The sequence below is a fragment of the Bradyrhizobium sp. 61 genome (genome assembly GCF_023073075.1).
Taxonomy (GTDB): Bacteria; Pseudomonadota; Alphaproteobacteria; order Rhizobiales; family Xanthobacteraceae; genus Bradyrhizobium; species Bradyrhizobium barranii.
In genome coordinates, this window is sequence record NZ_JADPIU010000028.1 from 1 (window position 1) to 56156 (window position 56156).

At 63.5% G+C, this 56156-nt stretch carries 55 protein-coding genes and 1 riboswitch (1 of these 56 running past the window's edge); of the genes, 19 read left to right on the forward strand and 36 right to left on the reverse strand.

What is annotated here, in order from left to right; all coding sequences use genetic code 11:
• Positions 1-151: 151 nt before the first annotated feature.
• Together IVB46_RS09695 and IVB46_RS09700 are read left to right on the forward strand one after the other, a co-directional pair.
• The gene (locus tag IVB46_RS09695; RefSeq protein ID WP_231142293.1) at positions 152-1363 is read left to right on the forward strand and encodes an NADP-dependent isocitrate dehydrogenase; all 1212 of its coding nucleotides are present in this window, start codon (positions 152-154) and stop codon (positions 1361-1363) included.
• Between the two features lie 98 nt (positions 1364-1461).
• Positions 1462-2004 (forward strand): DUF3455 domain-containing protein, encoded by a 543-nt coding sequence (locus tag IVB46_RS09700; protein ID WP_247309321.1) that lies wholly within the window; start codon positions 1462-1464, stop codon positions 2002-2004.
• Between the two features lie 4 nt (positions 2005-2008).
• Here IVB46_RS09700 and IVB46_RS09705 read toward each other — a convergent pair whose 3' ends face one another.
• Both IVB46_RS09705 and alaS read right to left on the reverse strand, forming a co-directional pair.
• A complete protein-coding gene (locus IVB46_RS09705) occupies positions 2009-3235 on the reverse strand; it encodes a cyclic nucleotide-gated ion channel (protein WP_247309319.1) in 1227 nt (408 codons plus the stop codon).
• 6 nt (positions 3236-3241) lie between these two features.
• Complete coding sequence (gene alaS / locus IVB46_RS09710; protein ID WP_247309317.1) at positions 3242-5920, reverse strand: alanine--tRNA ligase; 2679 nt, start codon at positions 5918-5920, stop codon at positions 3242-3244.
• Positions 5921-6153: 233 nt separating this feature from the next.
• A riboswitch (glycine riboswitch) is annotated at positions 6154-6242 on the forward strand.
• Positions 6243-6387: 145 nt separating this feature from the next.
• Between alaS and gcvT the strand changes: the two genes are divergently transcribed.
• The 3 genes from gcvT (at position 6388) to gcvP (ending at position 10964) form a co-directional block, all read left to right on the forward strand.
• On the forward strand, positions 6388-7536 hold the full coding sequence (gcvT, locus tag IVB46_RS09715) for a glycine cleavage system aminomethyltransferase GcvT (RefSeq protein WP_247309602.1): 1149 nt from the start codon (positions 6388-6390) through the stop codon (positions 7534-7536).
• Between the two features lie 11 nt (positions 7537-7547).
• Positions 7548-7916 carry a glycine cleavage system protein GcvH gene (gene gcvH, locus IVB46_RS09720; protein WP_247309315.1) on the forward strand — a complete coding sequence of 123 codons (369 nt, stop codon included), beginning with the start codon at positions 7548-7550 and terminating at the stop codon, positions 7914-7916.
• A gap of 180 nt (positions 7917-8096) precedes the next feature.
• A complete protein-coding gene (gcvP, locus tag IVB46_RS09725) occupies positions 8097-10964 on the forward strand; it encodes an aminomethyl-transferring glycine dehydrogenase (RefSeq protein ID WP_247309599.1) in 2868 nt (955 codons plus the stop codon).
• 153 nt (positions 10965-11117) lie between these two features.
• On the opposite strand, the gene IVB46_RS09730 is transcribed toward gcvP, so the two are convergent.
• The gene (locus IVB46_RS09730) at positions 11118-12113 is read right to left on the reverse strand and encodes a hypothetical protein (protein ID WP_247309312.1); all 996 of its coding nucleotides are present in this window, start codon (positions 12111-12113) and stop codon (positions 11118-11120) included.
• Positions 12114-12211: 98 nt separating this feature from the next.
• The gene (recA, locus tag IVB46_RS09735) at positions 12212-13300 is read right to left on the reverse strand and encodes a recombinase RecA (RefSeq protein ID WP_247309311.1); all 1089 of its coding nucleotides are present in this window, start codon (positions 13298-13300) and stop codon (positions 12212-12214) included.
• A gap of 754 nt (positions 13301-14054) precedes the next feature.
• On the opposite strand from recA, the gene IVB46_RS09740 reads away from it, so the two are divergent.
• The 5 genes from IVB46_RS09740 to IVB46_RS09760 all read left to right on the forward strand — a co-directional run bounded on the left by IVB46_RS09740 (position 14055) and on the right by IVB46_RS09760 (position 18984).
• Positions 14055-14222, forward strand: coding sequence for a hypothetical protein (locus tag IVB46_RS09740; protein ID WP_247309309.1), 168 nt, complete (start codon positions 14055-14057; stop codon positions 14220-14222).
• A gap of 1412 nt (positions 14223-15634) precedes the next feature.
• Entirely contained in the window at positions 15635-16648 is a 1014-nt protein-coding gene (locus IVB46_RS09745) for a glycosyltransferase family 2 protein (RefSeq protein ID WP_063982345.1), read from the forward strand.
• A gap of 1142 nt (positions 16649-17790) precedes the next feature.
• Positions 17791-18027, forward strand: a complete 237-nt coding sequence (locus tag IVB46_RS09750; RefSeq protein ID WP_247309308.1) for a hypothetical protein — start codon at positions 17791-17793, stop codon at positions 18025-18027.
• A 335-nt stretch (positions 18028-18362) separates the two neighbouring features.
• Complete coding sequence (locus tag IVB46_RS09755) at positions 18363-18554, forward strand: hypothetical protein (protein ID WP_247342625.1); 192 nt, start codon at positions 18363-18365, stop codon at positions 18552-18554.
• 262 nt (positions 18555-18816) lie between these two features.
• On the forward strand, positions 18817-18984 hold the full coding sequence (locus IVB46_RS09760; RefSeq protein ID WP_247309306.1) for a hypothetical protein: 168 nt from the start codon (positions 18817-18819) through the stop codon (positions 18982-18984).
• A gap of 873 nt (positions 18985-19857) precedes the next feature.
• Here the strand turns inward: IVB46_RS09760 and IVB46_RS09765 are convergent.
• Positions 19858-20097, reverse strand: coding sequence for a DUF2798 domain-containing protein (locus tag IVB46_RS09765; RefSeq protein ID WP_247309305.1), 240 nt, complete (start codon positions 20095-20097; stop codon positions 19858-19860).
• 93 nt (positions 20098-20190) lie between these two features.
• Positions 20191-20442 carry a hypothetical protein gene (locus IVB46_RS09770; RefSeq protein WP_247309304.1) on the reverse strand — a complete coding sequence of 84 codons (252 nt, stop codon included), beginning with the start codon at positions 20440-20442 and terminating at the stop codon, positions 20191-20193.
• 453 nt (positions 20443-20895) lie between these two features.
• On the opposite strand from IVB46_RS09770, the gene IVB46_RS09775 reads away from it, so the two are divergent.
• Positions 20896-21084 carry a hypothetical protein gene (locus IVB46_RS09775; protein ID WP_247342628.1) on the forward strand — a complete coding sequence of 63 codons (189 nt, stop codon included), beginning with the start codon at positions 20896-20898 and terminating at the stop codon, positions 21082-21084.
• Positions 21085-21231: 147 nt separating this feature from the next.
• Positions 21232-21471 (forward strand): hypothetical protein, encoded by a 240-nt coding sequence (locus tag IVB46_RS09780; protein WP_166342534.1) that lies wholly within the window; start codon positions 21232-21234, stop codon positions 21469-21471.
• A gap of 3 nt (positions 21472-21474) precedes the next feature.
• On the opposite strand, the gene IVB46_RS09785 is transcribed toward IVB46_RS09780, so the two are convergent.
• Both IVB46_RS09785 and IVB46_RS09790 read right to left on the reverse strand, forming a co-directional pair.
• Entirely contained in the window at positions 21475-21729 is a 255-nt protein-coding gene (locus IVB46_RS09785) for a hypothetical protein (protein ID WP_085404272.1), read from the reverse strand.
• Between the two features lie 103 nt (positions 21730-21832).
• The gene (locus IVB46_RS09790; RefSeq protein ID WP_081369444.1) at positions 21833-22129 is read right to left on the reverse strand and encodes a hypothetical protein; all 297 of its coding nucleotides are present in this window, start codon (positions 22127-22129) and stop codon (positions 21833-21835) included.
• Between the two features lie 362 nt (positions 22130-22491).
• On the opposite strand from IVB46_RS09790, the gene IVB46_RS09795 reads away from it, so the two are divergent.
• Complete coding sequence (locus tag IVB46_RS09795; RefSeq protein WP_166091020.1) at positions 22492-22956, forward strand: PaaI family thioesterase; 465 nt, start codon at positions 22492-22494, stop codon at positions 22954-22956.
• A 123-nt stretch (positions 22957-23079) separates the two neighbouring features.
• Here the strand turns inward: IVB46_RS09795 and IVB46_RS09800 are convergent, their stop codons facing one another.
• A complete protein-coding gene (locus IVB46_RS09800; RefSeq protein WP_014494092.1) occupies positions 23080-23373 on the reverse strand; it encodes an HdeA family protein in 294 nt (97 codons plus the stop codon).
• Positions 23374-23557: 184 nt separating this feature from the next.
• Between IVB46_RS09800 and IVB46_RS09805 the strand changes: the two genes are divergently transcribed.
• On the forward strand, positions 23558-23800 hold the full coding sequence (locus IVB46_RS09805) for a PilZ domain-containing protein (protein WP_071917354.1): 243 nt from the start codon (positions 23558-23560) through the stop codon (positions 23798-23800).
• A gap of 46 nt (positions 23801-23846) precedes the next feature.
• Here the strand turns inward: IVB46_RS09805 and IVB46_RS09810 are convergent, their stop codons facing one another.
• Together IVB46_RS09810 and IVB46_RS09815 are read right to left on the reverse strand one after the other, a co-directional pair.
• The gene (locus tag IVB46_RS09810; RefSeq protein ID WP_247309303.1) at positions 23847-25895 is read right to left on the reverse strand and encodes a pyrroloquinoline quinone-dependent dehydrogenase; all 2049 of its coding nucleotides are present in this window, start codon (positions 25893-25895) and stop codon (positions 23847-23849) included.
• The gene (locus IVB46_RS09815; RefSeq protein ID WP_085404269.1) at positions 25896-26120 is read right to left on the reverse strand and encodes a hypothetical protein; all 225 of its coding nucleotides are present in this window, start codon (positions 26118-26120) and stop codon (positions 25896-25898) included.
• Between the two features lie 151 nt (positions 26121-26271).
• On the opposite strand from IVB46_RS09815, the gene IVB46_RS09820 reads away from it, so the two are divergent.
• Together IVB46_RS09820 and IVB46_RS09825 are read left to right on the forward strand one after the other, a co-directional pair.
• The gene (locus IVB46_RS09820; RefSeq protein WP_247309302.1) at positions 26272-26676 is read left to right on the forward strand and encodes a hypothetical protein; all 405 of its coding nucleotides are present in this window, start codon (positions 26272-26274) and stop codon (positions 26674-26676) included.
• 114 nt (positions 26677-26790) lie between these two features.
• Positions 26791-27120 carry a hypothetical protein gene (locus IVB46_RS09825; RefSeq protein WP_028152664.1) on the forward strand — a complete coding sequence of 110 codons (330 nt, stop codon included), beginning with the start codon at positions 26791-26793 and terminating at the stop codon, positions 27118-27120.
• Positions 27121-27179: 59 nt separating this feature from the next.
• Here IVB46_RS09825 and IVB46_RS09830 read toward each other — a convergent pair whose 3' ends face one another.
• Positions 27180-27647 carry a DUF6691 family protein gene (locus tag IVB46_RS09830; protein WP_135214647.1) on the reverse strand — a complete coding sequence of 156 codons (468 nt, stop codon included), beginning with the start codon at positions 27645-27647 and terminating at the stop codon, positions 27180-27182.
• A 5-nt stretch (positions 27648-27652) separates the two neighbouring features.
• Positions 27653-28081 (reverse strand): YeeE/YedE family protein, encoded by a 429-nt coding sequence (locus IVB46_RS09835; protein WP_247309301.1) that lies wholly within the window; start codon positions 28079-28081, stop codon positions 27653-27655.
• Between the two features lie 157 nt (positions 28082-28238).
• On the opposite strand from IVB46_RS09835, the gene IVB46_RS09840 reads away from it, so the two are divergent.
• On the forward strand, positions 28239-29408 hold the full coding sequence (locus tag IVB46_RS09840) for a GNAT family N-acetyltransferase (protein WP_247309300.1): 1170 nt from the start codon (positions 28239-28241) through the stop codon (positions 29406-29408).
• 7 nt (positions 29409-29415) lie between these two features.
• Here the strand turns inward: IVB46_RS09840 and IVB46_RS09845 are convergent, their stop codons facing one another.
• From IVB46_RS09845 to deoC, 10 genes are all read right to left on the reverse strand, one after another.
• Entirely contained in the window at positions 29416-30081 is a 666-nt protein-coding gene (locus tag IVB46_RS09845) for a DsbA family oxidoreductase (RefSeq protein WP_247309299.1), read from the reverse strand.
• Between the two features lie 65 nt (positions 30082-30146).
• Complete coding sequence (locus tag IVB46_RS09850) at positions 30147-30968, reverse strand: helix-turn-helix transcriptional regulator (RefSeq protein ID WP_085404264.1); 822 nt, start codon at positions 30966-30968, stop codon at positions 30147-30149.
• A gap of 260 nt (positions 30969-31228) precedes the next feature.
• A complete protein-coding gene (gene ugpC, locus IVB46_RS09855; RefSeq protein WP_247309297.1) occupies positions 31229-32320 on the reverse strand; it encodes a sn-glycerol-3-phosphate ABC transporter ATP-binding protein UgpC in 1092 nt (363 codons plus the stop codon).
• Positions 32321-32405: 85 nt separating this feature from the next.
• Positions 32406-33845: an extracellular solute-binding protein gene (locus tag IVB46_RS09860; RefSeq protein WP_346016125.1), complete on the reverse strand. Its 1440-nt coding sequence runs from the start codon at positions 33843-33845 to the stop codon at positions 32406-32408.
• Between the two features lie 49 nt (positions 33846-33894).
• On the reverse strand, positions 33895-34932 hold the full coding sequence (locus IVB46_RS09865; protein WP_135214641.1) for a carbohydrate ABC transporter permease: 1038 nt from the start codon (positions 34930-34932) through the stop codon (positions 33895-33897).
• Positions 34929-35804, reverse strand: coding sequence for a sugar ABC transporter permease (locus IVB46_RS09870; RefSeq protein WP_247309293.1), 876 nt, complete (start codon positions 35802-35804; stop codon positions 34929-34931). The genes IVB46_RS09865 and IVB46_RS09870 overlap by 4 nt, the downstream gene beginning before the upstream one ends.
• 7 nt (positions 35805-35811) lie before the next feature.
• Positions 35812-36735 (reverse strand): ribokinase, encoded by a 924-nt coding sequence (gene rbsK / locus IVB46_RS09875; RefSeq protein ID WP_247309291.1) that lies wholly within the window; start codon positions 36733-36735, stop codon positions 35812-35814.
• A 5-nt stretch (positions 36736-36740) separates the two neighbouring features.
• The gene (locus IVB46_RS09880) at positions 36741-37196 is read right to left on the reverse strand and encodes an RbsD/FucU family protein (RefSeq protein WP_014494077.1); all 456 of its coding nucleotides are present in this window, start codon (positions 37194-37196) and stop codon (positions 36741-36743) included.
• A gap of 81 nt (positions 37197-37277) precedes the next feature.
• Entirely contained in the window at positions 37278-39668 is a 2391-nt protein-coding gene (locus IVB46_RS09885; RefSeq protein ID WP_247309289.1) for an aldehyde dehydrogenase family protein, read from the reverse strand.
• A 2-nt stretch (positions 39669-39670) separates the two neighbouring features.
• Positions 39671-40588: a deoxyribose-phosphate aldolase gene (gene deoC, locus IVB46_RS09890; protein ID WP_223154031.1), complete on the reverse strand. Its 918-nt coding sequence runs from the start codon at positions 40586-40588 to the stop codon at positions 39671-39673.
• A 339-nt stretch (positions 40589-40927) separates the two neighbouring features.
• On the opposite strand from deoC, the gene IVB46_RS09895 reads away from it, so the two are divergent.
• On the forward strand, positions 40928-41722 hold the full coding sequence (locus IVB46_RS09895) for a DeoR/GlpR family DNA-binding transcription regulator (RefSeq protein ID WP_166342548.1): 795 nt from the start codon (positions 40928-40930) through the stop codon (positions 41720-41722).
• A gap of 80 nt (positions 41723-41802) precedes the next feature.
• On the opposite strand, the gene IVB46_RS09900 is transcribed toward IVB46_RS09895, so the two are convergent.
• The 13 genes from IVB46_RS09900 to IVB46_RS09955 form a co-directional block, all read right to left on the reverse strand.
• Positions 41803-42954, reverse strand: coding sequence for a substrate-binding domain-containing protein (locus IVB46_RS09900; RefSeq protein WP_166342549.1), 1152 nt, complete (start codon positions 42952-42954; stop codon positions 41803-41805).
• Positions 42955-43059: 105 nt separating this feature from the next.
• Complete coding sequence (locus IVB46_RS09905; protein WP_247309285.1) at positions 43060-44052, reverse strand: ABC transporter permease; 993 nt, start codon at positions 44050-44052, stop codon at positions 43060-43062.
• Entirely contained in the window at positions 44049-45629 is a 1581-nt protein-coding gene (locus IVB46_RS09910) for a sugar ABC transporter ATP-binding protein (protein ID WP_247309283.1), read from the reverse strand. The genes IVB46_RS09905 and IVB46_RS09910 overlap by 4 nt, the downstream gene beginning before the upstream one ends.
• A gap of 285 nt (positions 45630-45914) precedes the next feature.
• Positions 45915-46046 (reverse strand): hypothetical protein, encoded by a 132-nt coding sequence (locus tag IVB46_RS44855; protein ID WP_256468556.1) that lies wholly within the window; start codon positions 46044-46046, stop codon positions 45915-45917.
• A 189-nt stretch (positions 46047-46235) separates the two neighbouring features.
• Positions 46236-47639: an amidase gene (locus tag IVB46_RS09915; protein ID WP_247309281.1), complete on the reverse strand. Its 1404-nt coding sequence runs from the start codon at positions 47637-47639 to the stop codon at positions 46236-46238.
• A gap of 86 nt (positions 47640-47725) precedes the next feature.
• On the reverse strand, positions 47726-48487 hold the full coding sequence (locus IVB46_RS09920; protein ID WP_208070601.1) for an SDR family NAD(P)-dependent oxidoreductase: 762 nt from the start codon (positions 48485-48487) through the stop codon (positions 47726-47728).
• Positions 48488-48534: 47 nt separating this feature from the next.
• Positions 48535-49260: an ABC transporter ATP-binding protein gene (locus IVB46_RS09925; RefSeq protein WP_135214633.1), complete on the reverse strand. Its 726-nt coding sequence runs from the start codon at positions 49258-49260 to the stop codon at positions 48535-48537.
• The gene (locus tag IVB46_RS09930) at positions 49250-49969 is read right to left on the reverse strand and encodes an ABC transporter ATP-binding protein (protein ID WP_247309280.1); all 720 of its coding nucleotides are present in this window, start codon (positions 49967-49969) and stop codon (positions 49250-49252) included. The genes IVB46_RS09925 and IVB46_RS09930 overlap by 11 nt, the downstream gene beginning before the upstream one ends.
• 2 nt (positions 49970-49971) lie before the next feature.
• Positions 49972-51045 carry a branched-chain amino acid ABC transporter permease gene (locus tag IVB46_RS09935; protein ID WP_247309278.1) on the reverse strand — a complete coding sequence of 358 codons (1074 nt, stop codon included), beginning with the start codon at positions 51043-51045 and terminating at the stop codon, positions 49972-49974.
• A 12-nt stretch (positions 51046-51057) separates the two neighbouring features.
• Positions 51058-51924: a branched-chain amino acid ABC transporter permease gene (locus IVB46_RS09940; RefSeq protein ID WP_247309276.1), complete on the reverse strand. Its 867-nt coding sequence runs from the start codon at positions 51922-51924 to the stop codon at positions 51058-51060.
• A 98-nt stretch (positions 51925-52022) separates the two neighbouring features.
• Positions 52023-53222, reverse strand: a complete 1200-nt coding sequence (locus IVB46_RS09945; protein WP_225005773.1) for an urea ABC transporter substrate-binding protein — start codon at positions 53220-53222, stop codon at positions 52023-52025.
• A gap of 76 nt (positions 53223-53298) precedes the next feature.
• The gene (locus IVB46_RS09950) at positions 53299-54297 is read right to left on the reverse strand and encodes an acetamidase/formamidase family protein (protein WP_208087657.1); all 999 of its coding nucleotides are present in this window, start codon (positions 54295-54297) and stop codon (positions 53299-53301) included.
• 17 nt (positions 54298-54314) lie between these two features.
• Positions 54315-55715, reverse strand: coding sequence for an amidase (locus tag IVB46_RS09955; RefSeq protein ID WP_247309273.1), 1401 nt, complete (start codon positions 55713-55715; stop codon positions 54315-54317).
• Between the two features lie 409 nt (positions 55716-56124).
• Here IVB46_RS09955 and IVB46_RS09960 point away from each other — a divergent pair, with 409 nt between their 5' ends.
• A protein-coding gene (locus tag IVB46_RS09960) for a transporter substrate-binding domain-containing protein (RefSeq protein ID WP_028151205.1) crosses the window boundary here: on the forward strand, positions 56125-56156 show its 5' portion. The gene runs 1144 nt beyond the window's last position; 32 of the gene's 1176 nt are visible here — the first part of the coding sequence; it begins with the start codon at positions 56125-56127; its stop codon lies beyond the right edge, outside the window.

A 56156-nucleotide genomic window follows, 5' to 3' on the forward strand; every position in this document is an offset into this window, starting at 1 on the left:
CGGCACGACCCGCCCCGCCCCCCATCTGGGCAAGCTGGATGAGCTAAAAGTGCATAATCCCTTGGCTTTCGCCCGCTGCAGTCCGGTGCTAAGAGGCGGCGGATATTCCCGTGGCGCGCCAAAGCGCCGTTCCCAAGAGGCTTCCCCGATCATGGCAAAAATCAAGGTGTCCAACCCCGTCGTCGAACTCGATGGCGACGAGATGACCCGGATCATCTGGCAGTACATCAAGGACAAGCTGATCAACCCGTACCTTGATGTCGAGCTGCTGTATTTCGACCTGGGCATGGAGTACCGCGACGAGACCAACGATCAGGTCACCATCGACGCCGCCGAAGCCATCAAGAAGGTCGGCGTCGGCGTCAAGTGCGCCACCATCACCCCGGACGAGGCCCGGGTGAAGGAGTTCAACCTCAAGCAGATGTGGAAGTCGCCGAACGGCACCATCCGCAACATCCTCGGCGGCGTGATCTTCCGCGAGCCGATCATCTGCAAGAACGTGCCGCGCCTGGTTCCCGGCTGGACCAAGCCAATCATCATCGGCCGCCACGCCTATGGCGACCAGTACCGCGCCACCGACATCAAGTTCCCGGGCAAGGGCACGCTGTCGATGAAGTTCGTCGGCGAGGACGGCACCGTCATCGAGAAGGAAGTGTTCAAGGCGCCCGGCGCCGGTGTCGCCATGGAGATGTACAATCTCGACGACTCCATCATCGACTTCGCCCGCGCCTCGCTGAACTACGGCCTGCTGCGCAACTACCCGGTCTACCTCTCGACCAAGAACACCATCCTCAAGGTCTATGACGGCCGCTTCAAGGACATCTTCCAGGACATCTACGACCGCGAGTTCAAAAAGGAATTCGAGGCCAAGGGCCTGACCTACGAGCACCGCCTGATCGACGACATGGTGGCCTCGGCGCTGAAATGGTCCGGCGGCTATGTCTGGGCCTGTAAGAACTACGACGGCGACGTGCAGTCCGATACGGTCGCGCAGGGCTACGGCTCGCTCGGCCTGATGACCTCGGTGCTGCTCACCCCCGACGGCAAGACCGTGGAAGCCGAAGCCGCCCACGGCACGGTGACCCGCCACTACCGCGAGCACCAGAAGGGCAAGGAGACCTCGACCAACTCGATCGCGTCGATTTTCGCCTGGACCCGCGGCCTGTCGCATCGCGCCAAGCTCGACAACAATGCCGAGCTCGCCAAGTTCGCGAGCACCCTGGAGAAGGTCTGCGTCGACACCGTCGAGGAAGGCTACATGACCAAGGACCTCGCGCTCCTGGTCGGCGCCGACCAGCGCTGGCTCTCGACCACCGGCTTCCTCGACAAGGTCGCGGAGAACCTCACGAAAGCGTTGGCGTAAGCCCGCGCATTATTTTCGTCTGATCGGGGTTAGACATCATTACGGGCCGCGCTTGGGCGCGGCCCATTCATTTTGACACCGTTGCGCGGAGGCTACCCATGTCCATCGTCAAGTTCGCTGTCCCCTGCCTGATGCTGCTGGCTGCCCTGGCCGGGCCGGCCGCCGCCGAGCCCGAACCGGCTGAGGCCCCCCGCGGGCAACTGAAACTCAGCCTGCCGGAGGCCATTCGCGCGCCCGGCGAGACCGTCGTGCTCAGCGTCCATGCCGAAGGCGCGCAGGTCTATGACTGCAAGGCAGCCGCCGACGGCAAGCTTGCCTGGGCCTTCCGCGAGCCGGTGGCGACGCTGCTCGCCGAGGGCAAGACCGTCGGCCGCCACTATGCCGGCCCGAACTGGGAACTCGCCGACGGCAGCGCCGTGGCCGGCAAGGCCATCGGCAACGCGCCGGGCGCAACCGCCGCCGATATCCCCTGGCTCAAGCTGGAGGTCGCCTCCCGCCGCGGCAGCGGCATCCTGACGCCGGTCACCACCGTCCAGCGCATCAACACCCACGGCGGCAAGCTCGACGGCGCATGCGACAAGGCCGGCGAATTCAAAAGCGCGCCCTACTCGGCCGACTACATTTTCCTGAAGAAGGGCTGACCGCCTAGCGGTCGGTGTCGTCGCGCTCCGCCTGCGCCAATTCTGCCGCCGCAAGATCGCCGGTCTCCTCGAGCCGTGCCTTCGCGGTCTGGTGGACGTGGGCGGCGAGCGTCGGCATGCGCTCGATCAGCGCGTGAAAATCCTGGGCGTCGAGCACCAACAGCCGCGTCTTGCGTGTCGCGGTCACCGTGCCGCTGCGCTTTGTCTTATGCAGCAGCGCGATCTCGCCGAAGAAGGTGCCGTCGGTGAGCCGCACCTGCTGGCTCGGCAGCGCGATCTCGACCTCGCCCGCAGTGATGAAATACATCGAGGAAGCGGCGTCCCCTCGCCGCACCAGAACCTCGCCCTGCTCGATGGTGCGGGCCCGGAGCAGCCGCATGATGTCGGCGATCTCCGCGGCCGAAAGATGCGAGAACAGCGGCACCCGCGCCAGCATGCCCCAGGTCACCACGAAATCGCGCCGCCTCACCTCCTCGGCGAAGGCGGTCGAGATGATCGCGACCGGCAGCGCGATCATGGCAAAGCCTGAGATGATCGCGAACACCGAGATGAATTTACCGAGCGGCGTCACCGGCACGACGTCGCCATAGCCGACGGTGCCGAGCGTCACGATTGCCCACCACATCGCGTCCGGAATGGTGCCGAGCTTGCTGGGCTGCACATCACGCTCGATGGCGTAGAGCAGCGAGGCGAAGGTCAGTACCACACCGATCAGGATGACGATGCAGCCGATCAGCGCTCGCCGCTCGGCATGGATGGCCGCGAGCAGCGAGCGCATCGCCGGCGAATAACGGATCAGCTTGAAGAACGGCAGCACGCCGAGCCCAGCCAGCGTCGCGTGCCGGCCGGTGGCCAGCACGATCGCGGCCGGCAGGAACGCCATGAGGTCGATGATGCCGAGCGCGGAGAAGGCATAAGAGAGCCGGTCGGACAGCGCGGAGCCGTTGCGCTGGGTGTGCCCCGCAACGGTCCACAGCCGCGCCAGATATTCGAGCGCGAACACGATGACGGCGAGGACGGCGACCGCGCTGAACAGCATGTCGAACCGCGCGTCGAGCTCCGGCACCGAGGCGAGGATCATCGCGACCACGTCGAGCACGATGACGCTGATGATCACCTGGATGAAGCGCGACCCGATCGAGTAGGCGAGCGGATCGTGCTCCAGCAATTCGTACAGGCGATCCCTTAGGTTGGGATCGGCCGAGCCACGTCCTCGCGGAACGAGGCGCATGGCCGTTTACGCGCCTGCCATCGCTTTTTCGATCGCCGCGAGCGCCTCGGGCGCCTTGGCGCCATCGGGACCGCCAGCCTGCGCCATGTCGGGCCGGCCGCCGCCGCCCTTGCCGCCGAGCGCCTCGGAGGCGACGCGCACCAGGTTCACGGCATTGAAGCGCGCGGTGAGATCGGCGGTGACGCCGACCACGATCCCGGCCTTGCCGTCTTCGGTGACGCCGACGATGGCGACCACGCCGGAGCCGATCTGCTTCTTGCCGTCGTCCGCAAGGCTCTTGAGATCCTTCATCTCGATGCCCTCGACCGCGCGCGCCATCAGCTTGACGTCGCCGATTTCGCGCACGCCTGCGGCTGCGCCGTTCCCGACGGATGTACCGCCGCCCATCGCGAGCTTCTTGCGGGCGTCAGAGAGCTCGCGCTCGAGCTTCTTGCGCTCCTCCATCAGCGCTGTGATGCGCGCCGGAACGTCGTCGATCGAGGTGCGCAGCTCGTTGGCCGCGGTCTTCGCCAGCGCCATGGTCTCGTTGGCGTGCCTGCGCGCATAGTTGCCGGTCAGCGCCTCGATGCGGCGCACGCCGGAGGCCACCGCGCTCTCGCCGGTCAGCGTGATCAGGCCGATGTCGCCGGTGCGCTTCACATGGGTGCCGCCGCAGAGCTCGACCGACCAGCCGAGCGCGTTGGCACCGCGCTCCCGCGCGGTCCTGCCCATCGAGACGACACGGACCTCGTCGCCGTATTTCTCGCCGAACAGGGCGCGCGCGCCGGCCTCGCGCGCTTCATCGACTCCCATCACGCGTGTCGTGACTTCGTCGTTCTCCAGCACCACGTCGTTGGCGATGTCCTCGACGCGGGCGAGCTCTTCCGCCGTGATCGGCTTCGGATGCACGAAGTCGAAGCGCAGGCGGTCGGGCGCGACCATCGAGCCGCGCTGGGCGATGTGGTCGCCGAGCACCTGGCGCAGCGCCTCGTGGATGAGATGCGTCGCCGAATGATGCGCGCGGATCGAGGAACGCCTGCCGTGATCGACCTCGAGCTGCAGCGCGGTGCCGAGCTTCAGCTCGCCGCTTTCCACCGTGCCGACGTGAACGAAGAGATCGCCGAGCTTCTTCTGCGTGTCGGTAACGCGGAACTTGATGCCGCCCTCGCCGCTGAGCACGCCGGTGTCGCCGACCTGGCCGCCGGATTCCGCGTAGAACGGCGTCTGGTTGAGCACGATCGCGCCGGTCTCGCCGGCCTTGAGGCTCGCGGTTTCCTGTCCGTCCTTCACCAGCGTGGAGACCACGCCTTCGGCGCTCTCGGTCTCATAGCCCAGGAATTCGGTGGCCCCGAGCTTCTCGCGCAGCGGGAACCAGATCGCTTCGGAAGCCGCCTCGCCCGAACCCTTCCAGGACTCGCGCGCCTTGGCCTTCTGGCGCTCCATCGCGTCGGTGAAGGAGGCCTGGTCGACGCCGATGCCGCGCGACTTCAGCGCGTCCTGCGTCAGATCCAGCGGGAAGCCGTAGGTGTCGTACAGCGTGAAGGCGACGTCGCCGTCGAACATGTCGCCTTTCTTCAGAGACGCGCTCTTCTCGTCGAGGATGGCAAGGCCGCGCACCAGCGTCTTGCGGAAGCGGGTCTCTTCCAGCCGCAGCGTTTCCTCGATCAGGTTCTCCGCGCGCATCAGGTCGGGATAGGCCTGGCCCATCTCGCGCACCAGCGCCCAGACCAGCCGATGCATCAGCGGCTCTTTGGCACCCAGCAGCTGCGCATGGCGCATCGCGCGGCGCATGATCCGGCGCAGCACGTAGCCGCGGCCCTCGTTCGAGGGCAGCACGCCGTCGGAGACGAGGAACGCCGAGGAGCGCAGATGGTCGGCGATGACGCGGAACGAGGCGACCGTCTGCTCGTTCGGCCCGCTGCCAAGCGCGGACGCGGTCGCGTCGATCAGATGGCGGAACAGGTCGGTCTCGAACACGCTGTCGACGCCCTGCATGATGCAGGCCATGCGCTCCAGCCCCATGCCGGTGTCGATCGAGGGACGCGGCAGATCCACGCGCTCCTCCTTCGTCACCTGCTCGTACTGCATGAACACGAGATTCCAGAATTCCAGGAATCGGTCGCCGTCCTCTTCCGGCGAGCCCGGAGGTCCGCCCCAGATGTGATCGCCGCGGTCGATGAAGATCTCCGAGCACGGGCCGCACGGCCCGGTGTCGCCCATCGCCCAGAAATTGTCCGAGGTCGGGATGCGGATGATGCGGTCGTCGGAGAAGCCCGCGATCTTCTTCCACAGGCCGGCCGCCTCGTCGTCGGTGTGGTAGACGGTGACGAGCAGCTTGTCTTTCTTGAGCCCGAACTCCCGCGTGATCAGGGTCCAGGCCAGCTCGATCGCGCGCTCCTTGAAATAGTCGCCGAACGAGAAATTGCCGAGCATCTCAAAGAAGGTGAGATGGCGCGCGGTGTAGCCGACATTGTCGAGGTCGTTGTGCTTGCCGCCGGCGCGCACGCATTTCTGCGACGTGGTGGCGCGCTGATAGGGCCGCTTCTCGACGCCGGTGAAGACGTTCTTGAACTGCACCATGCCGGCATTGGTGAACATCAACGTCGGATCGTTGCGCGGCACCAATGGCGAGGAGGACACGATCTCGTGGCCGTTCTCGGCAAAGAAGTTCAGAAAGGTCGACCTGATCTCGTTGACGCCGCTCATGTTCATCCAATCGGGTGTGCTTGGACCCGCGATACGCCATCCAAACCGGGCATTTGGGCTGATATCTGCGGGTCAAAGCGCTTTTAGACAAGGCCAGCTGCGCTGTCCAGAAACTGTGCAAGGAGATCAGTGAGTTGCCGCAGGCGCGCAATCCCGTTTGCAATCCCGTTGAAAGCCGCCAGGTGCGCGTTGACAGGCTTGGCCGGCCTGTGGTCTGTACCCATCTGTATCGTACGGCCACGTCGGGAGAGACCGGCTTTGGTGCCGGCGCCGAAGGAGCAACCGCCCCGGAAACTCTCAGGCAAAAGGACCGCGTGGCTTTGACGACATCTGGAAAGAGGCGCCGACGGGCATAAGACCCGGACTGCGTCCGCCGACGGGATAATACTCTCAGGCACAGCGACAGATGGGGCTTCGACTGGTTGCTACCGGGGAATCGTCCCCGGGGAACCGCCGAGGGCCCCGTGATGCTTGCGCGCGACGACCAAGATTCCCTCAAACGTACGCCCCTTCACGGGCTTCATGTCTCCCTCGGCGGCAAGATGGTGCCGTTCGCGGGCTATGACATGCCCGTGCAGTACCCCGCGGGGGTCCTGAAAGAGCACCTCCATACCCGCTCCTCCGCGGGCCTGTTCGACGTCTCCCACATGGGCCAGCTCGCGCTTCGGCCGAAGTTGGGCAAGGTCGAGGACGCCGCCCGCGCGCTGGAGCGGCTGGTGCCGCAGGATATCGTGGCGATTGCCCCGGGACGGCAGCGCTATGCCCAGTTCACCAATCCGGACGGCGGCATTCTCGACGATCTGATGGTCGCCAATTTCGGCGATCACCTGTTCCTGGTCGTCAACGCCGCCTGCAAGGAAGCGGACGAGGCGCATCTGCGCGCGCATCTCTCGGACGACTGCATCATCGATTCGCTTCAAGACCGCGCCCTGATCGCGCTGCAGGGCCCGAAGGCAGAAGCCGCGCTGGCGAAATTGTGTGCAGAGGCCCCCTCCATGAAGTTCATGGACGCCGGCCCGCACAAGGTTGCCGGTCTCGATTGCTTCGTCTCGCGCTCCGGCTACACCGGCGAGGACGGGTTCGAGATTTCGGTCCCCGCGGCCGATGCCGAGCGCCTCGCCAAAACGCTGCTGGACAATCCCGATGTGATGCCGATCGGCTTAGGGGCCCGCGACAGCCTGCGGCTGGAAGGCGGGCTCTGCCTCTACGGCCACGACATCGACACCGCCACCACGCCGGTCGAGGCCGCGCTGGAATGGTCGGTGCAGAAGAGCCGCCGCAGCGGCGGCGCCCGCGCCGGCGGTTTTCCCGGCGCCGACAATATCCTCGCCCATTTTGACAACGGCGCGAGCCGCCGCCGGGTCGGCCTGCGCACGGATGGCCGCGCGCCGGTGCGCGAGGGCGCGCTGCTGTTTGCGGATGAAGCGGGCGGCGAGCCGATCGGAAAGGTCACCTCGGGCGGTTTCGGCCCGAGCCTGAACGCGCCGGTCGCGATGGGCTACGTGCCCACGGCATCGAGCGCGCTCGATACAAAACTCTTCGCCGAAGTGCGCGGCCAGCGGCTGCCGCTCACCGTCGCCGCCATGCCTTTCGTGAAAAACACCTACAAACGCTGAGGACTGAGAAAATGACCACGACGCTGTACACCTCCGACCACGAATGGCTGGCCATCGACGGCGACGTCGCCACCGTCGGCATCACCGACTATGCGCAGTCCCAGCTCGGCGACGTCGTGTTCGTCGAGCTGCCCAAAGCCGGCCGTGCCCTGAAGAAGGCGGAAGCCGCCGCCGTCGTGGAATCGGTGAAGGCCGCCTCCGACGTCTACGCGCCTGTTACGGGCGAAGTGCTCGAGACCAACGACGCGCTCGCCGCCGAGCCGGCGCTGGTGAACTCGGACGCGCAAGGCAAGGCGTGGTTCTTCAAGATCAAAATTGCCGACAAGAGCGAGCTAGGCGGCCTCATGGATGAGGCCGCCTACAAGGCACATACGGCGTGAGATGAAGCGAACTCTGACCTCATATTCGGTGTCATCACCCGCCTTGTGCGCACTGCGCACTGGGGCGGGTGATCCAGTACGCCGCGGCTTCTCGGCTCAAGCCGTGACGCCTGCGTTTACTGGATGCCCCGCCTTCGCGGGGCATGACGGCGACAGCGAAATCTAAAGCGAGGACCCATGATGACCGCGCACCGCAAATCCAATGGCGACACCGCCGCCACCTTCGTTCGCCGCCACATCGGCCCGTCGGCGCGCGACGTCACCGCAATGCTGGAGGCCGTCGGCGCCAAGAGCGTCGACGCGCTGATGGCGGAGACGCTGCCGGCCTCGATCCGGCAGGCCGCCCCGCTCGATCTCGGCAAGCCCTTGAGCGAGACCGAGGCGATCGCGCATATGGCCGAGCTCGCGCGAGAGAACCAGGTCTTCACCTCGCTGATCGGCCAGGGCTATTCCGGCACGATCCTGCCTGCGGTGATCCAGCGCAACATTCTGGAGAGCCCGGCCTGGTACACCGCCTACACGCCCTACCAGCCCGAGATCAGCCAGGGCCGGCTGGAAGCGCTGCTCAACTTCCAGACCATGATCTGCGACCTCACCGGGCTCGACGTCGCCAACGCCTCGCTGCTCGACGAGGCGACCGCCGCGGCCGAAGCCATGGCGCTCGCCGAGCGCCACTCGCGGGTCGAAGCAAAAGCCTTCTTCGTCGACAAGGACGTGCATCCGCAGACGCTGGCGGTGATGCGCACCCGCGCCGAGCCGCTGGGCTGGACCCTGATCGTCGGCGATCCCCTCGCCGATCTCGACAAGGCCGACGTGCTCGGCGCACTGCTGCAATATCCGGGCTCCTCGGGCGCCGTGCGCGACCTCAGGCCCGCGATCGCGACGTTGAAGGCCAAGGGCGCGCTCGCGATCGTTGCCGCCGATCTCTTGGCCCTGACGCTGCTCGCCTCGCCCGGCGAGCTTGGCGCCGACATCGCGATCGGCTCGGCGCAGCGCTTTGGCGTGCCGATGGGTTATGGCGGCCCGCACGCGGCCTATATGGCGGTGCGCGATGCGCTGAAGCGCTCGCTGCCCGGCCGCATCGTCGGCCTCTCCGTGGACTCGCGCGGGATGCCGGCCTATCGCCTCGCGCTGCAGACCCGCGAGCAGCACATCCGCCGCGAGAAGGCGACCTCCAACATCTGCACCGCGCAGGTGCTGCTCGCCGTGATCGCCTCGATGTACGCGGTCTATCACGGCCCCGAGGGGCTTGCGCAGATCGCGCGCAACGTGCATCGCCGCGCCGCCGTGCTCGCCGCCGGCCTGCGCAAGCTCGGCTTCGCGCCGCAGTCGGATAGCTTCTTCGACACGCTCAGCGTGGACGCCGGTGCCAAGCGCGCCGAGATTGTCGCGCGCGCGGCCGCCGAGAAGGTCAACCTCGGCGTTGGCGAAACCGCGCTCCGCATCGCGCTCGACGAGACCACGACGCCGGCGACCGTCGAGGCGGTCTGGCGCGCGTTCGGCGGCACGCTTGTTTACGCCGAGATCGACGCGACCACGCGCGAAGCGCTGCCGGAGGCGCTGAAGCGCGGGACCGCCTTCCTCACCCATCCCGTGTTCCACGCGCATCGCTCGGAAACCGAGATGCTGCGCTACATGCGCAAGCTCAGCGACCGCGATCTCGCGCTCGACCGCGCGATGATTCCGCTCGGCTCCTGCACCATGAAGCTGAACGCGACCACCGAGATGATGCCGCTGACCTGGCCGGAGTTCGGCAGCCTGCACCCGTTCGCCCCGCGCGAGCAGGCCAAGGGTTACCACGCACTGTTCGCGCGGCTTGAAAAATGGCTGTGCGATATCACCGGCTATGACGCGATCTCGCTGCAGCCGAATTCGGGCGCGCAAGGAGAGTATGCCGGGCTGCTCGCGATCCGCGGCTATCATGCCGCGCGCGGCGAGACGCACCGAAAAATCTGCCTGATCCCCTCCTCCGCCCACGGCACCAATCCGGCTTCGGCCGCGATGGTCGGCATGGACGTGGTGGTGGTCGCCTGCGAGAAGAACGGCGACGTCGACGTCAATGATCTCCGCGCCAAGGCAGAGAAGCACTCGAAGGATCTCGCCGCGGTGATGATCACCTATCCCTCGACGCATGGCGTGTTCGAGGAGCACATCCGCGAGATCTGCGACATCGTCCACGGCCATGGCGGCCAGGTGTATCTGGACGGCGCCAACCTCAATGCGCAGGTCGGCCTGTCGCGGCCCGGCGATTACGGCGCCGACGTCAGCCATCTCAACCTGCACAAGACCTTCTGCATCCCGCATGGCGGCGGCGGCCCCGGCATGGGCCCGATCGGCGTCAAGGCGCATCTCGCGCCGTTCCTGCCTGGTCACCCGGCGACGCAAGCCGAAGCACCGGTCGGCCCGGTCTCGGCCGCACCGTTCGGCTCGGCGTCGATCCTGACCATCTCCTACATCTACATTCTGATGATGGGCGGCGACGGCCTGAAGCGCGCCACCGAGATCGCGATCCTCAACGCCAACTACATTGCCGCGCGCCTCGATGCGCACTTCCCGGTGCTCTACAAGAACGCGAAGGGCCGCGTCGCGCACGAGTGCATCGTCGATCCGCGCGCGTTGAAGACGACGTCAGGCGTCACCGTGGACGACATCGCAAAACGCCTGATCGATTACGGCTTCCATGCGCCGACCATGAGCTTCCCGGTGCCGGGTACGCTGATGATCGAGCCGACCGAGTCGGAATCCAAGGCGGAGCTGGACCGTTTCTGCGACGCCATGATCGCGATCCGGAAGGAGATCGCCGAGGTCGAGGCCGGCCGCTTCAAGATCGAGGCTTCGCCGCTGCGTCACGCCCCGCATACCGTGCACGACATCGCCGATGACAATTGGAATCGCGCCTACACCCGCGCCGAAGGCTGCTTCCCCGACGGCGTCTCGCGCACCGACAAATACTGGTGCCCGGTCGGTCGCGTCGACAACGTCTATGGCGACCGCAACCTGGTGTGCTCGTGCCCGCCGGTGAGCGATTACGCGGAAGCGGCGGAGTAAGGGATTCGTAGCTTCGTAGCGTGGGCAAAGCGACTTGTCCGCCGTAGCTCGAAGAGCGAAGGCGGAAGCGTGCCCACCACCTTTGTGCGCGTTGGAATATGGTGGGCACGGCGCTTGCGCGCCTTTGCCCACCCTACGGCCCCGAACGCACATCTAGGGTGCAACCAGCGAATTGTTCTGTCGGTCCCAACGCCACAGCCGTTCGTTGGTCAGAAGCGTTCCGCCCCACCAGCGTCTGATCGGGGTTTGACGGCGGAAATCCTCCCGGCCTTCAAGGACCGCTTCCCCAAATTCGGTGAGCGATGGCCGGCTTCGGCGAAAGGCGGCGTTGCGGCCTCGCGCATCGTGCGGGGCCAGCGTCGCGAGTTTCGGATCGAGACCCGTGATCACCGGCATTGGGCCGGACCCAAGCCCTTCGAGCAGCGGGCCCAATTCCCATTGATCGAACACGCGCGTTTGCAGCGGACCGTCCGGTTGAAACAGCTCCTTGGTACGGTTGTGCCCCCGCGCAATCAGGTCGAGAAGCCGCGCTTCCGTCGTACCTAGTCCGGTGATTGGTGATGGCAGTTCTGCCAGCAATTGTTCCATCGCAGGCTTCAGGAAGGGCAGCCTGGGGAAATCCCTGCCGAGCAATCCGAAACAGAGCTCCGGCGTTGGCGCCCGGTAGGCTTCCCAGGCCATGTTGGCGATCTCGAAGTCGCAGTCCGCGACTTCCAATTCCCGCACCATACGATCGCGAAGCTCTGTGCCGTCCGCTCCGCGCAGATCGAAATTGACACGTCGCAATCTCAGACGATCGGTGATCGATGGATGGGACCGCAAATAATCGAGGATCCAGATCAGTTGCAACTGACTATTGGGCTTAGGGTCGAACCACAGCTCGATGAGATCGACGCCATAGGTCTCGCAAAACCAAATCAGGCCTGTCTCCTTGTGGGCGAGACCGGTCTGAGGCAACCGGCCAACAAGATCGGACCAACGCACCTCCGGATCGCCTCTGACATAGCCTCCCGTCAGGTATTGCTCGAGGTGATGCGAGGTAGGCAGTGGCCCCGAAACGAAGCGAAAGATGAACGGGACGACCATGTCGGCGCGATCCGCATGGGCAAGACCGACGCCGGACGAACTGGTCAGGATCACACGCTTCATTGCCGACGCGCCCCACAAAACGAAACGGGCACTGACGACGTCGGCAACTCAACGTCCTCAGCGCCCGCTCCTCGCGAAAGTTCTTCGCTGTTCGAGGCTTACTCTTCCGCCGGCTCCTCGCCGTCGGCGTCGCGCTCGGGGGTGCCGGCGAGAATCTGCTCGGCAATCAGGCCGGAGTTCTGGCGGATCGAGGTTTCGATCTTGGCGGTGATGTCCGGGTTGGCCTTCAAAAACGCTTTCGAGTTCTCGCGACCCTGGCCGAGGCGCTGGCTGTCATAGGAGAACCAGGCGCCGGACTTTTCGACGATGCCGGCCTTGACGCCGAGATCGAGGATCTCGCCCATCTTGGAGACGCCTTCGCCGTACATGATGTCGAATTCGACCTGCTTGAACGGCGGCGCCAGCTTGTTCTTCACCACCTTGACGCGCGTGGTGTTGCCGACCACTTCGTCGCGCTCCTTGATCGCGCCGATGCGGCGGATGTCGAGGCGGACGGAGGCATAGAATTTCAGCGCGTTGCCGCCGGTCGTGGTTTCCGGCGAGCCGTACATCACACCGATCTTCATGCGGATCTGGTTGATGAAGATCACCATGGTGTTGGATTTGTTGATGGAGGCCGTCAGCTTGCGCAGCGCCTGGCTCATCAGACGGGCCTGGAGACCCGGCAGCGCATCGCCCATCTCGCCTTCGAGCTCGGCCTTCGGCACCAGAGCCGCGACCGAATCGACCACCAGCACGTCCACCGCACCCGAGCGCACCAGCGTGTCGCAGATTTCCAGCGCCTGTTCGCCCGTGTCCGGCTGCGAAATCAGGAGCTCGTCGATGTTGACGCCCAGCTTGCGCGCATAGACCGGGTCGAGCGCGTGCTCGGCGTCGATGAAGGCGCAGATTCCGCCCTTCTTCTGCGCTTCCGCCACCGTGTGCAGCGCCAGCGTGGTCTTGCCCGAGGATTCCGGCCCGTAGATTTCCACGACGCGCCCCTTCGGCAGACCACCGATCCCGAGCGCAATGTCGAGCCCGAGGGAACCCGAGGACACCGCCTCGACATCCATCGACCGGTCGTTCTTGCCGAGCTTCATCACCGAGCCCTTGCCGAACTGGCGCTCGATCTGGGAGAGCGCGGCGGCCAGAGCTTTACTCTTGTCCATGGAAGATCCTTCGACGATACGCAGGGCAGTGTTGGACATTGGGTCGTGCTCCTTATGGCGAGGATTCGCTAGAGGGACAAACGATTGGCGGGGCGGGCCGGCGATAAAAGTAATGTACCCTATTTGTTCCAAGTTCGCAATATGTTCTTTCGCGGATTTTGGCGCTGGCCTGTTTCTGGCGACATTGGCCTAGCTTGAAATGACACGTGGCCTGTTTTGTTCTTGGCAACCGTACGGTGTATTAACGGACGGAACACGCCGTCATATATTACCGAAATTTCCCGGTTTTGGCATAATCCGCATAGACGCTCGTTCCGGTTGAGCGCAAGGTTCCCTCTCAATCGCGAGGGAAACCTATGACCGACAGACTTATTCAGGCAGGCATTGTCACCGTCGGCACCGTAAACGCTGGCCTAATCGTCTGGCTGATCCTGATGATTTGAGGCCGCCGCAGTTGGCGGCCTCTTTCATTCGAAAACGCCTTTCTTATCGCGCCCTGTAACCTCTTCGACCAGACGCGAGACATCGGCATTTCGTTTTGCCTTACGTAAGAACAGCGCAAGATAATCCGACAAGTCTTGGTAACTGTCAGGTGACAGATTTTGGCGCTGGCCTGTTTCTGGCGACATTGGCCTGGTTTGAAATGACACGTGGCCTGTTTTGTTCTGGGCCAACCATGCGGTGTATCCGCGAGCGGAACGTCGCCGTCACAAATCCGCAATCCCCAGCGAATCTTTTGCGGTGTCTGGCCTGTCTGAGGATGGCGCCGCCAGTCGTTGAGGGAGTCTGGGTGATGACGGAAAACACGCAGCAGCAGGCGGACAGGCGCAATCGGCTATTGGAAGCCGCTACGCAGGAAATGATCAAATTCGAACAGAAGGAAAATGAGTTCCGCAGGCGAGATCGCGAGGAGCGCGCGGCGGAGCTTCGTCTGCCTCTGGATAAGATCAACGTCCACTGAGCGGCGCCGACAGTTTCACACGACTGTCATGGCACGTTCCTAGCATTGTCATGCGACGGGGGTCCGGCGCGCGGCTCTCCGTCCAACCTCGGCCTAGACCACCAGATGGGCGGAGAGCTCGCCGACCTCCCGAACCATCGCGGCACGCCCGACCCACAACGTCCTTTCATCCGGATATTCTGATGATCAGAAGATCGCGGCCGTTGCAGGCGGTGGCCCGATCCCCTCTCCCCTCTGAGGTGTCCCGCCGCGTGACATAAAACCTTGGCACAGGTTGTGCACACTCATCATCACCGGGGTTTTGCATCCACCTCTCCGGGGCTGGAAAGCCGCCGCCCGCGCGACATTTAAGCGGGCGGCGTTTTTATTAATGTCGCAGTCCGACAGTCCCGCTGTCCTAATTGGGACGGCACCCGGATTTGGTACTGGCCTGTTCCCGCCGGGGCTGAGCGCGCCCCCCTACGCAAAGCGCGCACAGCCGAGACCGGCTCGCACATGAGCGAGTGGCTGACATCGCCGGGGCTTCAACCGCCAAAGCCAGCCTAGAAGCAGACGACGCCTGAGCTATCGCGTTGCCGGCATAGATCCGGATGCGTCCCGGCGTGGTCATTCGCGTTGGCGGCACCAACGCTTGAGGATGAAGGTTTTCCCAATTCTGCGGGAGTCCCGATGAACCTTGGCACGGGACGTGCCGACATAACGATATCGGGATTTTGCAGTTTCCCTCCCGGGGCTGGTAAGCCGCCGTCCGCGCTTCATTTAAGCGGACGGCGTTCTTGCTTCTGAAGCCCAACAAGCAACCTGTCCTGACTTGATGTTCCGAGTGTCCTGATTGGGACAGCACCCGGGTTTGGGCGTCGGCTGTTTCCGACCTCACTGTCCGATTTTGAAACGAGCTGTGGCCGGATTTGAAGTCGTTCAATTGTCGCGAGGTGAGACAGCACGTCGCGGCAGGACGCAGTCACCCTCCACCTGTCACCGAGCGGCCCTTGGCAATCTACCGGTGATTGAAAACGCCATCACGCTCGCGCCTCGCTTCCCTCTTGGAAAGAAGCAACGCGGCAGAGCTTCGCGAAATCCTTCAGGCGCTCCGCAAGAAACTGAACCAACGCCGCCTCGATTGGCCGCCCCCGTCTTGATCCGGCACCGCGTTGGCGCGGCTGCTGCGGCGACAGAAACCGAGGGGAACCAGAACACTCTTTCACCAAGGCGGACAAGCGGCCGCTTCGAAACGTCGCGGCCTGCGGGAACAAAGTTCATGCGAATGGACGATGACCGCATCGAGATCGTCTCGCTAGCATTCACGCGCCTCGTTCGCTCGGTTCGATTCAAGATGTTCTGCGAACAGGCTCAAACCGAAGAAGGGTCTGCCACTTCCAGCCACGACCGCTTCGATCAACGAGGTACGATGAATGGATCAATTGTACGCCGAGCGGTTCGATAGCTCCCAGAGTTCGGAACACCGCCCATTCATTTCGGTGGCAATACCCACCTTCCGCCGACCGGAGATGGTGCGCCGTGCAATTGAAAGCGTGCTGCAGCAGGAGCACGCCGACTGGGAAATGGTGATCAGCGACGACGAAGGTCCGGAAGGCGCGACTTGGAGCATCCTGTCCGAGCACGCGCGGAGCGACCCGCGCATTCGCGTTATCGAGAACCACCGCGGCCGGGGCCAGGTTGAGAATACCAACAACGCGATGCTCGCATGTCGCGGCGACTGGATCAAAGTGCTGCACGACGACGACTGGCTCACGCCAGGATCGCTTGCGACTTTTGCGGAATTGGCGAGGACGTACCCCGCCGCTGCGTTCATGACCTCCACATCTCATCTCGTTCAGGACAGCGGCATAAGGTACCGGCGAGGACGCCAGGTTTATCTGTATTCGGGCCAGCAGTGCCTGGCGGATCTCTATCTGGCGGGCAAGACCCGATTGCTTGGGATTGTCCCGTCGACCCTGCTGATCAACGGCAAGGTCATCCGGGCCGGTTGCCTGATGCGAAACTACAAGTCGATCAGTTGGGGCGTGGACCAACTGTTCTTTCTCGATCTCGCCTGCCAGGGCGACATGGTGGCGATCGACGACGGTCTTGTGTTCTACGACACGACCAACCACGCGAGCATCACGGCATTGGGATCGTTCCCTCAGATCGACCAGGAGACCATCGAACTCAAGCACCTCGCCTGGAGCCTTCTGGAGGATAAGCGCGGACTTCCCGATCCTGAAACGATGGTGCGTGCATTGCGGGTTGCCCGGCTGCGCACACGGATCCGTCAGCAGCCCCTGAGCGCAACGATCCGCGATGCGCTTCAAATCTTGCGCCCCTCGGTTTTGAAGGCGGCCAACCTGGCGATCCGAGCCTGGGCGCGCGCACCGGGTGCGATTGCAACCTTACCGGGGATCGCTCATTGCACGGATTTCCTGTGAGCTCATTCGGCAGTCCCGGCGTCAGAGTTGCCACAGCTGCGTTTGAGACACCGAGATAGGTGACCAAAAATCAGTCCCTCCCAAAGCCGCTCCCGTCTCCCGATCCGGAGCGCACCGAGGAAGCCGGACGGGAGTATGCCGCGGCCCATCGGTCGCGGGAATTTTTGGCAATGCGGCGGACTTGACTGCCGCGCGCCCGCATAGACATCGGGCGCAGCTGTTTCGATGATCGCCAGGCCCTTGCGCTCTCGGTCGGAGATCATCCAACCGATGCCAGCCATCCGAATGAAAAAATCTGCCCTGCGAGGGTGCCGGTCAGGCAATACGCAAGTCTCCGTGGCCTGCCAATCGAAGACGATAAGGAAACCGTGCCGGCCTCGAGATGCATTTGCGTATGCGAATGCGGGGCAGGAAAATTTGGCAATTATGTGCTGAAACGAACAGAGGCGCGGTGAGGGTCGACTAAACTCGGATTCGCTTGGTCTTTGCCAAGGGCCAAGCATCCCCAAGCGGCCCCGGCCTTCACCCCTATCAAGCCCCACCGGCCGGGGCCGTCTTCAGGGACGAGCCTGTTTCCTGGCGTGGCAGCCTTTGATTTCGGGAGTGACGCGATTTGTGGCGCAGAACACAACCTGACGACGAATACCTGTGGTAGGATGCGACGCATTGCAACGCCAAGGGTCGTCAGCGCCCCGCGTGGGAACCGTATTAGGGTTGAGCTGTTGACCTGTTTCATAGATGGGCTCAATTATGATCGACGCTGCTAAATGCGAGGAACTCGCAAATCAATACAAGGTCCTCTCTCAAGCATCCGGGGTTTCGGCGGAGAGGGCCTTCCTGTTGAAGAACATCGCCCGGAGCCTCACTGGCGTGGCGAGCCAATTGGACAGGCTGGCCGCCCTGACGAGAGACGAAGCAAGGGTCACGCCGCCACAGCTGTAGGCGGACGCAAGGCGGATCCAGACCGTCCGTAAAAGCAACTATGATTGACCTGGTTTCAATGGCGCGCCCCGCGTCCAGGTCTACGATTGCCCAACCTGCAAGCGGCGGTCCGGAATTCTCGTCGGCCAACGGGCGAAATAATTAGGAACGGTCCTCTCAAGGCGGGGTTGGCGGCGATACTCTCGCTGAGAGGCGGCGCCATGGTCCGGTACTTTTTCGATATCCGAGACGACACCGGCCTCTATGCCGACGAAGAGGGACTGGAGTTTCGGACCCAGCGCGAAGCAGAGATCGAGGCGACGCAAACGTTGAGCGGCCTCGCGCGCGACCTGGCGGGACACGAGGATCGAACAGACGTTGCGATCGAAGTCCGCACCGACGCCGGGCGGGTGTTCCAGGCCGCCCTCATCTTCGAGCCGCCGACGACGAGGCAGTAGGTCGCCACGGCTTGCCACAATGGGCGTGCACGTCGCGACGGAGCAACGCCGCCTCAGTTGGGCGGCCTCCCCATCTCATCATGCATCGATTTAGTCCCGGGCGCCCTGTGAGGGGTCCCGCCTGATCGGCCCATTCCCCGAAGCGTTCGCCCCGCTCATCGGGGATAGGCGATCCACTTCACTTTGCCCCTTCCACTTTGCCCCATCTCGGTCTGCCGTGCGGGCGGCGGTTCGTCGTCATGCCTCCGATCGAACTTGAATTTAACGCTACAATTTGTAACGCTCACATCAGTAGCGCTACTTTTCGTACCGTTCGATCAACCTCAGGAGGCATGATGAAGGCAATCCTCAAGATCGCTTTGGCGCTGTCTGTCCTCGCCGGCTCGGTGCCGGCGCAAGCCCAGATATCGAATGCCGCGACGGCATCGGGCGCCCCGAAGGTCGGCGTAAAGGTGACGAGGAAGTCTCAGTTGCACGACGGCTGCCACAGCCGGCACGCCCAGATGATTGGCAAGCCCTGTCGTTAGAAGCCCTGCCGCTAGAAGCCGTGCCGCTAGCGGGCAAGCGATTCAAAGATCAAGTGATTCAAAGATGATGAGAGGCCGCCTCGGTTGGCGGCCTTTTTGATTTTTGCCGATCCTCCGCATTCGTCACCCTTTGACTGAAGATGACGCGCATCAAAGACGCAGCCGCCGTGCGCCGTCATAATTCCGCAATCCTGCGGCATCGAAGCTTTCTGCGATGCCCGGCTTTCTTCGGGATGGAATCGCAACGATGGGGACCTGGAACATGACGGAAGACGCGCACCCCAATGCTGTCGGGCGCACTCACCTCCTGGCGGCGGCGCACGAGGAGATGGTGAAGTTCGAGCGGAAGGAAAACGAGTTTCGCAAGAAGGACCGCGAAGAGCGCGCCGCCGAACTCCGCCTTCCCCTGGGTGAGATCAAGGTCCACTAAGCCCGCCGGCGGGCGGCTGCGCCGCGATGGGCGGGTAGCCGCCGTACCGGCCGTCGGGAATGCGCGTCGCAGGATTGGGCCGGCAGAGCCAGCCCCTGTTCATGTCGAGGATCCGGCAGTGCGCTCGGGGTGCGCCCTGGAGCCGTTGCGCGGCATTTAAGGTATCTAAATACCACAGCTAAGCCATTGATCGCACAACGAAATCGCCCGACCCCCTACTGTGCATGGGGTTGTTTTCCATGTTTTGAAAGGGCGCGGCAGCGTCCTGGGTGCCCACCCAGGATCGAAGCGCCTGCTTTAGCCCGGTCCGGCCTTGGCTGCCGTCCGCCGGTACGCCTTACAGCAGCGCCAGCAGCACGAGGCCGATCACCAGCACGACGAAGCCAGCCGCCGTCGCGGCGGCGAATGACCGCTCTACGTTATCCATGATGCCACCCCGCTGCCGGCGCACCACGTTTCCCCCATGGCGTCGCCGACGATACGAAATCTCGCCGAGGGGTGTGGCTCCAGTGGTGCGATCGGGTGGCCAAATTGGGACGCGTGCGGGGCCAGTCTGCGGCCTCCCGACGCGGATTTCGGTGTCGGCCGTCAGGCACCCGTAAGCCTGGTCTCCTAGTCTGGCTGTGCCCGGTGGACCAACACCGGGCCTCCATACACAGTCGAGGACCCCGCTCTGCCCCGAGCGGGGTTTTCTGTTTGCGGGCGCGGACGCGCGGCAGGTTGAAAGCCGATCTGCCGGCCCTGTCAGGCTGTCGTAAGCTCAACCGGCTAGGGTCGTCTGGCTACGGTGTTGCAGCCCAGCACCTCAGCCTCCAATAACCTTTCACCCGCTTGGCTCTCCCCAAGCGGGTTTTTTTATGCCTGCGGGCCGCCTCACCGAGCCCTCTCCTCTCGCGTCAGCCGCAGCGAGAAGGCGCGGATCGCAGGCGCTGCGAGCAGCACGATCGGCAGCATCGCGGCCCACGCGATCAGCCACGACATCATCCAGTGCGCGAGGAAGACCGTCGCGCCAGGAGCGGGAAAGCTGGCGATGCCCGCGGCGATCAGCGAGGTCAGGCCGGACTGGATGACACCGAAGACGAAATGGGAGTAGCGGCGGGGAATGCCGAGCATGACGCGCCCATGTTGTTTGCCGTCATGAAGCCAAGCAAGGCATATGCCGCAGCGCGCATGGAGTGGACTTCGACGTACACCGCCGGCGCTGGATCAGTGCCGCGAATCGGACAGCGGCGCGCGCCGCCTCGCGTCAGTGCAATCGGGCCGGCTCGATAGTCCTTCGAAACGCCAGAACGTGACGACGCTGGTCTCGCCGCACTCTTCGCAGACGAGCTTCTCGTCACCGAGCATGAAACGCGCGCGCTTGAAGCTCGATGAGGACGCGGGATGCCGGCAATGGGGACAGGTCAGCGAGAAATTCCGTGCACCCCAGCGCAGCACAAGATGTCTCAGCCAGCTCACACCTTCCCCTTCGTGACATCGCGTTCGAACCGTCGTTCACAAGCAGAGCATAGATATATGACACGCAAAAGTGGAAAAGTATCGGCCACACCTGTTCGCTTCGAATGGCGGCAGCAACGCGCGCCGCCTTGGGTTCCACAAGATGCGGAATGGAATCCGGACCGCGCTTCGCAGCGATGTGTCAAATGCGCGGATCTCGCGTTCCGGGGTTCTCCGACCATGAACAGAGTTCCTCGGTACGGACGGTTGCACGGCAAGACCGCGTGAATTGCCATGCTTTGCCCGGATTCCGTGCACGGTTTTCGGAACCTAATTTCGTTTGTTTCGAACCGCGCGCGGTTCCAAAGATTACCGTGAACTATCCAAGGCTTACCGCCAAATTTCGCTTGTCGCAGGAATAGGGTGACGCCCAACATGTTCACCGGTGATGGAGGGTGAATCGTGGAGGTGACCATGAATCACAGGGGCGTTGAGTTCACTGTTGCCGAGACGGCGCTTCCCGGGGTCTGGCAGTGGCAGTTCCGCATCGGTGACGAGACCAGGACGGGCAAGACCGAGACGAAGATCGATCTGTTGGCGATCCGGCGCGTCCAGCGGCGCATCGATCGGGAGCTGAAGGCGATCGGGCGCAAGACCGCATGAACAAACCACCCGAGCCGGGTTCAGCAACCACGCGCGCCCGCGAGGTGACGTCCGTAGCGGCCCGGAATTGATCTGTCCCAAGTTTGGGACTGCACTGCGCGCGCCCATGGCCCGGGAGGCGGGACCATCATGTGACCGGTGCCAGCCATGCCGCGCTACTTCTTTCGAATTCGGAACGGCCGCTATTCCGGCTGCGCGGACCAGGCGACGGAATTTGCCGATCGCGATGCGGCCTGGAAGATGATGACCAGCATCTGCGCCGACATGGCCGCCGGCCTCGCGCGCAAGCTCAACGAAAACTCCGAATGGCACATGGAGCTGCTGGACGAGGCCAAGGAGCCCGTGTTCCGGATCCGCATCATCGCCGAATCCTTCGAGGAGACTTGACGTCTAGTCGGCGCTGGGCAGCCGCCGCATGGTGAATTCGATGTCGCCGCCCGGCAGTTCGCGCCAGGTCTCGACCGCGCTCATATAGCCGGCCTTGGGGTAGCGGGCGAAGAAAGCCTCCGCCCTCGCCCGCGCCGCCGGGCGCGGCAGAGTGAAAGTCTCACGCAAGAAGCCGTCGCCGCCGCGCTCGCCCGGCTTGCCGCCCATCTTGCGCCGGCGCGCCATCCGCTCGGCGAGATCCCGCGGACGATCGGCCATGCCGTTCCTCCTCAACGCAATACTCTCTCGGAGATGTAGGAAGCAGGCCGGCCGAAGAGGAGTCCCGGCCGGAGGCATCAGCCGCCTCCGATCGGGGACAAGGTCAATTGGCGGTCGTGCCGGACTTCTTCTTGGGCGCGCTGGTTGCGGCCGATGCCTTCGGCGCAGCCGCCTGCTTCGGCGGGTCGGAACGCATGTTGCCCCAGGGATCGTTGGACGCCTTGGAGTCCGGAATCTTCTTCAGCGTTTCCTTGTAGGCCTTGTCACGCTCGGCTTCCGCGGCCTTTTCCTCGGGGGTCTTGCCCGGACCTTCCTGCAGCAAATTGAGATTGGGCATTTGCGCGTAGGCCGGTCCCGCCAGCACGGCCAGCAGCACCGCCGCCATACGGAAAAGCTTCATCATTGACTCCTTGATCATCCATGAAGGGCGGGTCAACCGCGCCTTGTCGTTCTTGTCAACGGCCCGCTAGGCCGAATGGCGCGCTAGAGCCGGTCCGATCTGCACGATTTCGGCGCCTGCAGCCAGTCGTCCCAAATCGGGCCGCATCTGGTGCACCCGTCTAGCGCGAGACCCAGCGCTATCAACCCAAACACAAGGACACACCGACGCAACATCGCCCACCCGTTCCCAAGCGCGGTATCATATCGGCCCAAGTCAGGCATTTTCAAGCCGACAGAGCCGACCGAAGACCGAGTGACTTTGCCGCGCCGATGCGCGCAGAATAGCCGAAACATCCAGCAACACAGGGGGGACCGACAGCAATGCCATCGCAGCCAGAAGCCGAGTTCGGCATCGCTGAGGCCAGACGCATACTCGGCGAGGTCTTTGCGCCCTGGGTCCAGGATCTCAACCTCGCCGTCGAGCGCCTCGAGCACCTGCCGCCGCCGGACGAGCCGGACTGGCAGCCGGGCGCGCTCCTGCGCATGCCATTCTCGGAGCGGCTGTGCCGCAACGGCGGCGTGGTGTGCGGCCAGGCGCTGATGGCGCTTGCCGATACCGCGATGGTGATCGCGAACCTCGCCGCCAATCGCGGCTATCGTCCGATGACGACGGTCGACCAGACCACGCATTTCATGCGCGCGGTCTCCTCCTCGGATGTGCTCGCCGACGCGCGCGTCGTGCGGCTCGGACGCACCATGAGTTTTGGCCGTGTCACGCTGCTTTCGGCCTCCGACAACAAACAGGTGGCGATGGTGTCGAGCGCGTTCGCGATGCTGCCAGGCTGAGCATCATCCAAAAAGAAGAGAGCCGCGTGAGCGCGCAAGGCGCTCCGCGGCTCTCCAATCAATTCCGCATCGAAGCGAGGGACTGAAGCGCGATTGCGTCCGCGCTTCGGTCAGCTTCAGGAATTACTTGCCGAGAATTTCGTCAGCCGCGGTGACGACGCTGACGGTCGGATTCTTTCCGCAATAGGCACCGAACTTCTTGGCGTTCTCGATGAACACCTCGGTGTCGATGATCGCGTTGTCCTCGTCGCCCTTGTACCAGCCGTCCATCCAGGTCAGCACGACCGCGATGTTGTCTTCGCCGCTCTCGAGGAACTGCTTGCAGGTCATGGTCGAGAGGTCCCACTTGACGGCGTGGGCGGGCATCGATGACAGCGAGAGCGCTGCGGCGAACAGAAGCGAAAGCGTGGTCTTCATCAATATCTCCATCGGCGCGTAACGCCATAAAGGAAGGGCTTGTGAGGGAAGTCGGCGGGAAGTGACTCACCGCTCCAACGTCGTAAACGAAGTCTGAAGCGCTGTGCAAGTAGCGCCAGTATTGAGTTTATTTCAACGTAATTTCTATGCACTACTTCACAATCATCGTTATGGATTAATGCCGATGATCGAGAAACGTGCAGCGCAGCGTTACCGTGTTTTCAAGGGTGGAACGATCACCTTTGAAAGCAGCGGCATCGCGTGCACGGTGCGAAACATGTCGGAAGGCGGCGCGGCGATCGAGCTCGATTCCCCCGTCATATTGCCGAAATCATTCACGCTCTCGATCGCGCGCGACAATTTCGTACGGAATTGCCGCACCGTATGGCGCAATGACAGGCGCATCGGCCTCGCTTTCGTGCGATAGCGCGCACGATGTGAACAACCGTTCGCATCGCATACACAACGCAGCATCATGCTTGCTTTATACGACGTCGACGACGCCAGCGCAGGCTCGCGATGATCAGCAGGATGATCGCGAACACAATTGCTGACGACGACACCCAAAATCGTCCGCCCGGACGATCGATGGTGCGCGACCACAGCGACGGCCCTTCACCCGACCGCGCCAGGCGAAACGCAACGACGCTGTCGCCGATCGAGGTGCCGACCTCGGAGTGGCCGCCCGCGCCGATCGCGACATACTGCTCGCCCTTCCAGAGATAGGTCATGGGGTTGGCGACGCCGGGCACCGGCAGCCGGCCTTGCCACAACTCCCGGCCGCTTCGCGCATCGAAGGCGCGCAGATAGGCATCCATCGCGCCGGTGAAGACGAGACCGCCTGCGGTGACCGCGAGCCCGTTGACGAGCGGCGCGCCCCACGGCAGCGGCACGCCGAGCGGCGCAAGGTCTTCCGTGGTACCGACCGTCGAACGCCAGAGGATCTTGCCGGCTTTCAGATCGATCGCGACCATCTCGCCCCAAGGCGCCTTGTTGCAAAGAAGCCCGAGCGGCGACATCACCACCGCGCGCGACATCGCGAACGGCGCGCCCTTCTGCTGGCCGAAATCATGACCGGGAGGCGGATCGAATCCAGCCGCCTCCGCACGCGGGATCAGCTTGATGAGATGAACGGCGCGGGCGGTGTTGGCGTAGAGGATTTGGTTGACCGGGTCGAAGGCTGCGCTACCCCAGTTGACGCCGCCGCCGGTGAAGGGAAACTCCGCCGTGCCTTGCGTCGAGGGTGGGGTGAACAACCCCTCGTTACGTGCCTCCGAGAACTGCCTTTCGCAAGCGGAGCGACCCAGGCCAGGGAGGAGCGAGAGCGCATCCTCAGTCGAGATTCTTTGCGATGTCAGCGGCGGCACATGCGTCGGGAATGGCTGCGTCGGCGACAGTCGTTCACCTTCCGCGCCGCCTTGCGGCACCACGCGCTCTTCCACCGGCCACACCGGCTTGCCGGTATCGCGGTCGAGCACGAAGACAAATCCCTGCTTGGTCGGCTGAATCACGACATCGCGCTGGCCGTCTCCGGTGTCGATACGCGTCAGCGTCGGCTGCGACGCCAGGTCGTAATCCCAGACGTCGTGATGCACGGTCTGGAATGCCCACACGAGCTCGCCGGTCTCGATGCGCAGCGCGACCACCGAATTGGCGTGCTCGTTGTTGCCCGGCCGCTTGCCGCCCCAAAAGTCCGGCGACGGCGAGGATGTCGGCAGGAAAACCAGCCCGCGGGCCGCGTCGACCGACATTGGCGCCCAGACATTGGCGTGACCAGCTTCGACACCGTCGCGCTTGAGCGGCTCGAAGGTCCAGCGCGGCTGGCCGCTGCGCGCATCGAACGCGCGCACCACGCCGCTCGGCGCGTCGACGCGGCGGTTGTCGCCGATCGCGGAGCCGATCACGACGACACCGCGGCCGACCGCCGGCGGCGAGGTGATCTGGAGTTCGCCGGGCCAGTCCAGCTTCATGCCGATATCCGGCCTGACCTCACCGCCAGTACCGAAACCGGCGCAGGGAATCCCGGTCTTTGCATCGAGCGCGATCAGGCGGACATCGTTCGTGCCCATGAAGATGCGCGATCGGCAGGCGGCATTCGCGGGCGCCTCATCGTCGATCCAATGGGTCACGCCGCGGCAGACATAGCGGTTGGCGGGCCGCTGATTGGTCGCGATCTTTGGATCGAAGCGCCATTTCTGCGCGCCCGTGCCGGGATCGAGCGCGATCACCTCATTGAAGGGCGAGCAGAAGATCAGGCTGTCCTCGACGAACAACGGTGTCGCCTGGAATTTGGTTCGCCGCATCACCTCGGGCGGCCGCGCCGCGAGATCGCCGGTATGGAATTCGAAGGCCCGAACCAGATTGCCGACATTGTCGGGCGTGACCTCCCGCAAAGGCGAGAAGCGTGAGCCGCCGGGATCGCCACCCCAGCTCTCCCAGGCGATGCCTGGCCACGAGGAAAACAAGAGGAGCACGATGGCGGCGGCCGACTGACACAGACGGCTCGCCAACGCCCCCCTCATTTATTTGGGCTTCTTGGCAGGTTCAGCCGGACGGGCTCCGCCCCACGGGTCGTACTTCTCCTTGGGCTCCGGAATGCGCTCGAGCGCGGCCTTGTAGGCCTTTTCGTCGACCTTGGGCTTGTTGTCCGACTTCGCTTCGTTCGGCTGGCCTCTGCTGCGGCCCTGCGCCTGCGCCGACGCAGCCGTTAGTGCGAGCACGGCGGCCGCGATGACCAAAATCCGCATTGATGCAATCCCCCTCGTCTGGGGCACAAATTAGCCTGCAATCCCGTAATAGCAAATGCCGGGGGGCCGGGATTTCAGCAAATCTTGATCGGCCGGGACTTTGCCGGATCGCATTCCTGCCTATCTGTTGGCCCGCAGGGGACCTTCACGGATGTTGCGGATTGTTGCTCATGCGGCGCTGCTGGCCAGCGCCCTCGCACTCGGTTCTTGCGGCTTCGCCGACAGCCGCGCGCCGGTGCCCGAGTTCATGCGCCTGAAGGAAGCCGAGCAGCCGCCCCCCGAAGCGCCCCCTGACGTCAAACGCGTGGTCCGCGAGCAGATCAACGTGGTCTTCCTCAACACGTCCTATCCGCGCGAGGTGCACGTCGCGCCGCCCCATCGGGAGGTGCGGGGACCGGGCTGGACCGCCTGCGTCCGCGCGCAGCTCACCTCCGCCACCGGCTCCACGCTCGGCACCCAGATTTACATCGTGACGATCTCAGGGGGAAACGTGGTCGATCGCCGCCGCGCGGAAGCGGACGACATCTGCGGGACGGAAACCTACGAGCCGATCTAGGAACAAATCACGCCGACACGCGCTCCGGTTCCGGGAAAAACCTGTAGTTCGACCCGGAACGATCACCGCCTCCCCTTCTTGTTACCCCCGAGGGCAGTTTCGGAGGAGGACACGATGAGGACATTCACGATCGCACTACTGGCTGGCGTCGGCGCCCTCGCTGCGGCGAGCGGCGCGAAGGCCGCCGACATCTACACGACCAGCGAATACGCCAACCCTGAGCTCGTCCAGGAAGTCCGGCTTGTCTGCGATGACGCTGGCAATTGCTATCGCACCCGTGGCGGCTCGCGCGTGATCGTGCGCGACTCCTATAACGCCATGCCGCGCGATCGCTATTACGAGCGCCGCACCTATCGCGACTGGGACGATGGTCCGCGCGGTGGCGTCGGCATTCGAGCGCCCGGCGTCAGCGTGGGCGTCGGTGTCGGCGGGGACCGCTGGTAGTCACTGAAGCTGTCACAGGGCAGGACCGGACGAGATCCACTCGCCCGGTCCTGTCCATGTCAGGTTTCGAGCGGATCGGCCGGCGCGACGAAGCGCGTTGACGACGGGAGCTGCGCGATGAAGCGGGCGAGCACCATGCCGGCAAACATCGCGGCGACGAAGATGAAAGCGGACGCCGAGCCGAATCCGAGCGCGGTGAGCGCAGGGCCCGGACAAAAGCCGGCGAGCCCCCATCCGATTCCGAAGATGGCAGGACCGGCGACAATTCTCGGATCGATGTCCTTTCGCGTCGGAAGGTAAAAGCGGTCCGCGAACAACGGTCGCGCGAGTTTCAAGACACGGCTGAATCCGATGAAGGTTACCGCGACCGCACCTGCCATCACGAAAGCGAGGCTCGCATCCCACGTTCCGGCGGGAATGCCGGCGACGTCCAAAAAGTTCAGCACCTTGGCCGGATTCGACATGCCGGAGACGATGAGCCCGATACCGAAGACGAGGCCGATCGCGAATTGAATGAGGATTGTCATCGTCGTCAGCCCCAGTGCCGCATCACGTAGACAGTGGCGATGCCCGCCGACATGAAGGTGATGGTCGCGACCAGCGATCGCAGCGACAGCCGCGAGAGGCCACAGACGCCATGGCCGGACGTGCAGCCGCTGCCCCAGACCGCGCCGAAGCCCGTGAGCAATCCGGCGACGATCAGCACCGGCGTTCCCGCCGCGATCGTTTGCACCGGCAGGTTTCCGCTGACGATGCGCACCAGGATGGGCGCGGCGACGAGGCCGGCGACGAAAGCGAGCCGGCCGGCGAACTCGCGGTCCTCGTAAGGCGGAAACAGCCGCGCCGCGATGCCGCTGACACCGGCGATCCGTCCCGTTGCCCACATCAGGAGCACGGCGGACAGGCCGATTAACGCGCCACCAAGGAGCGACGCCATCGGCGTGAAAGGTGTGGCGATCATTGTGATCCTCCAGGTCGAGAGCTTCCATCATGGCACGCCGCGGCGGCCCGAATGCTCAATGAGACGTTAATATTACCATTCGAATTGAAGCGGCGTCCCAACGGAATTTTCCAATCTTTGCGCTAAGCATGACCTTCTGAACGGGGAACGACGGGACGTGGTCGATATCGCGCATCAGGCAGCGATCAATCCGGCATCGGCAAGGGCTGCCGCGGCAACGCGCGCGCTCGTCCCCCTCACGTCCATCGATCCCAGCCAATGGCGCGCGCTCGCCCAGCGCGTGATCGAGCCGAACGGCTATTACCTGCCGGGCTGGGAGCTCGCCGTGAGCGAGACCGCACGCGGCCGCACCGACGCCTCGGCGCTGCCCGCCTACGACGGCTCGTCGGCGCGGCTGATCGGGCTGATGCCGGTGGTCTCGCTCTGGCGCGCCTGGAAGATCCCCCTGCCCGCGCTGGTGAGCGCGCATCCCTATGGCACCCTGTGCAGCCCGCTGATCGACCGCGATGCGCCGATCGAAGCGGCCACGCGCCTGTTGCAGCAGGCGCGCGAGGTGGGAGCGCATGCGCTCGTGCTGAACGACGTTGCGCTCGACGGCGCGGCGATGAGTTCGCTCAAGGAGGTTCTCAATCGCGACGGCCTGAAGCCGCGTATCCTCTCCTCCTACATCCGCGCCAGCCTCGACGCGACGCAGGATGGTGAAGCGCTGTTGCATGGCGCGCTCGGCGCCAAAAAGCTCAAGGAGCTGCGTCGCCAGCGCCATCGCCTCGAAGAGCACGGGCCCGTCGCCTTCGCGGTCGCGCGCAAGCCCGACGAGATCGGGCCGGCGCTCGAAACATTCCTGCAACTCGAGGCCAGTGGCTGGAAAGGCAAGCGCGGCACCGCGCTGATCCAGCATGCGGGCGATGCGACTTTCATTCGCCGCGCTGTTCCCGCGCTGGCGGAGACCGCGCAGTGCGAGGTCGTCACGCTGCGCGCCGGCACGACGCCGGTGGCAGCCGGTATCGTGCTGCGCCACCAGGACCGCGCCTTCTTCTTCAAGCTCGGTATCGACGAACGCTTTGCAAGATATTCGCCGGGCGTGCAGCTCACGCTCGACCTCACGCGGCATCTCTGCGCCGATCCGGCCATCGCCAGCGCGGACTCCACGGCGAGCGCCGACCACCCCATGATCAACCCGATCTGGCGCGGGCGCTTTGCCATCGGCGACGTGCTGATTCCGCTGCGGCGTCACGATCCTGTCGTCGCGCTCATTCACTCGGCGCTGGTTGGCCTCAACGTCGCGCACGACGGCGCGCGACGCGTGGTGCGTCTGCTCCGCAAATAAGCGAAAGCTACTCTGCCGCCTGCGCGTTGATCTCCGCCGAGACCTCGCGGATGGCGCGGGCGAGCAGGTTCGGATCCTGCGCGCCGGACACGGCATATTTTTGCGCGAACACGTAGGTCGGCACGCCGGAGATACCCTTCTCGGCGGCCTCCTGCGCATCGGCCGACACGCGCGCGACGTCCTCGTCGGTGGCGAGGCGCTTGCGCACGTCGTCGGCATCGAGGCCGACATCGGCGGCCGCCTGCACCAGCACGTTCACGTCAGTGAGGTCGCCGCCGTCGCGGAAATACAGCTCCATCAGCCGCTGCTTCATCTCGGGCGCCTTGCCGATCGCCTCGGCCCAGAGGATCAGGCGGTGACAGTCGGTGGTGTTGGGCTGGCGCGCGACCAGATCGGGCTTGTAGACAAGGCCCTCCTCGCCCGCGGCTGCGACGACGCGGCCGGCAATGCCCTTATAGGCTTCGACCGACCCGAACTTGGTGGTGAGATAGTCCTCGCGGCTGATGCCCTCGCGCGGCACCCACGGATTGAGGAAAAAGGGACGGAAATTGAGTTTGACGGGAACGTCGGGAACGAGCGCGAGCGCGCTCTCGATCCGGTGCTTGCCGATATAGCACCAGGGGCACACCACGTCGGAGACGACATCGATCTGGAGCGGTTTCAACGTGCTCATAGCGCCTCCTTCGGGCGATGCGGGTTTGTCCCAAGATAAGCAGAACCCGCCCCGAGGCAAGGGCGCTAGGTCATAGCTGCTGCCATCTGCTTGAGCCGCTCGGCGGTGCGCTCGTCCGCCGGGAAGAACGTCTCCAGCGCCAGCTCCGACAGCGTGATGTCGACAGGTGTGCCGAACACCATGGTGGTGGAGAAGAAACTTAGTATCTCTCCGCCATGGCGCAGCTTGAAGGGAATCGCGACATTATCGCTCGACAGCGGCCCCGAGCGCGCCGGGATGGGATAGCTCTTGAGGTCGTTATAGAGCTTGATCAGCTCAGGATCGGCCGTCGCCTCGCATTGCCGGTGTAGCCGCTCCAGCAGGTGCCCGCACCACTCCGCGAGATTGACCGTGCGCGGCGCCAGCGCTTCAGGGTGAAACGCGAGCCGCAGCACGTTGAAGGGCTGACCAAGCAGCCGCTGCGGGATGCCTTCGAGCAGCGGCGCCACCATGCGGTTGGCGGAAACCAGATTCCAGTGCCGGTCATAGGCCAGCGCCGGATTGGGCTCATGCGCCCTGAGAACGAGGTCGATCGCCTGGCGAGCTGATTTCAAGGCGGGATCCTCCAGCGGGCGCTGCGGAAACGCCGGCGCATAGCCGGCCGCGACCAGCAGCACGTTGCGTTCGCGCAAGGGTACCTCGAGACGTTCGGCGAGCCTGAGCACCATGTCGCGCGAGGGCGCAGCGCGGCCGGTCTCGACGAAGCTCAAATGCCGCGCGGAAATCTCGGCCTCGCCCGCCAGATCGAGCTGGCTCATGCGGCGGCGTTGCCGCCATTCGCGCAAATGGTCGCCGATATGGACGGGCTGGCTGCGTTCGGCCTGTGCCGTGGATGCATGTGCGTTCATGCTCGAAAACCTAGCATGCGGATTTCAGCCCTTCCATTACCCGCGAGGTAATGAATATTGGCATGTAACCATCTGAAATCGCTTAATCTCTCTTCGCAGACTCTGCTCGACACCAATACCGGACGAGCAAAGTTTGCGAAGAAGGGGGCAACGTCGCCCGCATCACGTGCGAGCTCGCCGCAGCGCAAGTGACCGCGATGAGGCATGCGCACGCTGGAAGTAAAGATTAGGGATGACCTGCACCGCCAGAGGACCGCCGCCTATGAAACGGCCGCTCCGGAAACCTTGTCGAAAAGGTGCGTTCGCTCCAGATCGATGGCGACATCTATTGGGCAATCCGGCGCTGCAGAAACACCGACTTGCATCTGCGCCGTGAATGGAAATGCGCCGACGGTTCCAATCACGAGAGTATGCGGCCCGAGCGGCTCCACGTCTTTCACCATCATGCGGACGGAGGAGCCCGATGGCGCATCTTGCCGCAGCACGTGGTCGGGCCGCACGCCGAGCACAACCGGCTTGCCGATGCTCCCTGCATAGGCCGCCTCTCGGGATTTCGGCAATCTCAACGTCGTACCCGAGGGTTCGGTGAAGATCAGTGCACCGTCGCGAGCGGCAATCTCCCCGTGGATGAAATTCATGCTGGGCGCGCCCATGAAGCCCGCGACGAAGAGATTGCTTGGTTTCTCATAGATCGTGATCGGATCAGCCGCCTGCTCGATGCGGCCGCGATTCATCACCACGACCCGATCGGCCATGGTCATAGCTTCGACCTGATCGTGTGTGACATAAACGATCGTCTTGGCGAGACGGCGATGCAAAGCCTTGATCTCGGTCCGCATCTCGATGCGGAGTTTGGCGTCGAGGTTTGACAATGGCTCGTCGAACAGAAACACGTCCGGGCTGCGCACGATGGCACGGCCGATCGCCACGCGCTGACGCTGCCCACCGGAAAGCTGCTTGGGCCGACGGTCCACGTATTGCTCGAGGTCGAGAACCCGCGCCACGTCCTCGACGGCTTTCGCGATATTGGCGCGCGACTCGCCCCGCGCCTTCATGCCGTAGCCGATATTCTCACCAACAGTCATATGCGGATAGAGCGCATAGTTCTGGAACACCATCGCGCAATTACGCAAGCCTGGGCGCAGCTGCGTCACATCGCGATTACCGATATGAATGGTTCCGCTGGTGACCGTCTCCAGTCCCGCTATCATGCGCAACGTCGTGGTCTTGCCGCAGCCGGACGGTCCGACAAGCACGACAAACTCCTCGTCGGCCACACTCAGATTGAGCCCCTCGATGATCTTGTAGGGCCCATATGCCTTGCTGACGTTCTCGATCTCGACGTGCGCCATGGATTCCTTTTTCCGTCCCCTATATCGACGGCCAACAAAGCCCGGATGATGCTCACGCATCATCCGGGGCAGTCTCCGCGGGAAGCTAGTTCTTCGGTGAGAGGCCCATCGCCGCGCGATAGGCGGCGAGCTGCTTCGCGCGGCCGAACTCATCGGTCAGGCGATTCCATTCCTTCGCGACCGCGTCCAGCGCGGCCTGCGGCGTGGTCTGGCCGGCCAGCGCCTTGCCAAGCTCAATCTCCACAACCTCGGTGTAGGAGAAATAGCCGGGCAAACGCATGTCGAGCGCAACGTTCTTGCCGTTAATGGAGTCGGCCTGGGCGCCGAGATATTCCTTGGCTTCCGTCGGCGAGAAGATCTTGCTCCACAACTCCAGATTCGTGGTGTGCGACTTGCGGTAAGGGTTGACACCCGTGCCACCGGTAATCGCGGCCTTGCCGGAGACTTCAGGGCTTGTCAGCGTCTTGACGAAATCCCAGGCCGCCTGCTGGTTCTTGCCCACCTTTGGCACGGCAATCTGCCAGCCTCCGAATGCCATGAAGGGTGCCGGCAGCACTGACGGAAACTTGTCCCACTTCTTGGTTTTGGCGTTCCATATCTCGTCAGAGCCGGGCAGCACTGCAGAGCCCACCTTGCCGGAAATCTTCGATTGCTTGGGGTCGGCGGCGATCACGCCGGTGTCGCCCCAACCGATCGACTCGGCCACCTGGCCGCCGGCCACGGCGGCATTGACCTCGCCGAACGAAAAGTTCAGCGCATTGGGCGGGCCAAGCTTGGAAGCGCGAATATATTCCTCCAATCCCTTCACCCAGCCCGGATTGTTGATCTGGGCATCCATCGTTTCGGGGTCGAAGAACATCGCGCCCGGATAGTTTGGATTGTTGGTATAGGCCGCCGCGTGGCTGAAGAAGAACCAGAATTGCTGGCCACCGCGACGGAAGGCCTCCGCCGTGCCCCAGAGTCCCTTGTCGGGGCGCTGAAAGAACTCCGCGATGTCGAGATATTGCTTCCAGGTCTTTGGCGGCGCCAGGTCGTAGCCGTACTTGGCCTTGAAGGCGTCCTTCTCCTTGGGGTCGCTGAACAGGTCGGTGCGATAGGTGTAGGTGTGAACGTCGCCGTCCATCGATTGCGAATAGATCTTGCCTTCCCACACCATCAGGCGCTCACGGTAGGCCGGCTCGACATCGTCCCAATCCTTGCCGGACTGCATCTCTTTCGGCATCTCGCTGAGATAGGTGACGAAGTCGGGCAGCCAGGCCGGCGCAAAGCTGACCAGATCGAACGCCGCGTCCGATCCGGTAAGCGATGTAACGATCTTCGGGTAGAGCTCCGACCAGGGGAACTCGACCACATTGACCTTGCCGCAGGTCTTCTTGGTCCATTCGTCCGCGCCGAGCTTGAGCGCGGAGGCGATATACGGTCCGGTCTGCGACGCCACAGTCAGGGTGACGCCGGAGTAATCCGGGCTACAAGCAGCGTTCGCCTGGCTCGCGGTGCAAGCCAGCGCGAGCGAGGTGGTCAGCATCAGAAACGTCCGTCGCAACATCGTCCAGTCCTCCCTACATAGGTTTTTGCTATTTGATTGCTCCGAGCAGCAGGCCCGACCGCATCATGCGGCTGAGCAGACCTGCCATGATCATCATCGGAATGATGGCGACGAGCGCCGCGGCCGAGATCGCCCACCATTCGTCGCCGCGCTGGCTGTTCTGTCCCGCCACCAGGATCGGCAGCGTCTGCCATCTGGAATTGGTCAGGAACAGCGCGAACAGGAACTCGTTCCAGACGAAGGCGAGCGTGATCATGAAAGTCGCCAGCAGTCCGTTCATCGACATTGGCACCACGATGCCGAGGAAGATGCGCCAACTTGGCACGTTGTCGACCATCGCGGCTTCTTCGACCTCGATGGGAATGGCCTCGAAAAAGTCGCGCATCAGCCAGACCACGATCGGCAGCGAGAACGCGACGTAGCACAGCGTCAGGCCGACATAGCTGTCGATGAGCTGGAAGCCGAGCCGGCCGATTTCGCTGTAGAGGAGATACAGCGCGAAAGCCGTGACGATCGGCGGAAACATGCGCTGGCTGACGAACCAGAACAGGATGTCTTCATTGCCGAGGATCGGCCCCGGCAGCGGCAGGCGGTTGGACAGGATTGAAGCGACAAGCGCGATCGGGAACGCCAGCAGCAGCGCCTGCGCGCGGGTGAAGCCGAGCGAATTGTTGAACAGCAGATAGCCGCCGAGCGCGAGCAGGAAGAAGATCAGACCGGCGCCGAAGCGCACCCTGAATTCGAACCGCACCAGCGCATAGGCCGCCATTGCGCCGACGGCAGTCGCGATCGCCGCCGCCGACAAGCCAACGATTGTCGAGTTCAAAAAGGTCCGGAAGAACTCGCCACGGATACCCTGATAAAGATCAATGAAGGGCTGCAGGGTCGGCGTGAAATCGACGAACGGAATATAGGTCGGGCCGCCGACCACGCCCGGCGGGGTCTTGAACGCCGTCACGACCACCCAATAGAGCGGAAACGCCGTGATCAGGCACCATGCGAAGACACCGGCCGCGACCAGGCGGCGGCTCCAGCGCGACAGTCCAGTAAGGCCCTGCCCACTCATCGGTGCTTCTCCAGATGCGGCCGCAGCAGCGCCAGATAAGTGACGCCAATGATCGTGATGGCGATCAGGAACAGGAAGCTGAGCGCCGACGTGTAGCCGAGATTGAACTTCTTGAAACCCTCCTGATAGGCGAACAAGGTCAGGGTCTCGGTGTCCACACCCGGTCCGCCGCCCGTCATCACGAATACGGTGTCCATGATCTTGTAGCTCTCGATCAGGCGGATGAAGACGACCGCGGCGGAGATCGGCAGCATCATCGGAAAGGTGATGCCCCAGAACTGTTGCCAGGCGCTGGCGTTCTCGAGCTCGGCCGCCTCGTAGACATCTTCGGGGAGCGTTTGCAGGCCAGCCAGCATCATCAGGATGATGAACGGGGTCCACTGCCAGATCTCAACAGCGATGATGCAGGCGAGCGCCCAATGACCGTTGGTGAGGAACGGCAGGTTCGCCATGCCGAACATGGAAAGGAACTGGTTGAGCGGCCCCATGGTCGGATTGAAGATCATGCGAGCAACAAGCGCGACGGCGACCGGGGCCAGAAGCATGGGCAACAGCAAGGCCACGCGAAATAGCCGTTCGCCCGGAACGCGCGCGTTCAGCGCGAGCGCAACGCCAAACCCGATCACGTATTGCAACCCGACGGCAATGAACGCGATCAGCGTCGTCGTGAAGATCGCATTCCAGAAGCGCGGCTCTTGCAGGAGCGTAGCATAATTGCCGAGCCACACGACCCGCGGCGGGATCGGCGGAATCAGGCGATAGCTGAGGAAGCTCGTGGTCAACGAATAAATCAGCGGAAAGATCGAGATCGCCAGCACGACGAGCACCGCCGGCCAGATGAAGACATGCTTGATCGGATCGTTCCGCATCATGAGCAGATCATCCCTTCAACAGGGCTTCAATCTCAGCGCGCCGCGGCATGGCAGGCGCAGTCCCCGCGCGCGTCACGGAAATCCCCGCCGTAGCGGAACCGAAGCGCGCCGCTTCCAGGGGATCTGCGCCGCCCGCAAGCGCTGCAGCGAAGCCGCCCACGAATGCATCGCCCGCGCCCGCGGTTTCGACCACCTTGCCGGCGGCGAACGGGGGCACGTGTAGCGAGCGATCTCGCCCGTGAAACAGCGCCCCGCGTTCGCCGAGCGTGATCAGCGCGGTGCCCGCTCCCTTGGCCAGCAACGCTTCGCCGGCGCGGCGGGCGCCGGCAAGATCGCTCACCGCGATCCCCGTCAGCGCTTCCGCCTCGGTCTCATTGGGAACGACGTAGTCGCACAAGGCGAACAGGCCATCGTCGAATTTGACCGCAGGCGCCGGGTTGAACACGGTGATGCTGCCCGCAGCGCGCGCGATCTCGAGCCCGCGCTGCGCGGCCGCGACCGGTTGCTCGAGCTGGGTCACAAAGACGCGGCTGGTGCGGATCGCATCCGCCGCCGCATCGACGTCGCTGGGGCTGAGACCGTCGGCCGCTCCGCTCACCACGATGATGGCGTTGTCGCCGCGTGTCTCGTGGACATAGATGAAGGCGGCGCCGGTCGGCGCCTCCGAAGTCCTGGCGACGCGCGGTCGAATGCCCTCGGTTTCCCACGTCTTGATGGCAAGATCACCGAAGGCGTCGCGGCCGATCCGGGAGATGAAGGTCACGTCTGCGCCTGCGCGCGCAGCGGCCACGGCCTGGTTCGACCCCTTGCCGCCTGGTCCCATGGCAAATCCCGAGCCGGCGATCGTTTCACCGATCGCGGGCATGTTGCCGGCCCGGAAGGCCAGATCGACGACGAAGATGCCGAGCACTGCGACGCCAGTCTTGCTCATGGTCGTCACTCTCCGTCCGGCGCGATGACGCCCTTGGAAAACAGGAAGCAGCCGTAGAAGCGCCGCTCTCCCGTGGCGATCACGCAGTAGGCCGTCTTGGCCTTTTCATAGAAGGCATGGCGCTCGACCCCGACCAGCGGCCAGGAGCGTCCCTCGGCGCGGTCGATCGCGGCCTGCACCTCGCGCTGCACCGGCGGCACCTCCTGGGGCTGGCCAACAATCTCCATGCGGATTGCGGCATCGTCGACGAACGTATCGAGCGGCAGCACCGAGAGAATGGCTTCGATCGCCTTTGCCGTACTGACGTTGTCGATGCGAAGCAGCTCGCCGAACACGGTCTGGCGCGCGATGGAGTCGGCAGGAAAATTGGTGTCGCACACCACGAGGCGATCTCCGTGCCCCATTGCGCGCAAGGCATAGAGCACGTCGGCATTGAGCAGTGGATTGATGCCCTTGAGCATGTTGCGTCCCTCCCTTGTCTTCAAAATCGCCCGAACTCTGATGGTCCGGATGCCAACCCGTATCACCGCAAGGTGACGTCTTTAGTCCCCATAGGGAATCCAGATGTTCTTCACCTGCACCGCGTGGCGGAGCAGGATCGGCCCCTCGCTCGCCACCCGGTCGTACCAATCGAGCGCCAGCCCGTGGTCGACCAGCGTGCGCTTGAGGTTGCCGATCGACAGCCGCTCCGCAGCAGTCGAGGCCTCCTGCGAGCCGAACACCCAGAGCGCATCGACGTCGTCATGCTCGGCAAGGACCTTTGCGAGCGCATCGCGCTCGCCGGTGACGATATTGACGACGCCTGCCGGCACATCCGACGTCTCCAGCACCTGATAAAAATCGGTCGCTGCAAGCGGATGCCGCTCGCTTGGGACGGCGACGACGCGGTTGCCCATCGCAATCAACGGTGCCACCAGGCTGATGAAGCCCAGCAACGGGGCCTCGTCCGGACAGGCCACCCCGACCACGCCGATCGGCTCGTGCATGGCAAGCGCCACGCCGCGCAACGGCGGTGCATGGATCGTCCCCTCGTATTTGTCGGCCCAGGCCCCATAGCTGAACAGCCGTTCGATACTCGCCTCGACCTCCGCGCGCGCCTTGGCGGGCGAAACGCCGGTCATATCACCGATGCGCCGGGCGAACTCGTCGCCACGCGCGGACAGATTCTCGGCAAGGTAGTAGAGGATTTGGGCGCGATTATGCGTCGTCGCCCGCGCCCACCCCTCGGCCGAGCGCGCAGCGGCCACCGCGTTACGGATATCCTTGCGATTGCCCTCGCCGGCTTCGCCGAGGTGCTTCCCCTTCGGCGACAGCACCGCGCGCGAATAATTTCCGTCGGGACGAACCTGCTTGCCGCCGACGAACAGCTTGGCGGTTCGGTCGATCGACGGCGTGCCAAATCCGGCGCCTTCGTTAGAAGCCGCCGGCGATGGCGGCGGCACCTTCGCCCGCGCCTTCCGCCCGCTCCAGGCTTTCGGCTTGAGATATTCGTAGAGACCTTCCCGGCCGCCCTCGCGACCGAAGCCGGACTCCCGATAGCCGCCGAAGCCGACGCAGGCATCGAACAAATTGGTCGCATTGACCCAGACCACGCCGGCCTGAAGCTTCGGCGCGATATCGAGCGCCAGCCCGATGGTCTCGCTCCACACGCTGGCGGCAAGGCCATAGCGCGTGTTGTTGGCGAGCATCACCGCCTCGTCCGGCGTGCGGAACGTCATCGCGACCAGCACCGGGCCAAAGATCTCCTCGATCGCCACGGTCGATGACGGATGTACGTTCCAAAGCAAGGTGGGGGGATAGAAGCATCCCTCAGCGGGGATCGGCCCCGGCGCCTGATACTTCTCAGCGCCCTCCTTGACGCCGGTTTCGACCAGCGCCTTGATCCGCTCGAGCTGCACCGGTGCGACCACCGCGCCCATGTCGATCGCCTTGTCGAGCGGCGGACCCACGCGCAGCGTCTCCATGCGGCGGATGAGGCGCTTGCGGAATGTCTCTGCGATCCCTTCCTGCAGCAGAAGCCGCGATCCGGCACAACAGACCTGGCCCTGGTTGAACCAGATCGCATCGACCACGCCTTCCACGGCGCCGTCGATGTCGGCGTCGTCGAACACGATGAACGGCGACTTGCCGCCGAGCTCGAGCGTCAGCGACTTGCCGCTGCCTGCGGTCGACTGACGGATCAATCGCCCGACCTCGGTCGATCCGGTGAAGGCGATCTTGTCGATACCGGGATTTTCGACGAGCAACGCGCCGGCGGCGCCATCACCCGTCACCACATTCAACACGCCGGGCGGCAGGCCGGCTTCCGCCGCGAGCTCGGCGAACAGCAGCGCGGTGAGTGACGTGAACTCTGCCGGTTTCAGCACCACCGTGTTGCCGGTCGCCAGCGCGGGCGCGATCTTCCAGGCCAGCATCAGCAGCGGAAAGTTCCAGGGGATGATCTGGCCGATCACACCGACCGGGACATGGTCGGCGAATTCGCGGTCCTGCAATTGTGCCCAGCCGGCGTGATACAGGAAGTGGCGCGCGGCGAGCGGCACGTCGAGATCGCGGGTTTCCCTGATCGGCTTGCCATTGTCGATCGCTTCCAATACCGCGAACAGACGAGCATGACGTTGCAGCATGCGCGCCAGCGCATAGAGATGACGGGCACGACCGTGACCACCGAGCTTTGCCCATGACGACTGCGCCGATCGCGCGGCGCCGACTGCAGCCTCGACATCCGCTGCGATGCCTTGCGCGATCTTGGCCAGCGTCTTTCCGGTGGCTGGCTCGATCGTCGCCAGATGCTTGCCCGAAGCCGGCGCGACGAATTTACCGGCAATGAAATGCCCAAACGTCGCGTCGTGCCGCTTCAGCCAGGCGCGCGCCTCGCCGTCCGCCTCGGGAGCGGGACCATAATCCATGGTCTCAAAGTAATGTGCGATACTCATGCTCAGCCCACGGGATGACGGTTGAAGGCCGAGTAGCGGCCGGTGACGTGATGCTCGAGCTGGCGCTCGATGTCGGCGAGCAGGCTCGAGGCGCCGACGCGGAACAGATCCGGCTCGAGCCAATCGCGCCCCAACTCCTCCTTCATCAGGAACTGGTAGTTGAGCACATCCTTCGCCGTCGAGATTCCGCCGGCCGGCTTGAAGCCTATCTTGAAGCCGGTCCGCTCCTCATAGACCCTGATCATGCGCAGCATCGCCAGCGTCACCGGCAGCGTGGCATTGACGCCTTCCTTGCCGGTGGAGGTCTTGATGAAGTCAGCGCCGGCCATCATGCAGACCATCGACGCCTTGGCGACGTTGCGCAGCGTTTTGAGGTCGCCGGTTGCGAGGATCGTCTTCAGATGCGCATCGCCGCAGGCTGCGCGGAAATCCCGGACCTCGGCGTAGAGAGCGCGCCAATCTCCGGTCAGCACATGCTCACGCGTGATGACGATGTCGATCTCCTGCGCACCGTCCCTGACGGACGCCTCGATCTCCTTGAGTTTCAGATCGTGAGGCACGAGGCCTGCCGGAAATCCAGTCGAAACCGCAGCGACCGGGATGTCATGCCCATCGAGCGCTTCGACCGCGGTTGCGACGAAGCGGTGATAGACGCAGATCGCGCCCGTGTGCAGCCCGCGCCCGGCAAAGCCGAGTGCCTCGAGGAGGTCTCTTCGTATCGGGGCCCTCGCCTTGGCACAGAGGCGCTTCACCCGTTCGGCCGTATCGTCGCCGTTGAGTGTCGTCAGGTCGATGCAGGTGATCGCCTTGAGCAACCACGCCGCCTGCGCGTCCTTCTTGACGGTGCGCCGGCCCGGCAGGCTCGCAACGCGGCGCTCGGCGGCGGACAGATTGATCCGGATATCATCGACCCAGTCCATCTCGAGCGCGCGGCCGCTGTTGCGCGCGATCGGATGCGGATGATTGTGATCCCGCGCATGGGGCTGCGCCGGCACCGCGGATGGATTTGATATCAAGACGCCCTGCGCCATCGGTACTCCGCGCAATGCTAGCGAATCGGCTGAAACGGCAGATAGACTGAATGTGCCGATTGCAACATGCGATCCTCCCATCCCTTGGCCGCCGGCGCTTCTGCTGCTCCCGTCGCCGACAGCGAAACGCCTTTCGGGCCAAATGTTATTATTGTAACAGATTGACGTTGCTAAACTCACATCATTGTAAGATCATTGTCAACCGGATAAGCAAGCTCGGTGACGAAAATGACTGAAACACCGACCGCACGCCCCAGCGAGACCCGCGTCCAACGACTGCAACGGCTGCGACGCGCCGTCGAGACGAGCGGCGCACTGCATCTGAAGGACGCCGCAGAGCTGCTGAAGGTGTCGGAGATGACGGTCAGGCGCGACCTTGCCGGGCCCGAGGTGGCGCTCGCCCTGCTCGGCGGCTACGTCGTCAACGCGGCGTCGCCGACCGGGATCAAGTACACATTCGAACAGGAAATCGACCAGCACACACAGGACAAGCGCCTCGCCTGCCGATCCGCAGCCGCCTCGATCAAGGAAGGTGACACCATCTTTATCGATTGCGGCACCACGATGCAGTCGCTGGCGGATTGCCTGCCTGAGGACATGCCTCTTTCGGTGATCTGCTATTCGCTGAACGTCGCCTCGATCGTCACCCACCGGCCAGCGACGCAGGTGATGTTGATGGGCGGGCTCTACCATCCGTCGTCGCAGTCGTTCTCGTCGGACGACGGCCTGTCCTACCTGCGGCGGCTCGGGGTCAACAAGGCTTTCATCTCGGCCGGCGGCCTGCACTGGACCCGCGGCGCCAGCTGCTCGAATTTTCACGAAGTCGCCATCAAGCAGGCCGTCATCGCTACCGCGATGGAGAGCATCCTCGTGGTCGACGCCAGCAAGCTCGGCAGCCTCAAGCCGGCGTTCTTCTCCGACGTCAGCTCATTCTCGCGGATCATCGTCGGTGGCTCCGTGTCGGCAGACACGCGCAAGCACTTCCGCAGCCTTCCCGTCGAATACGTCACCAGCACGGCCTGATCCGGACGGGGGCTGGTTCGCCCGGATCAGGCTTGCTGAGCGATGCGCGGTCTCGGTGGATCGCGCATCGCTGTTTCGGGCTAGTTGCAGGCGGGCTTCGCCTTTTTGCAGGCATCCGTCAGCTCGGCCGGCGGGTCCTTCTTGAATACGGTCTTGTAGGACTCCAGCACATTCGACTGCGTCACCGGCAGCGACTGCACACCGATCCAGCCAGGCGTTTCCTTACCCAACAGCGCGTTCATCATCGCCATCGCCTCGGCGACGCCCTGGTCGTAGGGACGCTGCGAGCCGGTCGCCTTCAGCGGCCCGCCCTTGGCAATCTCGATCGCCGATTGCAGACCGAGGTCGACCGTCGTCATGGGAATATCGATGCCCTGAGCCCGCATCGAGCTCAGCGTGTCGAGCGCCGGTTGATCCCACACCGCGTACAGTCCCTTGACGTCGGGATTGCCGGTCAGGAAGTCGCCCGCGATCTGCGAGACCTTCGGCGGATCGGTGAAGTCGACCTGCTTCATCTTGATGTCAGGGCGGTTTGCTTTCATCCACTCCCGCACGCCCTTGGTACGCTCGTTGGTGCTGAAATAGTCGACGCCGAAATTGACGAGACCGATGGTGCCGCCCTGCGCCACGCAGGATGCCAGGATCTGTGCCGCGATCTGGCCATTGCCCTGGCTATCGGCCGAGACCATCGTCGCATATTCCTCGGGATGCTTCAGACCAGTCGGGATGCTGTCCATCAGCACGAGCTTGATGCCGGCTTTGGCGATCTTCTTGTAGGTCGGCGCGGTCGCGGTGAAATCGACCGGAATCGAAATGATGCCGTCCGGGTGCTGCTGGATCGTGTTCTCGATATCGGCGATCTGCTTGTCCACCTGATATTCGGCGGACGCGACGCCCGTCACCGTCACGCCGTACTTCTTCAGCGTATCGGTGATGCCCTGGATCTGGAGCTGCGACCAGTCGAGGTTGACCGTCTGCATGGAGATGCCGACCTTGAAGTTCTTCTCCTTGATCTTGGCGGCGTCGGCTTCCGACAGCGCGAGCACCTCGGGGGAAGCCGCCTTTTCGCCGTGGGGTCCCTGGCCGACGATCGACTTCGGCCCGAGCTTCGCGAGATCGACACCCTTGACGCAGGTCGCGGGCACTTCGGCGCGAGCCGACGGGATCATCGAGAGGGCGGCAGCGGCCACCAACGCAGTCAAAGGCAAGGTTTGTCGCAAGATTGGCTTCATTGTTTCCTCCATTTTTTGGTCGCCGATTCACCGGAGGGCCAGCGACCTTGCCCCTACCCGCGCAGCGCAATGAACTTGTTGTTCATGCGCCGCGCCTGACCTCGACTAGCGTTTCGTGAAAGCAACCGCGGCAACGATGATCGCCCCCTTGATCACGAGCTGCATCGGCGAGCTCACGCCGAGCAGAACAAGGCCGTTGTTGAGCGTGCCAATGATCAAGCTGCCGAACAGCGTCCCCAGGATGTAGCCGCGCCCGCCGAACAGGCTGCAGCCACCGAGGATCACCGCGGCGATGACGTCGAGTTCCATGCCCTGCACGACATCTGGCCGCGCGGCATGTGAACGCGCCGACAGCACCAGCGCCGCCAATCCCGCCAGCGTGCCGGTCAGGACAAAGGCCGCAGTCGTGATCCGTTTGGTGTTGATGCCGGAATAGAGCGCCGCGGTTGGATTGCCGCCGACCGCATAGATGCGCCGGCCGAACACATTATAGTGCAACAGCAGGATGCCGATAATCATCGCCGCCATAGTCCAGGCGATCGGAACCGGTATGCCGAGGAACGTGCCTTCGCCAAAGATCGCGAAATAGGTCTCGTTGGTGATGATCACCGGCTTTGTGTTGGTCACCATCATCGCCAGTCCCCGCGCCATGCTCAGTGAGCCCAGCGTCACCAGGAACGACGGGATCGATAGGTGCGTGGTCAGGATGCCATTGAGCAGCCCGACCAGCGCGCCGGTGCCGAGCCCGGCCACGGCACCCACGATCCAGCTGTTGTTGATCTGGCTCATCGCGAGAGCAGCCGCCATGCCTGACAGCGCCAATGTCGAGGCAACCGACAGATCGATCTGACGCGCGATGATGATGAAGGTCATGCCGACCGCGATGATCGACACCAGCGTGGTCTGGCGCCCGATGTTCAGGAAATTGTCGACCGAGAGAAACCAGGGCGAAGACAGGCTGAACACGACCAGCAGGATCACGAAGGCGATGTACAGCATGTACGGCCGCTCGCCCCGCAGCAAATTCTGGACAATCTTGCGGCGGCGATCAGATCGGGTCGACGAGGCGACCACGTTGTGAGCAGTCAGTTCGGTCATGCGGGAAGCTCTTGCAAGTGGCCCGGCCCGGAGGCCTGGTACATCTGGAGGAGATGATGCAGCTCTTCCGCATCATCGATCTTGCCGCGCGACAGCGTACGAACCACACGCCCGTTGACGATCACGGAGATGCGGTCGCAGAGCTCGATCAATTCGACGAGATCGGACGAGACGACCAGGACCCCGCTGCCGTCGCGGACGGCATTCCGGATCACGGCATAGATTTCCTCGCGTGCGCCCACGTCGACGCCGACCGTCGGTTCATCCAGGAGCAGCACGCGCGGCCGCGGATCATTCCATTTTCCGAACACGACCTTTTGCTGGTTGCCGCCGGAGAGCGTCCTGACCAGGCTGAACGCGCCCGGCGCTTTCACCGAAAGCCTGGCGACCGCGATTTCCGCACGCCTGGCGGCGGCGCGTTGCTGCATCCAGCCCCAGCGCGAGAAATGGGGAATTCGCGGCAAGGTGACGTTTCGCTCGATCGAATGGTCCAGGACCAGACCCTGCACATGCCGGTCTTCCGGCACCAGCGCGATGCCCTGCTCGATCGCATCGGCAGGCCCTCTCGGCAGCCATCCCCGGCCCTCGATCTCGATTGCGCCGCTCTCGAGCGGCCGGAGGCCAAACACTGTCTCCAAAATCTCCGTGCGGCCGCTGCCGATCAATCCGGCGAGGCCGTGGATCTCGCCCTTCAGCACGGACAGATCGACGGCGCGAAGCCGGTCGTTGGACACGTCGGACAGCGACAGAACCGGCGACGGATCCAATTCACGCTTCGCGACAGGTTCGGTGCGCGGGCCCGTGGGTGCCGATCGATCGGTTCCGACGATCGCGTTCACCAGCCGCTTCATGTCGGTCTCGGCTGTGACAAACGTGCCCGCGTTAGCGCCATCGCGCAGCACCGTGACGCGCTGCGAGATCTCGAACACCTCGTTGAGCCGATGGGTCACATAGATCACGCCGACTCCGCGGCGCGTCGCCTTCCCGATCGCATCGAACAGAATCTGGACCTCATCCGATGTCAGCGAGGAGGTCGGCTCGTCGAGGATCAGAAGCCGAACCTCGCCCATCAACGCCTTGGCGATCTCCGTCATCTGGCGATAGGCGAAAGGCAGCGAGCCGACAGCCGCACTCGCATCCAGGGGAATGCCGAGCGCGTTCAGGAACGCCTCGGCCCTGGCCATCAGCGCGCGCTGCCGGACGAAGCCGAAACGCGCACGCGGCTCACGGCCGAGCAACAGATTGTCCGCAACGCTCAAGGATTCGACGAGGCTGAGATCCTGATAAACGACAGCGATCCCCGCCTCGCGCGACTTCGCCGGGCTGTCGAATTCCACCGGCCTGCCGGCGATCTCGATCGTGCCGCTGTCGAGGGCATGAACACCGCTGAGAATCTTGATCAGGGTAGATTTTCCCGCGCCGTTCTCGCCCAGTAGCGCATGGACCTCGCCGGCGCGAACCTCGAGGTTGACGTCACGCAGCGCTCGCACGCCGCCGAAGCGCTTGTTGATGCCACTGACCATCACAAGCGAGGTCGACGACCGAGGTTCTGCTGCAACCGAACCGGACAGTTCCAAACTTTCCTCCCGTCGCCCCGCAAGACGCTGGTACGATGGTGACATATTGTTATTTTTGCAACTTATACTGTTATAATTCTATCATCTCCGTCGACCTGTCAATGGCGGATCACGTCGCGGGGCCGGATCTAGCCCTGGCCCTATCTCGATTTGTGCGGTTGCGAACGTCAGTACAGCCGGCCATGCCAGCGCGGATCTGTTCAACATCAGGAACGGACCAAGGCTTCACGACGCGCTCCATTCGCGTCCTGGCGGCAAGCACCCGATCATCAAATGGGGAGCGCGCTATCCCCAGGCCTTGAAATCAGCCTCGCTCATGACGTTCTGCCTCCCGATGATGACCGCGATGGAGAGCGCCAGCCCGACCGACGATGCGGCGGCGAATATGGCGGTGCCGTCGTCTACGTTGCGGAGCACTCGCGTCCGGTGGCGCGGGCTGCTCACCGGCTGGAGCCAGATCGAAGTCGTACCACTCGAACACCGTGCCGAGGGTCGTGGCCATCAGTTCCGCTGACGAATTTTCGTTTCGACGTGCTCAGCGTCTCCCCTCTCTGAACTCGACCCATGATTGATTTTCGGATAGGCATCCTAGAATTCCGAAGATCTTCATTCGCCAAGGGCGCGTCGCGTATGCCAATCCGTCACTGACTGGAAAGCATACCCGGCGCGGGCAAGCGTATCTTCGGACAGATGCGGGCCGACGAGCTGCATGCTGAGAGGCAACCCGTCCGCCGCCATGCCGTTCGGTAGCGTGATGGTCGGGCTGCCCGAGAAGTCGAATACCGCCGTGAAGCGCAGGATGCTGAGCAGCACGTTCGGATCGGCGCCGTATTCGCCCATCTTGGTCAGCGTTGGGATCGGAACGGGCATGGTGGGAATCAGGAGCAGGTCAATATCGCCGAACAGCGCCGCGAGGCTGCCGCAGAACTTCAACCGCTCATGATGGATCTGAGCGATCTCGACGCCGCTGATCAATCTGCCCTGCTCGATCAGCTGCGCCAGATCGGGACCGTATTCCGACTTCCGCGACGGATAAGTCTCGAGATGCGCCTCTGCGGTCTCGATGGAGCACATCGGAATCCACATGCTCACGAGCTTCTCGTAAGCTGGGAACTTGACCTCACGAATATCGGCGCCGAGGTCCGCAAGCGTACGCTCCGCTTCGAGCAAGGCGGCGACCACCTGCGGATCGATCCCGTCCTGCGTGTAGCTGCGGTCCACGCCGATCCGTAAGCCCCGCACGCCGTCACCGATCCCCGCCAGATAGTTCGGCACCGGCGCCTGAAGGGCGGTCGGATCATTGACGTCTGCGCCCGCGATGACGCCGAGCATGGCCGCGGCATCGGCTGCGCTCCGGCACATCGGCCCGACATGGTCGAGAGAGTCAGCCAGCGGGAAGACGCCGTGACGGCTCACACGTCCCCAGGTCGGCTTGATCCCGGTCAGCCCGCACGTCGCCGACGGAAACCGGATCGAGCCGCCGGTGTCGCTGCCGATCGAGCCAAAGCAAAGTCCCGCCGAAGTGGCCACGCCCGATCCGCTTGAGGAGGAGCCGACCCAGTAGTCGGTCCCCCAGGGATTGAGCGGCGCCTGGTCGTCGGGATGATGGCTCGTATAGGCGCCCTCGGTCATTTTTAGCTTGCCGAGCGTGACGGCGCCGGCGTGTTCGAGCCGGTCCACGATCGTCGCGTTGAAGGAGGGGACGAACCTAGCGTGGATCGTGGTACCTCCAGCGGTCGGCGCGAAAGTGGTGTAGCAGAGATCCTTCAATCCGATCGGCACGCCGTGCAGCGGCCCGCGCCAGATGCCCTTGGCAAGCTCGGCGTCACAGCGCTTCGCCTGCGCCATGGCCCGCTCGGCGAGGACGAGCGCGTAGCCGTGAAACTTCTGATCGAGCTTCGCGATCCGGCCCAGCATCACCTCGGTCACTTTCGAAGGTAGAAGCTCGCCGCGGCGGAACAGCTCGGAGATTTCGATGATCGACTTGTAGTGAATTGGATCTGCTGACATCTGACAGCCCTGCTGTTGTCGGAAACGGCTTCGCCCACCGGCGCCGCAGACGGCCCGGTCTCGTGACTGCGCTACTCAGGGAGCGCCTAGAACTGCACCCCGCGCGTGAGGGCACCGTCGACCACGAGGTTGGTCCCCGTGATGAAACTCGCTGCCTTGCTGGCAAGGAACACCGCACCGTTCGCCATTTCCTGCGGCGTGCCCATGCGGCCGGTCGGATTCAGCGCCAGCGCGGTCTTGTACAGCTCGGGATTGCCGTCCTTGATCTGATTCCAGACACCGCCCTCGAAATAGGTGTTGCCCGGCGACACCGAATTGGCGCGGATGCCTTTGCTGGCAAGCTGGAAGGCGAGACCTTGCGTATAGTGGATGATCGCGGCCTTGAACGTGCCGTAGGGGCCGCTCGCGAAGTCAACCTCCCGCCCTGAAACGCTGGCAATGGTCACGATCGCCGCGGCCTTGCTCTTCTCGAGATACGGCATTGCCGCATTGACCAGCCGCACGGTGCCCATCATGTCGGTGGAGAATTCCTTCTCCCAGCTCTCCTCGTCCTGTCCGATCGACAGCGCACTGACATTGGCGACCACGACGTCGATGCCGCCAAGCTTCGAGGCCATGTCCTCGACCCAGGCCTTGAGCGCCGGGCCGTTGGAGACATCGACCGAACTACCAAAGGCAGCGACGCCCTTCGCCTTGATCGCGGCGACTGCGCTATCGACGTCGGCTTGGTTGCGCGCGCAGATGCCGACATCCGCGCCTTCCGCCGCGAATGTGTCGGCGATCGCCCTGCCGATCCCCTTGGTGCTGCCGGTGACGAGAACCTTTGCTCCCTTGAGTCCCAGATCCATGTCCATTCCCTCCCTATTGACGACTTGAAAACATGCCATGCGGCCGTTCAGAGCAGGAGCTGCTCGCGGACATTGTCCTCGTTAACCTCGCCACCCGCCAGCGACTGCGCGATCTTGCCCTTCTCCATGATGTAACAACGCTCGGCGATTGCCAGGATCGTGTCGAGGTTCTGCTCGACGAAGATGATGGTGGTCCCGAGCTCGTTCCGGAACGATCTCAGCGCCTCGCAGATGTGCTGGACGATCGAGGGCTGGATACCCTCGGACGGCTCGTCCAGGATCATCAAGGACGGATTGCCGATCAGCGCGCGGCCTATGGCGAGCTGTTGCTGCTCGCCGCCCGACATCGTGCCTGCGGCCTGCCGCCGGCGTTCCTTCAGTCGCGGAAAATACTCATAGACGAGTTCAGGCAGCTTCTTGCCGCCGGGACCGCCGATCAACTCGCCGACCTGCAGGTTTTCCTCAACGGTCATCTGCGGAAAGACATCGCGTCCCTGCGGGATGTAGCCGAAGCCCGCCCTTGCCCGCGCGTCGGCTTCGAGCTTTGTTACGTCCTGCTCCATGAAGCTGATCGTGCCACGCCAGGTTTGCAGCAAACCGATCAGGCACCGCATCAGAGTCGACTTGCCGACACCGTTACGGCCGATCACGCCGACAATCTCGCCGCGGGAGACCGACATGGTGACGCCCTGCAGAATCGGCGTCGCACCGTATCCCGCCCATAATTCCGATACGTCCAGAATCCGGTCAGTGGGCTTGGGTTCAGTGAGCATGCGTCTTACCGAGATAAATTTCCGCGACTTTCGCGTCCTGCAAAATGCTCTCGAGATCGCCGCGTGCGAAAATCTTGCCGAGATGCAGCACCGTGACGCGCTGGGCGACCTGGCGCACGAAGGTCATGTCATGCTCGACGACAAGGACCGTCATGCCCTCTGCATTGAACGACTTGATCAGCTCGCCGGTCTTGAAGGTTTCCTCCGGCGACATGCCGGCAGTCGGCTCGTCCAGCAGCAGGAGCTGCGGCTTCAGCGCCAGCGCCATCCCGATCTCGAGCCATTGCTGCTGGCCATGCGACAGCGCACCCGCGAGCTTATCGCTGTCCGGCCCCAGGTTGAGCAGAGTCAGCAGGCGATCCTCCTCGGCGATGCGTTCCGCGCCGGACAGTCGTTCCTGGAGCGCAGTCTGGATGTTTTGCCGAACCGGCAGCTCCTTGAACACGCTCGGAGCCTGCATCTTGATGCTCATGCCCCGCTGCACGCGTGCGTAGGGACGCTCCTTGGTGATGTCGACGGTATCGAACAGGATGCTGCCCTGGCTCGGCGGGTAGAGACCCACGATCAGCTTGAACAATGTGCTCTTGCCGGCGCCATTGGGTCCGATCAGGCAGTGGACCTCGCCGGCGTTGACCGTGAGGTCGACGTCGGAGACTGCGGTCAATCCGCCAAAACGCTTGGATACGCCTTTGACTTCGACCAGCGCCATGATCAGGACTCTTCCGACTGCAAGCGACCAGCCTCCGCCATGACGGGGCTATCATCGCGCCGCCGACGCCCGCTCCACCAGTCGGCAGCAAGCTTGCCGATGCCGAGCACAAAACCCTGCGGCGCCAGCATCACCGTGGCAAGCAGCAGCGCTCCCATCAGCACGAGTGCCGCCTGCTGGCTGTAGACCGTGATGGTCTGGAAGCCGAACAGCAGCAGGAACGATCCGACCAGGGTTGCGGTCAAATCGCTCCGTCCGGAGAAAGCCACCCATACGATGGGCATCGCCGCCGCAGGCAGGCCGATGCTGGACGGCGTGATGAATTGGCCCCAGGACGTGTACAGCGCACCGCTCAGCCCTGCGAGGCCGCTGCCGATCACGAAGGTCAGGAGCTGGTATTTCCGGACGTCATAACCCAGCATCTCGGCGCGCTGCGGGTTCTCGCGCGTCGCCACGATGACGTTGCCGATGCCCGAATTCACGAGCATGCGCAGCGCGAGATAGACGATCACGATCAGCGCGATCATGACGTAGTAGAGCGCCGATCCCTCGATATAGAAGTCGCCGACGGCGAGCGGGTCCATGCCCTTCATGCCGTTGAAGCCGTTCAGCCGCGCCGGGCCGATGTGCCATTCGGGCCCCGCCGTCTGGCCGAGGAAGAAGGCAAGAACTAGTGTCGCAGACAGCGTCACGATCCCGAAGAAGATGCCGTTGATGCCACCCCAAATCATGAAATAGCCGAGGATGCCGGCCGCCACCATCGCAAGGACAACGGACAGCGCAAGCGCGGCGATCGTTGCGGTGCCGCCGCCCATGTTAATCGCGAGCACGCCATAACCGTAACCGGCGATGCCGAAGAACAAGGTCTGGCCGAACGACAGCATCCCGCCATAGCCCCACATCAGGCAGAGGCCGAGCGCCATGAATATCCAGATCAGGAAATAGGCGAAATTCCCCACATCATAGGAGTCGGCGAACAGCGGATATGTCAGTGCGCCCACGAGCACTGCAAGGAAGCAGGACCAGAAGATCTTGCCACGTCCGAGCGTCTGCGGACCTTCCAGTAGCTTGAACATCACAAATTCCCTTTAGCGCCCACGACGAACCAGAACGCTGGAGAGCCCCTCGGGCAACACCCGAATGATCAAAATAACGGCGACCAGCATGCCAATCTGTCCGATGATCTGGCCGTAGCTCGCGTTCAGCGCCATCCGGATTATCGCCAGGAACACAGCGGCCGGCGCTGTTCCGAGCAGCACATTTGCCCCTCCAATGACGACCGTAACGAAGCTTTCAACCACGAAGGTCGCCCCCATGGTCGGGATCAGCGTCATCGTTGGCGCGTAGAGCGCCCCGCAAAGCCCGGCAAGGCCGGTGCCGATCCCGAAGCTGATCGAATAGATTCGGCCCGTTCGCGCGCCCAGCGCCTTCGCCATCGCCACATTCTGCATCGTCGCCCGGGCGATCACACCAAAGCGCGTCTTCATGAAAACGATGTAGAGACCGCCCAGCACGGCCACCGCGCAACCGAACAGAACCAGACGATAGGTCGAAAACGTATAGCCGCCGATTGCGAAGCTTCCCTCGGGCGTTCCGATGCCCCGCACGGCTGAACCGACAATCAGGAGCATCGATTGCGTCACGATGAGGCTGAGCCCCCAAGTGGCGAGCAGAGAATCCAGCGGCCGCTTGTAGAAGCGCCGCACGATCAGGAACTCGACGGCGACACCGATGAGCCCCGCCGTCAGCGCGGCCAGGATCTGGGCAATCGCGAGCGGAACGCCCAGATTCACCAGGCCGACGGTGACATAGGCGCCGCACATGATGAACTCGCCATGCGCCATGTTGATGACGCCCATCATGCCGAACACGATGGCGAGACCTGCGGCCGAGAGAATGAGGAACGCGAACACGTCGGCGAACTGATAGAATACCGAGAATACTTCAGCCGACATCTTGGTCCCTTTGTCGATCCCGGCGCCGCATCGTTGCGGCGCCGGCCTTTTCCAAGAACGCAACTCTCAATACGAGCAAAATCCGTGCCCGTCGGGCGTCACGATTTCTTCGGGAGATGGCTCGGCGTGTATTGGTCCTTGTCGTTCTTCTTGGTGAGATCGCAACCGATTTCGCCAAGCCAGTACGGCTGGATCGTCCCATAGTCCTTCTCGACCTTCACCTCATGCTTCGGCCCGACCGAGATCAGGCGCATGCGGTGCGAGGTGTGCTGGCTCTTCGGATCGATGCACACCTTGCCTTCGGGAGCGTCGATGCATGCATCGCCGGTCGCGATGACCTTGCGCATGTCGTCGAGCTTGATCGACTTCGCCTTCTCGACCAGCGCCTTGTACATGTAGAGCGCATTATAGGCATTGTAGCCCATGTCGTTGATGTAGAGCTCGTCAGGGAATTTCGCGTGCCAGCGCTTCTTGAACTCGGTAGCCTCCGGCGTGTCGATCTCCTCGAACCAATTCGCAGTCGCATGCATGTTGTTAAGCGCCGGCGGCTTGAACCGCTTGTGCTCGAAGCCGAGCATGACCTTGATCGACGATCCCATCGGCAGATTGAGGTTGGCCGCAGCCGCCTGCTCGAAGAACGAATCCTGGGCAGCGCCGACATTGATCGTAAGCAGCCAATCCGGCTTCGCTTTCTGAATGTTCTGGATCGTCTGCGCGAACTGCGACACGCCGAGGGGAATGAACTCCTCACCGACGACCTCGCCGCCGAGATCCTTCATGATCTTGCGGTTCCACTCCGCCGAAATCTGACCGAAATTGTAATCGGCTGCGATGACATAGACCTTCTTGCCGAACTTCTCGACCATCCACGGGATCAGCGTCGAGAATTGCTGCTCGGGCACCGCGCCCATGCTGATCATGCTGGCGTCGCAGACGCCGCCTTCATACTGATTGGTGTAGAAGTACGGTGTCGAGGTGCGATCGACGATGGGACGCAGCGCCTCGCGCGAGGCCGAGGTGATGCCGCCGATCAGCACGTCGACCTTGTCGCGGTTGAGCAGTCGACGGCCGAACTCCTGATAGCGCGCGTTGTCGCCCTGCGGATCGAGGTGAATCAACTCGATCTGCCGACCAAGGATACCGCCGCTCTTGTTGATCTCCTCGACGGCCAGCTGAGAGCCGTGCAGCTTCGGCATGCCCATGAAGGCGAGATCGCCCGACACGTCCTCGAGCAGACCCACCTTCAACGGTGGTTCCGCGGCCCGAGCAACGGTCATTGCCGCTGCGGTACCGAGCATGGCGCCGAGCAAAACCATCCCTAACTTGCGTCCCGAACTCATCGTGATATCCCCTGTTTCTGAAAGCGACTGGATGTCATGGCTTGAGGTAATTCTTCAGGATCGATGCTCCCATCGTGTATTTAGGGTCGACCATGTTGCCGAGGCGCATCCGCCCGGCTTGGCTGAGCAGCATGTAGGCGTCGATCTCGTCGAAGCCGTAGTCGGCCGCCATCCAGCGCACGAGCTCGCGATAGGCGATACGCGCCGCGTCCTCGAGCGGACGCGCGCTGCCGATCGTCATGATGAAGTCCTTGGTCTCGAGCCGCGGCCAGGCAAAGCTCCAGTTCTTGATCAGGTCGACCTGCAGCGTGACGGTCGCGCGCTGCTCGAGCGCTACGCCGGAGAGCTCACCGTCGCCTTGCGTCGCATGGCAGTCGCCGACGTAGAGCATCCCGCCGTCGGTATGCACCGGGAAGTAGATGATCGCGCCGGGGGCGACGTCGGGCAGATCCATGTTGCCGCCGTGGTAATCCGGCTGCAGCGAGGAGATCGCCTCGATCTCCGGCGAGACGCCAATGGTACCGATGAACGGCTCGTAGGGCAGCGTAATCTTGTCGTTCCAGCGCACGCCGTTCCTGTCGACATGCAGCTTCTTCACGCGCTCCGGCAATGGCGGGTTGAGCAGTGCCGTCGAGCTCGTCCCGACGAGTCCGCCGAACTCAGGAATAATGCAGGTCGTGCCGGCCGGCTGCTCGCCGCGGGTCTCGACGTCGCGGATGTAGATCGCGAGGCAATCGCCCTTCTTGGCGCCCTTAACCGCGATCGGCCCGCATTGCGGGTTCAGATAGGGAAAGTTCAGTTTGGCGGTGGGGCTGTCGCTCTCGCTGGTGAGCACACCGCCGAACGCATCCTCCGTCTCGACAACCACCACTCCGCCGGGGTCGATCGACAGGGTCGGCTTTGCATAGGGACCGTAGACGTAGTGGAAGCCGCCCTGCTCTTCGATCGTCAGGCTATGCGTCGCCCCGGTCGCGCCTTTGGCGACCGCACGCTTGGCCATGATGGAATTCTTCAACCAGTCTTCTGCGGGCATATGATTGGCTCCTCAACTCAGATCCCGGGATGACGCTTGTGCCAGTCGGTAACTCGCTGGAACGCATCGCCCGCGCGAACGAGGCCGGCCTCATCGAAATGACGACCTACGAACTGGAAGCCAACCGGACCGCCATTCGCGGCGAAGCCGCCGGGTAGCGTCACGGTCGGGCTTCCCGTCATGTCGAACGGGCATGTGAAGCGAAGCAAGCCTGCGATCAGCGAGGCGTCCTCGCCGAGCGACGCCATCTTGCCGAGCGTGGGCGCGGCGAATGCCTGGGCCGGCACTGCGAGGAGATCGACCGATTCGAACAGAAGGCGGACGGCGCCACGAAACGCTTCGCGCCGGAGCACGATCTTCTGATAGTCCATGCCGGACTGCTGCCGACCGAGATCGAGCAGGCCAGCGAGTGCCGGGCCGTACTCGTCCTTGCGCGCGGGATAGGTGTCCTCGTGTGCGACGGCGACCTCGATGCCGCACAGCGGGAACCAGTCGTCGATGACCGCCTTGGGATCGGGGAACGTAATCTCCTTGATCTTTGCGCCGAGATCGGCCGCTACACGCAGACCCTCGGTCAACACCCTGGCCGCATCGCCATCGGTGCCTTCGCTGGTCCAGCGCCGGTCGACGCCGATCGTCACGCCGCGAAGGTCGCCGGACAAACTGGCGAGATAGTCAGGCACGGGCAGCGGAACCGACGTCGTGTCCTTGGGGTCCTGACCCGCGATCACGCCGAGGATGGCGCCGCAATCGACCGCGCTCCTTGCCATCGGGCCGATATGATCCAGCGTCGCCGCAAGCTCGAATGCGCCGTAGCGGCTGACGCGTCCCCAGGTCGGCTTGAGCCCGGTGACGCCGTTAGCCGCGGACGGAAAGCGGATTGATCCGCCCGTATCGGTGCCGAGCGAGCCGAAGCAGAGGCCCGCCGCAGTAGCGACGCCGGAGCCGCTCGAGGATGCGCCGGGCCAGAGATCCGCGTTCCACGGGTTCTTCGGTGGGTCGATCTTCGGGTGATGATCGGCGTAGGCGCCCTCGGTTTGCTGCAGCTTGCCGAGGATGATGGCGCCGGCATCCTTCAACCGCGCAACTACCGTTGCATCCTCGGAGGGACGGAAATCTCGATGAATGGTCATGCCATGGGCCGCCGGCGCGCCCTTGGCCCAGCAGAGATCCTTGACCGCCACTGGCACACCATGCAGCGGCCCCTTGATCTTGCCGGAAGCGATCTCCTTCTCGGCCGTGGCAGCGTCCGCGAGCGCCGAGTCAGCCATCACATAAGCGAAACTCTTGAGCTTGCCGTCGAGATTCTCGATCCGCCCGAGCATCGCTTTGGTCGCTTCGACCGGCGACAGCTCCTTCGCCTGGATCTTCCGCCCGACGTCGACGAGTCCGAGATAGTGGAGATCTGTTGCCGCCATCGTTCTTCATCCTCACACTCGATGTGACGCGCGGTCGTCTCCGCGCATGCGTCACCGTTCTGGCGACGCGGACGCATCGCCAGCTTCCTTGGCGGCAAACGAAAAAAGCCACCCGTCCCTCCCGAATGAGGCGACGAATGGCTCAAATGCCGCGGCTATGATCTATCGCTTAGGGGCCGCAATCGAACGAAGCACTTAGTGCAAGGAGCTGGACGTCATCGGCCAGATCGGCGCACGCGAGGTTCGACAGGTAGCCCTGTAGGAGAAAAGTCTAAGTAACTGCCCATCGCATTGTCAACGATGCTCTCTGCCTAAATTTCGATAGTGCTGCGCAGCAAAACGGCAAGCGACTTGCACTGTCATCGCCGATGATGATTTCATATTCGCGTTGCACTACCGAAAGTCGTCAATGACAAAACCGTCTGTTCCCGTTGGCATCAT

Bases quoted from the DNA above. Each gene is read 5' to 3' on its own strand.
- IVB46_RS09860 (WP_346016125.1), bottom strand. From the start codon at position 33,845: ATGCTGACCACCTCGCTCGCGCTGGCTTGCACCGCGAGCCAGGCGAAC.
- IVB46_RS09700 (WP_247309321.1), top strand. From the start codon at position 1,462: ATGTCCATCGTCAAGTTCGCTGTCCCCTGCCTGATGCTGCTGGCTGCC.
- IVB46_RS09760 (WP_247309306.1), top strand. From the start codon at position 18,817: ATGACGGAAGACGCGCACCCCAATGCTGTCGGGCGCACTCACCTCCTG.
- IVB46_RS09945 (WP_225005773.1), bottom strand. From the start codon at position 53,222: ATGCTCGGTACCGCAGCGGCAATGACCGTTGCTCGGGCCGCGGAACCA.
- IVB46_RS09850 (WP_085404264.1), bottom strand. From the start codon at position 30,968: ATGAACGCACATGCATCCACGGCACAGGCCGAACGCAGCCAGCCCGTC.
- IVB46_RS09885 (WP_247309289.1), bottom strand. From the start codon at position 39,668: ATGAGTATCGCACATTACTTTGAGACCATGGATTATGGTCCCGCTCCC.
- IVB46_RS09705 (WP_247309319.1), bottom strand. From the start codon at position 3,235: ATGCGCCTCGTTCCGCGAGGACGTGGCTCGGCCGATCCCAACCTAAGG.
- IVB46_RS09730 (WP_247309312.1), bottom strand. From the start codon at position 12,113: ATGAAGCGTGTGATCCTGACCAGTTCGTCCGGCGTCGGTCTTGCCCAT.
- IVB46_RS09810 (WP_247309303.1), bottom strand. From the start codon at position 25,895: ATGAGGGGGGCGTTGGCGAGCCGTCTGTGTCAGTCGGCCGCCGCCATC.
- IVB46_RS09805 (WP_071917354.1), top strand. From the start codon at position 23,558: ATGATCGAGAAACGTGCAGCGCAGCGTTACCGTGTTTTCAAGGGTGGA.
- IVB46_RS09895 (WP_166342548.1), top strand. From the start codon at position 40,928: ATGACTGAAACACCGACCGCACGCCCCAGCGAGACCCGCGTCCAACGA.
- IVB46_RS09825 (WP_028152664.1), top strand. From the start codon at position 26,791: ATGAGGACATTCACGATCGCACTACTGGCTGGCGTCGGCGCCCTCGCT.
- IVB46_RS09925 (WP_135214633.1), bottom strand. From the start codon at position 49,260: ATGCTCACTGAACCCAAGCCCACTGACCGGATTCTGGACGTATCGGAA.
- IVB46_RS09870 (WP_247309293.1), bottom strand. From the start codon at position 35,804: ATGATGCGGAACGATCCGATCAAGCATGTCTTCATCTGGCCGGCGGTG.
- gcvT (WP_247309602.1), top strand. From the start codon at position 6,388: ATGCTTGCGCGCGACGACCAAGATTCCCTCAAACGTACGCCCCTTCAC.
- IVB46_RS09790 (WP_081369444.1), bottom strand. From the start codon at position 22,129: ATGAAGCTTTTCCGTATGGCGGCGGTGCTGCTGGCCGTGCTGGCGGGA.
- rbsK (WP_247309291.1), bottom strand. From the start codon at position 36,735: ATGAGCAAGACTGGCGTCGCAGTGCTCGGCATCTTCGTCGTCGATCTG.
- IVB46_RS09745 (WP_063982345.1), top strand. From the start codon at position 15,635: ATGGATCAATTGTACGCCGAGCGGTTCGATAGCTCCCAGAGTTCGGAA.
- IVB46_RS09935 (WP_247309278.1), bottom strand. From the start codon at position 51,045: ATGTTCAAGCTACTGGAAGGTCCGCAGACGCTCGGACGTGGCAAGATC.
- IVB46_RS09955 (WP_247309273.1), bottom strand. From the start codon at position 55,715: ATGGCGGCAACAGATCTCCACTATCTCGGACTCGTCGACGTCGGGCGG.
- IVB46_RS09915 (WP_247309281.1), bottom strand. From the start codon at position 47,639: ATGTCAGCAGATCCAATTCACTACAAGTCGATCATCGAAATCTCCGAG.
- IVB46_RS09905 (WP_247309285.1), bottom strand. From the start codon at position 44,052: ATGACCGAACTGACTGCTCACAACGTGGTCGCCTCGTCGACCCGATCT.
- IVB46_RS09740 (WP_247309309.1), top strand. From the start codon at position 14,055: ATGACGGAAAACACGCAGCAGCAGGCGGACAGGCGCAATCGGCTATTG.
- gcvH (WP_247309315.1), top strand. From the start codon at position 7,548: ATGACCACGACGCTGTACACCTCCGACCACGAATGGCTGGCCATCGAC.
- IVB46_RS09920 (WP_208070601.1), bottom strand. From the start codon at position 48,487: ATGGATCTGGGACTCAAGGGAGCAAAGGTTCTCGTCACCGGCAGCACC.
- ugpC (WP_247309297.1), bottom strand. From the start codon at position 32,320: ATGGCGCACGTCGAGATCGAGAACGTCAGCAAGGCATATGGGCCCTAC.
- IVB46_RS09930 (WP_247309280.1), bottom strand. From the start codon at position 49,969: ATGGCGCTGGTCGAAGTCAAAGGCGTATCCAAGCGTTTTGGCGGATTG.
- IVB46_RS09795 (WP_166091020.1), top strand. From the start codon at position 22,492: ATGCCATCGCAGCCAGAAGCCGAGTTCGGCATCGCTGAGGCCAGACGC.
- gcvP (WP_247309599.1), top strand. From the start codon at position 8,097: ATGACCGCGCACCGCAAATCCAATGGCGACACCGCCGCCACCTTCGTT.
- IVB46_RS09695 (WP_231142293.1), top strand. From the start codon at position 152: ATGGCAAAAATCAAGGTGTCCAACCCCGTCGTCGAACTCGATGGCGAC.
- IVB46_RS09750 (WP_247309308.1), top strand. From the start codon at position 17,791: ATGGTCCGGTACTTTTTCGATATCCGAGACGACACCGGCCTCTATGCC.
- IVB46_RS09755 (WP_247342625.1), top strand. From the start codon at position 18,363: ATGAAGGCAATCCTCAAGATCGCTTTGGCGCTGTCTGTCCTCGCCGGC.
- IVB46_RS09815 (WP_085404269.1), bottom strand. From the start codon at position 26,120: ATGCGGATTTTGGTCATCGCGGCCGCCGTGCTCGCACTAACGGCTGCG.
- IVB46_RS09835 (WP_247309301.1), bottom strand. From the start codon at position 28,081: ATGATCGCCACACCTTTCACGCCGATGGCGTCGCTCCTTGGTGGCGCG.
- IVB46_RS09800 (WP_014494092.1), bottom strand. From the start codon at position 23,373: ATGAAGACCACGCTTTCGCTTCTGTTCGCCGCAGCGCTCTCGCTGTCA.
- IVB46_RS09785 (WP_085404272.1), bottom strand. From the start codon at position 21,729: ATGGCCGATCGTCCGCGGGATCTCGCCGAGCGGATGGCGCGCCGGCGC.
- deoC (WP_223154031.1), bottom strand. From the start codon at position 40,588: ATGGACTGGGTCGATGATATCCGGATCAATCTGTCCGCCGCCGAGCGC.
- IVB46_RS09820 (WP_247309302.1), top strand. From the start codon at position 26,272: ATGTTGCGGATTGTTGCTCATGCGGCGCTGCTGGCCAGCGCCCTCGCA.
- alaS (WP_247309317.1), bottom strand. From the start codon at position 5,920: ATGAGCGGCGTCAACGAGATCAGGTCGACCTTTCTGAACTTCTTTGCC.
- IVB46_RS09765 (WP_247309305.1), bottom strand. From the start codon at position 20,097: ATGCTCGGCATTCCCCGCCGCTACTCCCATTTCGTCTTCGGTGTCATC.
- IVB46_RS09845 (WP_247309299.1), bottom strand. From the start codon at position 30,081: ATGAGCACGTTGAAACCGCTCCAGATCGATGTCGTCTCCGACGTGGTG.
- IVB46_RS09865 (WP_135214641.1), bottom strand. From the start codon at position 34,932: ATGAGTGGGCAGGGCCTTACTGGACTGTCGCGCTGGAGCCGCCGCCTG.
- IVB46_RS09950 (WP_208087657.1), bottom strand. From the start codon at position 54,297: ATGCCCGCAGAAGACTGGTTGAAGAATTCCATCATGGCCAAGCGTGCG.
- IVB46_RS09775 (WP_247342628.1), top strand. From the start codon at position 20,896: ATGAATCACAGGGGCGTTGAGTTCACTGTTGCCGAGACGGCGCTTCCC.
- IVB46_RS09830 (WP_135214647.1), bottom strand. From the start codon at position 27,647: ATGACAATCCTCATTCAATTCGCGATCGGCCTCGTCTTCGGTATCGGG.
- recA (WP_247309311.1), bottom strand. From the start codon at position 13,300: ATGTCCAACACTGCCCTGCGTATCGTCGAAGGATCTTCCATGGACAAG.
- IVB46_RS09940 (WP_247309276.1), bottom strand. From the start codon at position 51,924: ATGTCGGCTGAAGTATTCTCGGTATTCTATCAGTTCGCCGACGTGTTC.
- IVB46_RS09880 (WP_014494077.1), bottom strand. From the start codon at position 37,196: ATGCTCAAGGGCATCAATCCACTGCTCAATGCCGACGTGCTCTATGCC.
- IVB46_RS09780 (WP_166342534.1), top strand. From the start codon at position 21,232: ATGCCGCGCTACTTCTTTCGAATTCGGAACGGCCGCTATTCCGGCTGC.
- IVB46_RS09900 (WP_166342549.1), bottom strand. From the start codon at position 42,954: ATGAAGCCAATCTTGCGACAAACCTTGCCTTTGACTGCGTTGGTGGCC.